General features: G+C 74.1%; 50 protein-coding genes and 1 pseudogene (2 of these 51 running past the window's edge). 12 read left to right on the forward strand and 39 right to left on the reverse strand.

The genetic code is table 11. From position 1 onward, the window contains the following. The 6 genes from QFZ62_RS02400 to QFZ62_RS02425 all read right to left on the reverse strand — a co-directional run. Window positions 1-532, reverse strand: the 5' end (the start) of a protein-coding gene (locus QFZ62_RS02400; protein ID WP_307501255.1) for an ABC transporter substrate-binding protein. The gene continues 1127 nt to the left of window position 1, outside the view; only the first 532 of its 1659 coding nucleotides appear in the window; the start codon lies at window positions 530-532; the stop codon falls past the left edge of the window. A 167-nt stretch (window positions 533-699) separates the two neighbouring features. Continuing rightward, entirely contained in the window at window positions 700-2610 is a 1911-nt protein-coding gene (gene dnaG / locus QFZ62_RS02405; protein WP_307501257.1) for a DNA primase, read from the reverse strand. Window positions 2611-2650: 40 nt separating this feature from the next. Next, complete coding sequence (locus QFZ62_RS02410) at window positions 2651-3910, reverse strand: deoxyguanosinetriphosphate triphosphohydrolase (protein ID WP_307501260.1); 1260 nt, start codon at window positions 3908-3910, stop codon at window positions 2651-2653. Window positions 3911-3914: 4 nt separating this feature from the next. Beyond that, the gene (gene dusB / locus QFZ62_RS02415) at window positions 3915-5123 is read right to left on the reverse strand and encodes a tRNA dihydrouridine synthase DusB (RefSeq protein ID WP_307501262.1); all 1209 of its coding nucleotides are present in this window, start codon (window positions 5121-5123) and stop codon (window positions 3915-3917) included. 92 nt (window positions 5124-5215) lie between these two features. Then, a complete protein-coding gene (locus tag QFZ62_RS02420; RefSeq protein WP_307501265.1) occupies window positions 5216-5434 on the reverse strand; it encodes a hypothetical protein in 219 nt (72 codons plus the stop codon). Further along, window positions 5431-6153, reverse strand: coding sequence for a DsbA family protein (locus QFZ62_RS02425; protein WP_307501267.1), 723 nt, complete (start codon window positions 6151-6153; stop codon window positions 5431-5433). Before QFZ62_RS02425 ends, QFZ62_RS02420 begins: the two co-directional genes overlap by 4 nt. Window positions 6154-6204: 51 nt before the next feature. Between QFZ62_RS02425 and QFZ62_RS02430 the strand changes: the two genes are divergently transcribed. Continuing rightward, complete coding sequence (locus QFZ62_RS02430) at window positions 6205-6738, forward strand: aminoacyl-tRNA deacylase (RefSeq protein WP_307501269.1); 534 nt, start codon at window positions 6205-6207, stop codon at window positions 6736-6738. Between the two features lie 51 nt (window positions 6739-6789). On the opposite strand, the gene QFZ62_RS02435 is transcribed toward QFZ62_RS02430, so the two are convergent. The 4 genes and pseudogenes from QFZ62_RS02435 to recO all read right to left on the reverse strand — a co-directional run. Then, window positions 6790-8175 (reverse strand): glycine--tRNA ligase, encoded by a 1386-nt coding sequence (locus QFZ62_RS02435; RefSeq protein WP_307501271.1) that lies wholly within the window; start codon window positions 8173-8175, stop codon window positions 6790-6792. 111 nt (window positions 8176-8286) lie between these two features. Continuing rightward, window positions 8287-9396 carry a Gfo/Idh/MocA family oxidoreductase gene (locus QFZ62_RS02440; RefSeq protein WP_307501273.1) on the reverse strand — a complete coding sequence of 370 codons (1110 nt, stop codon included), beginning with the start codon at window positions 9394-9396 and terminating at the stop codon, window positions 8287-8289. A 10-nt stretch (window positions 9397-9406) separates the two neighbouring features. Next, the gene (locus QFZ62_RS02445) at window positions 9407-10273 is read right to left on the reverse strand and encodes an isoprenyl transferase (protein WP_307501276.1); all 867 of its coding nucleotides are present in this window, start codon (window positions 10271-10273) and stop codon (window positions 9407-9409) included. Window positions 10274-10485: 212 nt separating this feature from the next. Beyond that, window positions 10486-11202, reverse strand: a pseudogene (recO, locus tag QFZ62_RS02450) (DNA repair protein RecO); the annotation flags it as partial. Window positions 11203-11318: 116 nt separating this feature from the next. On the opposite strand from recO, the gene QFZ62_RS02455 reads away from it, so the two are divergent. Further along, the gene (locus tag QFZ62_RS02455; RefSeq protein ID WP_307501279.1) at window positions 11319-11996 is read left to right on the forward strand and encodes a trimeric intracellular cation channel family protein; all 678 of its coding nucleotides are present in this window, start codon (window positions 11319-11321) and stop codon (window positions 11994-11996) included. 105 nt (window positions 11997-12101) lie between these two features. On the opposite strand, the gene leuA is transcribed toward QFZ62_RS02455, so the two are convergent. The 13 genes from leuA to hrcA all read right to left on the reverse strand — a co-directional run bounded on the left by leuA (window position 12102) and on the right by hrcA (window position 27633). Next, window positions 12102-13868, reverse strand: coding sequence for a 2-isopropylmalate synthase (leuA, locus tag QFZ62_RS02460; RefSeq protein WP_307501283.1), 1767 nt, complete (start codon window positions 13866-13868; stop codon window positions 12102-12104). A gap of 173 nt (window positions 13869-14041) precedes the next feature. Further along, window positions 14042-16606, reverse strand: a complete 2565-nt coding sequence (locus QFZ62_RS02465) for a bifunctional lysylphosphatidylglycerol flippase/synthetase MprF (RefSeq protein WP_307501286.1) — start codon at window positions 16604-16606, stop codon at window positions 14042-14044. Next, window positions 16603-18006: an esterase family protein gene (locus tag QFZ62_RS02470; RefSeq protein WP_307501288.1), complete on the reverse strand. Its 1404-nt coding sequence runs from the start codon at window positions 18004-18006 to the stop codon at window positions 16603-16605. Before QFZ62_RS02470 ends, QFZ62_RS02465 begins: the two co-directional genes overlap by 4 nt. Before the next feature lie 80 nt (window positions 18007-18086). Beyond that, window positions 18087-18773, reverse strand: a complete 687-nt coding sequence (locus QFZ62_RS02475) for a response regulator transcription factor (RefSeq protein ID WP_307501291.1) — start codon at window positions 18771-18773, stop codon at window positions 18087-18089. Between the two features lie 65 nt (window positions 18774-18838). After that, window positions 18839-20317 (reverse strand): sensor histidine kinase, encoded by a 1479-nt coding sequence (locus QFZ62_RS02480; protein WP_307501293.1) that lies wholly within the window; start codon window positions 20315-20317, stop codon window positions 18839-18841. Window positions 20318-20446: 129 nt separating this feature from the next. Then, complete coding sequence (gene era, locus QFZ62_RS02485; protein ID WP_307501295.1) at window positions 20447-21481, reverse strand: GTPase Era; 1035 nt, start codon at window positions 21479-21481, stop codon at window positions 20447-20449. Then, window positions 21474-22793: a hemolysin family protein gene (locus tag QFZ62_RS02490; RefSeq protein WP_307501297.1), complete on the reverse strand. Its 1320-nt coding sequence runs from the start codon at window positions 22791-22793 to the stop codon at window positions 21474-21476. Before QFZ62_RS02490 ends, era begins: the two co-directional genes overlap by 8 nt. A 10-nt stretch (window positions 22794-22803) precedes the next feature. Continuing rightward, window positions 22804-23265 carry an rRNA maturation RNase YbeY gene (gene ybeY, locus QFZ62_RS02495; RefSeq protein WP_307501299.1) on the reverse strand — a complete coding sequence of 154 codons (462 nt, stop codon included), beginning with the start codon at window positions 23263-23265 and terminating at the stop codon, window positions 22804-22806. After that, window positions 23262-24305, reverse strand: coding sequence for a PhoH family protein (locus QFZ62_RS02500; protein ID WP_307501301.1), 1044 nt, complete (start codon window positions 24303-24305; stop codon window positions 23262-23264). Before QFZ62_RS02500 ends, ybeY begins: the two co-directional genes overlap by 4 nt. Further along, complete coding sequence (locus QFZ62_RS02505; protein WP_307501303.1) at window positions 24292-24651, reverse strand: histidine triad nucleotide-binding protein; 360 nt, start codon at window positions 24649-24651, stop codon at window positions 24292-24294. Before QFZ62_RS02505 ends, QFZ62_RS02500 begins: the two co-directional genes overlap by 14 nt. 28 nt (window positions 24652-24679) lie before the next feature. Beyond that, on the reverse strand, window positions 24680-25432 hold the full coding sequence (locus tag QFZ62_RS02510) for a 16S rRNA (uracil(1498)-N(3))-methyltransferase (RefSeq protein WP_307501305.1): 753 nt from the start codon (window positions 25430-25432) through the stop codon (window positions 24680-24682). Window positions 25433-25434: 2 nt separating this feature from the next. Next, window positions 25435-26550, reverse strand: coding sequence for a molecular chaperone DnaJ (gene dnaJ / locus QFZ62_RS02515; protein ID WP_307501307.1), 1116 nt, complete (start codon window positions 26548-26550; stop codon window positions 25435-25437). Between the two features lie 60 nt (window positions 26551-26610). Then, on the reverse strand, window positions 26611-27633 hold the full coding sequence (gene hrcA, locus QFZ62_RS02520) for a heat-inducible transcriptional repressor HrcA (protein WP_307501308.1): 1023 nt from the start codon (window positions 27631-27633) through the stop codon (window positions 26611-26613). Window positions 27634-27825: 192 nt separating this feature from the next. Here hrcA and QFZ62_RS02525 point away from each other — a divergent pair, with 192 nt between their 5' ends. Beyond that, complete coding sequence (locus QFZ62_RS02525) at window positions 27826-28221, forward strand: DUF4870 domain-containing protein (protein ID WP_307501310.1); 396 nt, start codon at window positions 27826-27828, stop codon at window positions 28219-28221. Between the two features lie 10 nt (window positions 28222-28231). Next, entirely contained in the window at window positions 28232-28645 is a 414-nt protein-coding gene (locus tag QFZ62_RS02530) for a VOC family protein (protein ID WP_307501312.1), read from the forward strand. A gap of 49 nt (window positions 28646-28694) precedes the next feature. On the opposite strand, the gene hemW is transcribed toward QFZ62_RS02530, so the two are convergent. Further along, complete coding sequence (hemW, locus tag QFZ62_RS02535; RefSeq protein ID WP_307501315.1) at window positions 28695-29918, reverse strand: radical SAM family heme chaperone HemW; 1224 nt, start codon at window positions 29916-29918, stop codon at window positions 28695-28697. Window positions 29919-29997: 79 nt separating this feature from the next. Here hemW and QFZ62_RS02540 point away from each other — a divergent pair, with 79 nt between their 5' ends. Next, on the forward strand, window positions 29998-30699 hold the full coding sequence (locus QFZ62_RS02540; RefSeq protein WP_307501317.1) for an HAD family hydrolase: 702 nt from the start codon (window positions 29998-30000) through the stop codon (window positions 30697-30699). An 18-nt stretch (window positions 30700-30717) separates the two neighbouring features. Here QFZ62_RS02540 and QFZ62_RS02545 read toward each other — a convergent pair whose 3' ends face one another. Next, window positions 30718-31371, reverse strand: coding sequence for a DUF1990 family protein (locus QFZ62_RS02545; RefSeq protein ID WP_307501319.1), 654 nt, complete (start codon window positions 31369-31371; stop codon window positions 30718-30720). Window positions 31372-31782: 411 nt separating this feature from the next. On the opposite strand from QFZ62_RS02545, the gene QFZ62_RS02550 reads away from it, so the two are divergent. Next, a complete protein-coding gene (locus tag QFZ62_RS02550; protein ID WP_307501321.1) occupies window positions 31783-32556 on the forward strand; it encodes a hypothetical protein in 774 nt (257 codons plus the stop codon). A gap of 71 nt (window positions 32557-32627) precedes the next feature. On the opposite strand, the gene lepA is transcribed toward QFZ62_RS02550, so the two are convergent. From lepA to QFZ62_RS02570, 4 genes are all read right to left on the reverse strand, one after another. Then, a complete protein-coding gene (gene lepA, locus QFZ62_RS02555) occupies window positions 32628-34475 on the reverse strand; it encodes a translation elongation factor 4 (protein ID WP_307501322.1) in 1848 nt (615 codons plus the stop codon). A 115-nt stretch (window positions 34476-34590) separates the two neighbouring features. After that, on the reverse strand, window positions 34591-35577 hold the full coding sequence (locus tag QFZ62_RS02560) for an epimerase (protein WP_307501324.1): 987 nt from the start codon (window positions 35575-35577) through the stop codon (window positions 34591-34593). Beyond that, window positions 35574-36830, reverse strand: a complete 1257-nt coding sequence (locus QFZ62_RS02565; protein WP_307501327.1) for an amidohydrolase — start codon at window positions 36828-36830, stop codon at window positions 35574-35576. Before QFZ62_RS02565 ends, QFZ62_RS02560 begins: the two co-directional genes overlap by 4 nt. A 9-nt stretch (window positions 36831-36839) precedes the next feature. Next, window positions 36840-38030 carry a pyridoxal phosphate-dependent aminotransferase gene (locus QFZ62_RS02570; protein ID WP_307501330.1) on the reverse strand — a complete coding sequence of 397 codons (1191 nt, stop codon included), beginning with the start codon at window positions 38028-38030 and terminating at the stop codon, window positions 36840-36842. Between the two features lie 105 nt (window positions 38031-38135). Here QFZ62_RS02570 and QFZ62_RS02575 point away from each other — a divergent pair, with 105 nt between their 5' ends. Continuing rightward, complete coding sequence (locus QFZ62_RS02575; RefSeq protein ID WP_307501333.1) at window positions 38136-38654, forward strand: NUDIX domain-containing protein; 519 nt, start codon at window positions 38136-38138, stop codon at window positions 38652-38654. A 135-nt stretch (window positions 38655-38789) separates the two neighbouring features. After that, complete coding sequence (gene rpsT / locus QFZ62_RS02580) at window positions 38790-39053, forward strand: 30S ribosomal protein S20 (RefSeq protein ID WP_012038238.1); 264 nt, start codon at window positions 38790-38792, stop codon at window positions 39051-39053. A 95-nt stretch (window positions 39054-39148) separates the two neighbouring features. On the opposite strand, the gene holA is transcribed toward rpsT, so the two are convergent. The 5 genes from holA to QFZ62_RS02605 all read right to left on the reverse strand — a co-directional run bounded on the left by holA (window position 39149) and on the right by QFZ62_RS02605 (window position 47524). Further along, on the reverse strand, window positions 39149-40177 hold the full coding sequence (gene holA, locus QFZ62_RS02585) for a DNA polymerase III subunit delta (RefSeq protein WP_307501336.1): 1029 nt from the start codon (window positions 40175-40177) through the stop codon (window positions 39149-39151). A gap of 76 nt (window positions 40178-40253) precedes the next feature. Further along, window positions 40254-42056 carry a ComEC/Rec2 family competence protein gene (locus tag QFZ62_RS02590; RefSeq protein ID WP_307501340.1) on the reverse strand — a complete coding sequence of 601 codons (1803 nt, stop codon included), beginning with the start codon at window positions 42054-42056 and terminating at the stop codon, window positions 40254-40256. Beyond that, window positions 42053-42889 (reverse strand): ComEA family DNA-binding protein, encoded by an 837-nt coding sequence (locus QFZ62_RS02595; RefSeq protein ID WP_307501343.1) that lies wholly within the window; start codon window positions 42887-42889, stop codon window positions 42053-42055. The genes QFZ62_RS02590 and QFZ62_RS02595 overlap by 4 nt, the downstream gene beginning before the upstream one ends. Window positions 42890-43346: 457 nt before the next feature. Continuing rightward, window positions 43347-45905: a leucine--tRNA ligase gene (gene leuS / locus QFZ62_RS02600; RefSeq protein ID WP_307501345.1), complete on the reverse strand. Its 2559-nt coding sequence runs from the start codon at window positions 45903-45905 to the stop codon at window positions 43347-43349. A gap of 98 nt (window positions 45906-46003) precedes the next feature. Beyond that, window positions 46004-47524: an anthranilate synthase component I family protein gene (locus QFZ62_RS02605; RefSeq protein ID WP_307501347.1), complete on the reverse strand. Its 1521-nt coding sequence runs from the start codon at window positions 47522-47524 to the stop codon at window positions 46004-46006. Between the two features lie 53 nt (window positions 47525-47577). Between QFZ62_RS02605 and QFZ62_RS02610 the strand changes: the two genes are divergently transcribed. Further along, window positions 47578-48396 (forward strand): aminotransferase class IV, encoded by an 819-nt coding sequence (locus QFZ62_RS02610; RefSeq protein ID WP_307501351.1) that lies wholly within the window; start codon window positions 47578-47580, stop codon window positions 48394-48396. 21 nt (window positions 48397-48417) lie between these two features. On the opposite strand, the gene cydC is transcribed toward QFZ62_RS02610, so the two are convergent. Genes cydC through QFZ62_RS02630 form a run of 4 tightly spaced genes read right to left on the reverse strand, consistent with a single transcriptional unit; the run spans window position 48418 to window position 54272 of the window. After that, complete coding sequence (cydC, locus tag QFZ62_RS02615) at window positions 48418-50133, reverse strand: thiol reductant ABC exporter subunit CydC (RefSeq protein ID WP_307501354.1); 1716 nt, start codon at window positions 50131-50133, stop codon at window positions 48418-48420. Then, window positions 50130-51851, reverse strand: coding sequence for a thiol reductant ABC exporter subunit CydD (gene cydD / locus QFZ62_RS02620; protein ID WP_307501356.1), 1722 nt, complete (start codon window positions 51849-51851; stop codon window positions 50130-50132). Before cydD ends, cydC begins: the two co-directional genes overlap by 4 nt. Window positions 51852-51855: 4 nt before the next feature. Continuing rightward, window positions 51856-52860: a cytochrome d ubiquinol oxidase subunit II gene (gene cydB, locus QFZ62_RS02625; RefSeq protein WP_307501358.1), complete on the reverse strand. Its 1005-nt coding sequence runs from the start codon at window positions 52858-52860 to the stop codon at window positions 51856-51858. After that, a complete protein-coding gene (locus QFZ62_RS02630; RefSeq protein ID WP_307501359.1) occupies window positions 52860-54272 on the reverse strand; it encodes a cytochrome ubiquinol oxidase subunit I in 1413 nt (470 codons plus the stop codon). The genes cydB and QFZ62_RS02630 overlap by 1 nt, the downstream gene beginning before the upstream one ends. A gap of 390 nt (window positions 54273-54662) precedes the next feature. On the opposite strand from QFZ62_RS02630, the gene QFZ62_RS02635 reads away from it, so the two are divergent. Next, the gene (locus QFZ62_RS02635; protein ID WP_307501360.1) at window positions 54663-55100 is read left to right on the forward strand and encodes a hypothetical protein; all 438 of its coding nucleotides are present in this window, start codon (window positions 54663-54665) and stop codon (window positions 55098-55100) included. A gap of 291 nt (window positions 55101-55391) precedes the next feature. On the opposite strand, the gene QFZ62_RS02640 is transcribed toward QFZ62_RS02635, so the two are convergent. Then, window positions 55392-55985 (reverse strand): GNAT family N-acetyltransferase, encoded by a 594-nt coding sequence (locus QFZ62_RS02640; protein WP_307501362.1) that lies wholly within the window; start codon window positions 55983-55985, stop codon window positions 55392-55394. A gap of 58 nt (window positions 55986-56043) precedes the next feature. Between QFZ62_RS02640 and QFZ62_RS02645 the strand changes: the two genes are divergently transcribed. Beyond that, the gene (locus QFZ62_RS02645; protein ID WP_307501364.1) at window positions 56044-56514 is read left to right on the forward strand and encodes a GNAT family N-acetyltransferase; all 471 of its coding nucleotides are present in this window, start codon (window positions 56044-56046) and stop codon (window positions 56512-56514) included. After that, on the forward strand, window positions 56511-56831 hold the 5' end (the start) of the coding sequence (locus QFZ62_RS02650) for a UbiA family prenyltransferase (protein WP_307501366.1). The gene runs 525 nt beyond the window's last position; only the first 321 of its 846 coding nucleotides appear in the window; the start codon lies at window positions 56511-56513; its stop codon lies off the right edge, out of view. The genes QFZ62_RS02645 and QFZ62_RS02650 overlap by 4 nt, the downstream gene beginning before the upstream one ends.

A 56831-nucleotide genomic window follows, 5' to 3' on the forward strand; every position in this document is an offset into this window, starting at 1 on the left:
AGGTCTGGTCGTTGGCGGTCTTCAGCGTGAAGACGACCGTGGTGTCGTCGGGGGCGGCGACGCTCTCGACGTTCGCGAGGAGCGACGACGGGCCGTTGCCGTTGTCGGCGCCGTTGGCCGCGATGGCCGCGACGCGGTCGAACGTGAACTTGACGTCGCTCGCGGTGAGCGCGTGGCCGTTCGCGAACGTCAGGTCGGGCTTGAGCGTGACGGTGAACTCGTTGTCCGAGGTGTACTCGCCGCTCTCCGCGATGTCGGGCTCGACGTCGGGGCTGCCGTAGGGGCTGTTGAACAGGAACGGGAAGACCTGGTTCTGCACCGCGAACGAGCCGTTGTCGTACGAGCCGGCGGGGTCGAGCGACAGGACCTTGTCGGTCGTGCCGACGATGACCGATCCGCCGCCGGATGCGCCGCCGTCCTCGGCGAGCGGGTCGCCGGATCCGCCGGAGCAGCCGGCGAGGACGAGGGCCGCGGCGGAGAATCCGGCCGTGGCGAGCAGGACGCGTGAGCGCCGGGGGAATGCGGACGTCATGTTCCGAGTGCCTCTTTCATGAAGGGGAGCGCGCCCGCGCATCGAGGAGACACGGACGCTGTGCTGTGAATGATTTCTAACACACGGGAAACAGCAGCCCGTTCCCCGGGACCCCGTCGGCGCCCTTCTTCACACGACCGAAACAATGCGGCGAGGGCCCCGCGACGCTATTCGCGGAGCGCCCGGCGCTCGGCCTCGACCTGCATCAGCTCGCGCTGGATCTCCTGGTAGCGCTCGCGTTCGCCGGTCGCGTCCGTGCGCTGGAGGCGCCCGATCAGGTCGGCCTTCCGCCGCAGCAGGTCGCGCCCGACGAGCTCCGCCGTGACGCCCTTCACGTAGATCGCGAGCTTGTCGGCGTCGCCCCGGTTCGGCAGCGGCGCCACGCCCAGCTGCTTGACGAGGGTGGCGAACGACTCGGGCACCTCGAGCGCCACGCGGGACAGCCAGTCGGCGCCGCCGAGCGCGTCCATGCTGCCGATGACGCCGTCGCGCACGACGGCGAGGCTCTCGTTCACGAAGGTCACCTGCGCGGCGCGCAGGACGAGGTCGTTCCCGACGAGCTCGGGGTGCTGGAGCATCGCCATGAGGGCGTCGCGCTCGAGGCGCGTGGCGAGGTCGGTCGGCAGGTCCATGAGCGACATGGAGCGGGCGCTGTCGATGCCGTCCTCGTCACCGCCGCGTCCGGAGGCGCCGCCGTGCTGTCCGCCCTGCGCGTGGCGGCCCTGCGGCGCGCCGCCGGAGCGGTCGGCGCCGTCGGCGGGCATGCTCCGGCCCGCGGTCTGCACGGCGCGGCCGACCTCGCTGAGGTCCATGCCGAGCCAGCCCGCGAGCTCGCGCGCGTAGCCCGGGCGGAGCGAGGGGTCGCGGATGTCCGCCACCACGGGGGCGGCGGCCCGGAGCGCGGCGACGCGGCCCTCCACGGTCTCGAGGTCGTGGTCCGCGAGGATCTGCTTGATCGCGAACTCGAACATGGGCTTCTTGCCCTGGATCATGCGGCGCACCGCGTCGTCGCCGCGGGTGAGGCGGAGGTCGCACGGGTCGAGGCCGTCGGGTCCGACGGCGACGTAGGTCTGCGCGGCGAAGCGCCGCTCCTCGGAGAACGCGCGCATGGCGGCCTTCTGGCCGGCCGCGTCCGGGTCGAACGTGAACACGACCTCGCCGAGCCCGCTGTCGTCGCCCAGCACGCGGCGGAGCACCTTGATGTGGTCGACGCCGAAGGACGTGCCGCACGTGGCCACCGCGGTCGTGATGCCGGCGAGGTGGCAGGCCATGACGTCGGTGTAGCCCTCGACCACCACGACCTGGCGGCCGCGGCTCACGTCGCGCTTGGCGAGGTCGAGGCCGTAGAGGACGGAGCTCTTGTGGTAGACGGGCGTCTCGGGGGTGTTGAGGTACTTCGGGCCCTTGTCGTCCTCCCGGAGGCGACGCGCGCCGAAGCCGACCGTCGCGCCCGTGAGGTCGCGGATGGGCCAGACGAGCCGGCCGCGGAACCGGTCGTACGCCCCGCGGTCGCCCTGGCTGAGGAGGCCCGCGGTCACGAGCTCCGCCTCCGTGTAGCCCTTGGCCTTGAGGTGCGTGGAGAGCGCGTCCCAGCTCTGCGGGGCGAAGCCGACGCCGAATCGCTGCGCCGCGCCCTGGTCGAAGCCGCGCTCCCCGAGGAACGTGCGGCCGATCTCCGCCTCCTCGGATCCGAGCTGCTCGACGAAGAACTCCGCGGCCGCCTCGTTGGCCCCGAGGAGCCGCGAGCGGTTGCCCTGGTCGGTGGCCGCCTGGCCGTCCTCGTAGTGGAGCTGGTAGCCGATGCGCTGCGCCATGCGCTCCACGGCCTCCGCGAAGGTCACGTGGTCCATGCGCTGCAGGAACGTGTAGACGTCGCCGCCCTCGCCGCAGCCGAAGCAGTGGTAGAAGCCGACCTGCGGCCGCACGTGGAAGCTCGGCGTGCGCTCGTCGTGGAACGGGCAGAGGCCCTTGAGCGATCCGACGCCGGCGGACTTGAGGGTGACGTACTCCCCCACCACGTCGCCCAGGTTCACCCGGGAGCGCACCTCGTCGATGTCGCTCTTGCGGATCAGGGCCATTGCTGCATCCTACGTGCGGGCTGCGGACCGCTCCGGGGGCTCAGAAGACGGGCCTCGCGCAGAGGCGCTCGTACCAGGCGATGGCCGACTGGTCGGTGAGGCTCGCGACCTGGTCGACGATGACGCGCTTGCGCGCGGCGTCGTCGGCCGCGTCCCGCCAGTCGCCCGCGAAGCCCGGGTCGAGCTCGTCGGCGCCGCGCGCGTGCAGGGCGTCCGCGAGGCCCGCGAGCACCTCGCGCTGGCGCGCGTAGATGGGCTGGCGCGTGTTCTTCGACATGACGAAGGCGGCGACGATGCCCTTCAGCACCGCGATCTCCGCCTGGATGGCGCGCGGCACCACGACGTGCGCGCCGAAGCGGATGAGGCTGCGGTCGCTGTGCGTGGCGCGGGTGAGCTGCGTGGCGGCCCCGGCGAAGCGGCCGATGAGCTGGCTGGTGAGGTCCTTGAGCGCCGCCTGGGCCCCGCGGCCGCCGTCGTACTCGTCGACCCAGACGTCGAGCGAGTCGAGCCGGTCGAACGCCTGGATGAGCTCCTCGTGCGAGTGCGCCCCGCCGATCCACGCCACCATCGAGTCGACGAGCTCCTCGTGGTCGACCCGGGCGCCGAGCGCGCGCACGTCGACGTAGCCGCCGACGATGGCGTCCTCGAAGTCGTGCACGGAGTAGGCGATGTCGTCGCTCAGGTCCATGACCTCGGCCTCGATGCAGCGGCGTCCCGTGGGAGCGCCCTCGCGGAGCCACGCGAACGCGGCCACGTCGTCGTCGTAGAAGCCGAACTTGCCGCGGCCCGACGGGTCGGGGACGGACTGCGAGCTCGGCCAGGGGTACTTGCAGCTCGCGTCGAGGCTGGCGCGCGTGAGGTTGAGGCCGTAGGGCCGGCCGTCCGGTCCGATGACCTTGGGCTCGAGCCGGGTGAGCAGGCGCAGAGTCTGCGCGTTGCCCTCGAAGCCGCCGATGTCGGCCGCCCAGTCGTTGAGGGCGCGTTCGCCGTTGTGGCCGAACGGCGGGTGCCCGATGTCGTGCGCGAGGCACGCGGTGTCCACGACGTCGGGATCGAGGTCGAGGCTGGAGGCGAGCTCGCGGCCGACCTGGGCCACCTCGAGCGAGTGCGTGAGGCGGTTGCGCGCGAAGTCGAGGCCGGCCATGGGGCTGAGGACCTGCGTCTTGGCGGCGAGGCGCCGGAGCGCGCTCGAGTGCAGGAGCCGGGCGCGGTCGCGCGCGAAGTCGCTGCGGCGGGACGAGTGCTGCTCCGGGAACCAGCGCTCCGCGTCGGTCTCGCTGTACGTCGACCGTCCGGCCATGCCCTCACCCGCCACTGTTGTGGATCTCCCCGTCCGCGATGTCCATCGCATCCGCCGCGTCGATGTCGCGGCTCTCCAGCCAGCGGTCCGGCAGCGCCGTGCGCTTCATGCTGCCCTGGCGGCCGCGCGCGCCCTCCGCGCCCGCGCCCGGGTAGGGCTGGTCGCGGTCGAGGGTGGCGAGCAGGCCGTCGATCTCCGCGAGGGAGGACGCCGAGGCGAGCGCGGCCCGCAGGTCGCCGCCCACGGGGTAGCCCTTGAAGTACCAGGCGACGTGCTTGCGCGCGTCCCGGCAGCCGCGCTCCTCGCTCTCGAAGAACTCGGCGAGGAGCTCGACGTGGCGGCGGAACGTGTCCGCGACGGCGCCCTGCGTGGGGTGCGCGCGGGGCGTGTCCGCGGGGTCGAGCCCGGCGGCACGCGCGTGGAAGGCGGCCGCGAGGTCGCCGAAGAGCCAGGGGCGGCCGAGGCAGCCGCGGCCGACCACCACGCCGTCGGCGCCGGTCTCGTCCATCATCCGGATGGCGTCCTCCGCCGCCCAGATGTCGCCGTTGCCGAGGACCGGCACGCTCGTGATGGCCTGCTTGAGCTTCGCGATGGCCGACCAGTCGGCGTGGCCGCTGTAGTAGTCGCTCGCGGTGCGCGCGTGCAGCGCGATGGACGCCACGCCCGCGCCCTCGGCGGCGCGGCCGGCCTCGAGGTAGGTGAGGTGGTCGGCGTCGATGCCCTTGCGCATCTTGACGGTGAGCGGCACCGACCCGGCGGCCTGGACCGCGCCCTCGACGATGTCGGTGAAGAGGCCGAGCTTCCACGGGAGGGCCGCTCCCCCGCCCTTGCGGGTGACCTTGGGCACCGGGCAGCCGAAGTTGAGGTCGATGTGGTCGGCGCGGTCCTCCGCGACGAGCATGGTGACGGCCTCGCGCACGGTCTTGGGGTCGACGCCGTAGAGCTGGATGGAGCGGACCTTCTCCGACGGGTGGTGCGTGATGAGCCGCATCGACTCGGGCGTGCGCTCGACGAGGGCGCGGCTCGTGATCATCTCGCTGACGTAGAGGCCGGCGCCGAACTCGCGGCACAGGCGCCGGAAGGCGGTGTTGGTGATGCCGGCCATGGGCGCGAGGACCACGGGCACGTCGAGCGGGATGCCGCCGATGCGGAGGGCGGGCTCGGCGGCGGGCGCGGAGGCGTCCGGGGCGGGGGCGAGGGTCGGAGAGGACATGACGGCTCGATTCTCCCAGACGGGACGGCGGGCGGCGGACGCGGGGCGGGATCCGCGCGGGGACCGGGCGGCGGGCGCCCGGGGAGGGACGGTCAGATCGCCCGTCCGGAGTCGATGGCGTCGCGCACCCGCGCGAGGTCGGCCGCGGGAGAGCCCGCGTCGGACGCGTCGGCGGGGGCCGCCGGGGACGCGGATCCGCCCGCGCCGGGCACGAGGCACGCATCGCCCTCGCAGGCGGCGGCGTCCGCGGACCCGCGCATGGCCAGCAGCGGGGCGACGAGCGGCAGGGTGCCCGTGACGGGGGCGCTCATCGCGCGTCCTCCCCGGCGACGACGCGCTCCGGGTCGCCGTCGCGCGCGGCCAGCGCCTCGCCGAGGGCGGAGGCGAAGACGCTCGGGTCCTGCGCGCCGGAGATGCCGAACCGCTCGTCGATCACGAAGAAGGGGACGCCCTGGATGCCGTACGCGACGGCCTGCGCCTGGTCGGCGCGCACGTCGTCCAGGTGCCGGTGCGACTCGAGGGCCGCGCGCACCTCGTCGGCGTCGAGGCCGACCTCGACCGCGAGGTCCACGAGGTCCGGCACGCGGCCGACGTGGCGCCCCTCGGTGAAGTACGCGCGGAGGAGGCGCTCCACCATCTCGAGCTGGACGCCGCGCTCGCGCGCCAGGTGCAGCAGCTCGTGGGCGAGCACCGTGTTCGTGTGCTGGAGGGCGTCGTAGTCGTAGGAGAGGCCCTCCGCGGCGGCCAGCGCCGTCATGTCCGCGAGCATGGTGCGCACGCGCTCGGCCGGGATCCCCTTGTGGCCCGCGAGGAAGTCCACCTCGGTGCCGGCGAAGTCCACCGGTGTGTCGGGCGCGAGCTCGAAGGAGCGGTACGTGATCTCGATGGCCGGCGCGTCGGGCGTCCGCGCCGCGAACGCGCGCACGCCCGCCTCGAAGCGCCGCTTGCCGACGTAGCACCACGGGCAGGCGATGTCGGACCAGACGTCGACGCGGAGGGCGGGCGGGGCGGAGGCGGGAGAGTCGGTCACGGGTGGGCAACCGGTCGGGAAGGCGGGGCATTCCCCCGGTGTTGCCCGAGCATGGCCGACAGCTCCCCCTCCCCCGTCCCGTCCGGATCCGACGACGCCGCTCCCGAGGGTCGCGCCCGCGTCCTCGCGCACGCGGCCCGCCTCGGGATCGAGGTCGAGGTGGTGGACCGCCCCGACGCCGCGACCCTCGAGGAGGCGGCCGCGCAGCTCGGCATCGCCCCGTCGCACCTCGTGAAGTCGCTCGTGGTGAAGCGGCACGACGGCGCGCTGCTCATCGCCCTCGTGCCGGGCGACCGGCAGATCAGCTGGGCCAAGCTCCGCGCGCTCGTGGGCGTCAACAAGCTCTCGATGCCCGCGCCCGAGGTGGCGCTCGAGGCGACGGGGTACGCGCGGGGCACCATCACGCCGCTGGGCGCCCGGGGCGACCTGCCCGTCTACGCGGACGAGCGCATCGCGGGCCGGCGGATCGGCATGGGCGCGGGCGAGCACGGCTCGTCGGCCCTCGTCGACGCGGACGCCCTGGTCGCCGCCCTGGGTGCGACGGTCGGCGACATCACGGACGAGCTGACGATCCGCCGCCCCTGACCCGCGCGAGGCGGGCCCGGGACGGCGGACCGGGGGTCGTGCGGGCGCGGATCAGGCGCCGACGAGCTGCCCCGCGAGGTAGCCGACGAGCTCGTCGAGCGGGATGCGCTCCTGCGCCATCGTGTCGCGCTCGCGCACGGTGACGGCCTGGTCGTCGAGCGTGTCGAAGTCCACCGTGACGCAGAACGGCGTCCCGATCTCGTCCTGGCGGCGGTAGCGGCGGCCGATGGCCCCCGCGTCGTCGAACTCGATGTTCCACACCTTGCGGAGCTCCGCGGCGAGCTCGCGCGCGACGGGCGAGAGCCGCTCGTTGCGCGACAGCGGCAGCACGGCCACCTTGACGGGCGCGAGACGGCGGTCGAGGCGGAGGACCGTGCGCTTGTCGACGCCGCCCTTCGCGTTCGGGGCTTCGTCCTCGTGGTAGGCGTCCACCAGGAACGCCATCATCGAGCGCGTGAGGCCTGCCGCGGGCTCGATGACGTACGGGATCCAGCGCTCGTTCTTCGTCTGGTCGAAGTAGGAGAGGTCGGTGCCGGACGCCTCCGAGTGCGTGCGGAGGTCGTAGTCGGTGCGGTTCGCGATGCCCTCGAGCTCGCCCCACGCGCCGCCCGTGAAGCCGAAGCGGTACTCGATGTCGACGGTGCGGGTGGAGTAGTGCGACAGCTTCTCCTGCGGGTGCTCGAAGAGGCGCAGGTTCTCGGGGTCGATGCCCAGGTCGATGTACCAGGCGTAGCGCTGGTCGATCCAGTACTGGTGCCACTCCGCGTCGGTGCCGGGCTCGACGAAGAACTCCATCTCCATCTGCTCGAACTCGCGGGTCCGGAAGATCCAGTTCTGCGGCGTGATCTCGTTGCGGAAGCTCTTGCCGATCTGGCCGATGCCGAACGGCGGCTTCTGGCGGGCCGCGCTCAGGACGTTCGCGAAGTTCACGAAGATGCCCTGCGCGGTCTCGGGGCGGAGGTAGTGCATGCCCTCCTGGTTGTCGACCGGGCCGAGGAAGGTCTTGAGGAGGCCGGAGAAGTTCTGCGGCTCGGTCCAGGAGCCGGGCTGGCCGGTGTCGGGGTCGTTGACGTCGGCGAGGCCGTTGACGGGCGGGTGGCCGTGCTTGGCCTCGTAGGCCTCGAGGAGGTGGTCGGCCCGGTAGCGCTTGTGGGTGTGGAGGGACTCGACCAGCGGGTCGCTGAAGACCTCGACGTGGCCGGACGCCTCCCACACGCGGCGGGGCAGGATGACCGAGGAGTCGAGGCCGACGACGTCGTCGCGGCCGTTGACCATCGTCTGCCACCACTGGCGCTTGATGTTCTCCTTCAGCGCCACGCCGAGCGGCCCGTAGTCCCACGCGGAGCGGGAGCCGCCGTAGATCTCACCCGCCTGGAAGACGAACCCGCGCCGCTTGGCGAGGTTGATGACCGGGTCGAGACGCGAGGGGGTTGCCACGATTGCTCCAAGGGATGGGCCGGACTGGGTGCCCGGTCGGCGGACGGCGACCGGTGGGCGGATGCCGGGGGTCGCCGGGAAAGGCGGCCCCCAGTCTACGGGCGGGTCCGCTCAGTCCTCGTCGTCGCCGACGGTGCGGCGGTGGGCGAGCTCGACGATGCGGACGGTCTCGAGGGACGCGCGCGGCTCGACGGGGACCTGCCCGCGGCCCCGCACGGCCTCGGCCATCACGGCGTAGAAGTCGGCGTAGCGGCCTCGCTCGGTCGGGATCCGCTCCCCCGCCGGGTCGCCGGACGCCTCGACGAGCGTGCCCCACTCGGACTCGGGCGCCTCGCCGAAGCCGGGGTCGGCGGGAGACGCGCCGTCCTTCAGCAGCGGCTCCTGCGGGTCGAGCCCGTGCACGGCGTACGCGCCCCCGGTGCCGAGGACGCGGAAGCGGGGGCCGGCCAGCGCGGCGACGCGGCTGACGGTGATGTGCGACTGCACGCCCGACTCGTGCAGCAGCGAGTAGAAGGCGTCGTCGTCGCTCGCGGATCCCTCGCGCACGGTCGCGAGCTCGGCCGCGAAGTCGACGACGGGGCCGAAGAGCTCGAGGGCCTGGTCGATGAGGTGGCTGCCGAGGTCGTAGGAGATCCCGGCGGCGTCGGCCGGCGTCTCGCGGTCCTGCCAGCGGTCGCGCACGGGTCCGCCCCAGCGCTCGAAGGTCGACTCGAAGCGGTGGACCTCGCCGAGGCGGCCGGACTCGATGAGCGCGCGGACCGTGAGGAAGTCGCCGTCGAGGCGCCGGTTCTGGAACACGGAGAACGGGAGCCCGAGCGCCTCGGCGCGCTCGATGAGCATGAGCCCCTCGTCGACGGTCGCGACGAACGGCTTGTCCATCACCACGGCCAGACGCGCGTCGAGCGCCTGCAGCCCCTGGCGGAGGTGCGCGGACGCGGGCGACGCGATGACGACCATGTCGAGCTCGCCGGAGCGGGCGAACAGCTCGTCGGCGGTCGCGACGACGTCCGCGCCGGGGTGGCGCTCCCGCACCTGCGCCTGGCGGTCGGCGTCGGAGGTCGAGACGAGCGCGATCCGGTACTCGGGGCTCGCCTGCAGGAACGGCGCGTGGAAGACGCGGCCGGCGAGGCCGTAGCCCACGATCCCGACGCGGATGGGCGCGTCGGCGCCGGAGGTCGATGCGGCGGCGGAGGGACGGGGCGCGGTCTCGGGTGTGCTCACGTCCCCGATGCTACTGAGGGGCGGCCGCCGGGTCGCCCGCGGCGGTGCCGTCCGGGTCCTCCGCGGACCCCTCGTCGGCGTCGCCCGCGTGCGCGTCCACCGCGCCGCCGAACCGGCGGTCGCGGTGCACGTAGCTCTCGACCGCGTCCCAGAGGTCCTTCCGCCGGAAGTCCGGCCAGAGCCGGTCGAGGAATACCATCTCGGCGTACGCGGACTGCCAGAGCAGGAAGTTGCTCGTGCGCTGCTCGCCGGAGCTGCGGATGAAGAGGTCGACGTCGGGGACGTCCGGCAGGTAGAGGTAGCGCTGGATGGTGCGCTCGTCGACGCGCGAGGCCTTGAGCCGCCCGGCGTCCACGTCCTCGGCGATGCGCTTCACGGCGTCGCCGATCTCGGTCCGGCCGCCGTAGTTGATGCACATGGTGAGCGTCATCCCGGTGTTGTGCTTCGTCATCTCCTCGGCCACCTGCAGGTCGTCGATGACGCTGCGCCACAGGCGCGGGCGTCGGCCGGCCCAGCGGATCCGCACGTTCCAGGCGTTCAGCTGGTCGCGGCGGCGGTGTATCACGTCGCGGTTGAAGCCCATCAGGAACCGGACCTCGGCGGGCGACCGCTTCCAGTTCTCGGTCGAGAACGCGTACACGGACAGGTGCGTGGCGCCGAGCTGCACGGCGCCGGCCACGGTGTCGAACCACGCCTCCTCGCCCGCCTGGTGGCCGGCGGTGCGCGGGAGGCCGCGCTGGTTCGCCCAGCGGCCGTTGCCGTCCATCACGACCGCGATGTGCTTCGGCACGAGGTCGGCCGGGATCGCGGGCGGCTGCTCCCCCGTCCAGTCGAGCGGCAGGTCGGTCCGGCCGGGGACCTCGGGGCGTCGGCTCATGGGGTCGTCTCCTGTGCTCGGGGGCGGTCGGCGGTCGTGTCGTCCGGGTCCGGGTCCGCGGACGGGTCCGCGTCGCGCGGGGTGGCCCGCACGACGGACGCGGTCGCGGCGGCGAGGGCCGCGGCGGGATCCGGATCCCGGGCGTCGAGGTCGGGCGCGTCGAGCGGCACGGGCTGCTCGGTCGCCGGGAGCAGCTGCCGCGCGTCGCTGCGGTCGACGAGGCCGAGCGAGCGGATCCCCCGGTCGAGGTGCCACTGCGCGTACGCCGCCACGACGCCGCTGGCACGCGCCTGCGAGCGGAGCGTGGCCGCCTCGGCGTGCCGCCAGTCGCCCGTGAGGAGGGCCGAGAGGAGCGCGAGCGTGTCGGGATCCAGCCGCGGGGACCCGGGCGGGGCGGCCGCGTCGGCGACCACGCCGCCGAGCTGCACGACGAACGCCGAGTGCGGGCCGGGCGCGCCCGTCACCGCGCAGTCCTGGAAGCTCGGCGCCCACCCGGCCATCGAGAGGCTCCGGAGCAGGTACGAGTCGAGGGTGAGGCTCGCGCCGTGCTCGCGGCGGCTGAGCGAGCGCAGCGCGCCGACGAGGAGGAGGTACTGCTGGAGCGACCCCTCGTCCTCGGTGACGCGGTCGGCCGTCTCGACCATGGCGCTGGCGGCCGTGTAGCTGCCGTAGTCGCTCGCGATGAGGGCGCCGTACGACGCGATGGACTCGGCCTGCGTGATGATGTCGAGGGTCCGGCCCTCGAAGAACTGCGCGTCCGCCACCATGAACGGCTCGAGCCGGGCGCCGAACTTCGACTGCGTCCGGCGCACGCCCTTCGCGACGGCGCGGATCTTGCCGTGCTGCCGGGAGAGCATCGTCACGATCCGGTCCGCCTCGCCCAGCTTGTGGGTGCGCAGGACGACGATCTCGTCACGGTAGAGGGGCACCCGTCGATTATCCGCCCCGCGTGCGACCTCCCCCGCCGCCGCGCGGGCCGCCGACGGGCCGTGCGGACGTCACGCGGGCCGGACCGCGGGGCGCCCTGTGCTATCAAGGGGAGGCCATGGATCCCGTCCCCCTCACCATCCCGCTCTGGGCGGACCTCCTGGCGGTCAGCATCGGCAGCCTGCAGGGCGCCATGTTCGCGGCGGGCTTCCGCGACCGGCGGCTCGACCTCCTCGGCGTCGCCATCATCGGCACGGCGACCGGACTCGGCGGCGGCCTCCTCCGTGACGTGTTCCTCGACGTCACGCCCGCCGCGCTCTCCAGCAACTGGCTCATGCTCGTCGCCGTGGCCGCCGCGCTCGGGGGCATGCTGCTCGAGCGGATCTTCACGCGCCTCGACGTCGTCATCACCGTGCTCGACGCGCTCACCATCGGCCTCTTCTGCGCCATCGGCACCTCGAAGGCCCTCGCGGCGGGCGTGCCGGAGGTGCCCGCGGTCTTCATCGGCGTGGTCTCGGCCGTGGGCGGCTCGTTCGTCCGCGACCTGCTGCTCAACCTGCCCATCGCGATGATGCACGTGGGCTCGCTCTACGCGGTCGCGGCGCTCGTCGGCGCGGTCATCGTGGTGGCGCTGGCGGCGTTCGGCATCCCCATGTGGGTCGCGGCCATCGTCTGCGTCGCCGTGACCGCCACCACGCGGCTGCTCGCGGTGCGCTTCGGCTGGAGCCTGCCGGAGCAGCGGGCGCTCAGCCGGCTGCGGTTCACGGCGCTCCGTCGGCCGCGCCCGCGGCGCTGACCGGCCGGACCGCCGCGCGCCGAGCACCGCCCGCCGCCCGAGTCGCGCACGCGCGCCGACGGCCGGGCGTCGCCGCCCGGCCGTCGTCGATGTCGTGCGGCGGGATCAGACCGCGACGGGCTCCGGCGTGCGGACGCCCCGGCGGATCGCCCGGTTGACGCCCGAGACGATCGCCTCGAGCGACGCCGTCGAGCTGTCCTCGTCGATGCCGACGCCCCAGAGGCGCACGCCGTCGACCTCGAGCTCGATGTAGGACGCGGCCCGCGCGTCGCCGCTCGCGCTCAGCGCGTGCTCCACGTAGTCGAGCAGCCGGACGTCGACGCCCTGGTCGGCGAGCACCTGCAGGAACGCGGCGATCGGGCCGTTGCCGGACGCCTCGGCACCGCGCACCTCGTCGCCGTCGCGGAGCTCGACCTGGAGGGAGACGGTCCCGCCCATGTCGCTCGACGTGCGCGTGGAGGTGAGCTCGAAGCGGCCCCACTTGTCCTCGACGCGGTCGAGCGGCGCGGGCAGGTACTCGTCCTGGAAGATCGACCAGATCTGCGCGCTCGTGACCTCGCCGCCCTCGGCGTCGGTCTTGGTCTGCACGACGCCGGAGAACTCGATCTGCAGGCGGCGCGGCAGGTCGAGCGCGTGGTCGGCCTTGAGCAGGTACGCGACGCCGCCCTTGCCGGACTGCGAGTTGACACGGATCACGGCCTCGTAGGAGCGGCCGAGGTCCTGCGGGTCGACCGGCAGGTACGGCACGGCCCACGGGATGTCGTCGACCGTGACGCCCTGCGCGGCCGCGTCGGCGGCCATCGCCTCGAAGCCCTTCTTGATGGCGTCCTGGTGCGATCCGCTGAAGGCCGTGTACACGAGGTCGCCGGCCCACGGGCTCCGCTCGGGCACGGCCAGCTGGTTGCAGTGCTCCGCGGTGCGCTTGATGGCGTCGAGGTCGCTGAAGTCGATCTCGGGGTCGATGCCCTGCGTGAAGAGGTTGATGCCGAGGGCGACGAGGTCGACGTTGCCGGTCCGCTCGCCGTTGCCGAACAGGCAGCCCTCGATGCGGTCGGCGCCGGCCAGGTAGCCGAGCTCCGCGGCGGCGACGGCGGTGCCGCGGTCGTTGTGCGGGTGCAGCGACACGATGACCTCGTCGCGGCGGTCGAGGTGGCGGCACATCCACTCGATGGAGTCGGCGTAGACGTTCGGGGTCGCCATCTCGACGGTCGCGGGCAGGTTGATGATGACCTTGCGCTCCGGGCTCGGGTCGAGCACCTCGATCACGCGGTTGCAGATCTCGGCGGCGAACTCGAGCTCGGTGCCCGTGTAGCTCTCGGGCGAGTACTCGTAGTAGACGTCGACGTCCGGGATGGTCTCCTCGTACCGCTTGCACAGCCGGGCGCCCTCGAGCGCGATGTCGATGATCCCCTGGCGGTCCGTGCGGAACACGACGTCGCGCTGCAGCACGCTCGTGGAGTTGTAGAGGTGAACGATGGCCTGCCTCGCGCCGCGGATCGACTCGTAGGTGCGGGCGATGAGGTGCTCGCGCGCCTGCGTGAGGACCTGGATCGTCACGTCCTCGGGGATCGCGTCCTCCTCGATGAGGCTGCGCACGAAGTCGAAGTCGGTCTGGCTCGCCGACGGGAAGCCGACCTCGATCTCCTTGTAGCCCATGCGCACCAGCAGGTCGAACATGATGCGCTTGCGCTCGGGGCTCATCGGGTCGATGAGCGCCTGGTTGCCGTCGCGGAGGTCGACCGCGCACCAGCGCGGCGCCTCGGTGATCCGGCGGGTGGGCCAGGTGCGGTCCGGCAGGTCCACGGCGATCTGCTCGTGGAACGGGCGGTACTTGTGGATCGGCATCCCGCTGGGGGTCTGCGTGTTCTTCATGGTCGTCTCCTCGTCGATGTCGGGTCAGCCGTGACGGGACTCCGCGACGAGGAGGGCCGGATCAGGCCTCGCCGCGGCGACTAAGGAGGAGGCGGCCGGACTGCATGCTCACCACGGTACACCGGCCCCGCGCGTGCCCGCACCGCGGACGGCCCGCGGATGCGGCCCCCGGATCAGCGCGTCGAGCGGAGGACGCGGGTGAGGTCGCGCACCGAGGTGGACGGCAGGTACGCGCGCGTGAGCGCGAGGCCCACGGCGGGCAGGGCGGTCGGGTCGGGGTAGGCCATGATCAGCGGCACGAGCTCCGGCTGGAACTTGCGCTTGTACTCCAGCAGGGAGCGGAAGCCGTAGACCGGCTCCAGCGAGTCGGCGAGGAACTCGAGGATCCGCTCGACCGCGCCCTCCTGCCGCTCCGCGCCGTCGTCCGCCGACCGGGCGTCCGTCGCGGAGGAGGCCGTGCGGGTCTGCGCGAGGGGTGCCGCGGACAGGCTCATGAACGAGACGCCGTCCTCCTTCATGCGCATGGCGGAGCGGGCGATGAGGAACTCCATGACGCCGTTGACGCCGTCGGGCCGGCGGCGCATGAAATCGAGCGTCCAGCCGATCACCTCGCCGTCGCGCCAGGTGGGCAGCCAGCTTGTGGCGGCCTGCACGCGGTCGTCGGCGTCCACGGCGAGCATGAGGCGCACCTGCGGGTCGCGCAGCTCCTCGACTCCCCCCAGGGTGAAGCCCATCTCGGGCAGCTCCTTCTCGGCGACCCACTCCTCGGACATCTGCTCGATCTGGCCGGCCCACGCGAGCGGGAGCTCGGCCCAGGTGGTCCACTCCGCGCGGATGCCGGCGCGGTCCGCGCGGTTGATGGACGTGCGGACGTCCTGCCACCTCTTCCCCGTGGTCTGCCAGGTGCCCGGCCGGACGACCGTCTCCTCGGCGACGACGAGCGTCTCCCAGCCCATGTCGTGGAACAGCGGCGCCAGGGAGGCGGGCACGCTGTAGAAGACGGGCGTCCACCCGTTGTCGTCGGCGAAGCGCGCGAACTGACCGAGGACGTCCCGGAGCGCACGCTCGTCGTCGGGCGGGCCGAGGGGCGCCGCGGTGGTGATCGCGACGCTGCCGACCACCCGGTAGGCGACGACCGTCTGCCCGTCGGCCGCGATCCAGTAGGAGTTCCCCGGCCAGGTGGCCATGTGCGAGAGCGACCCGATCGCGCCGCGCCGGAGCGCCGGCCGCACGAGCGCCTGCGCCCGGGGCGCCGCGGCCATGCGGACGTCCGCGATGGCCCGGAGGCTCGCGACGACCAGGATGATCCAGAACGTCGGCCCCACCCCGCGGTACACGACGTCGGTGATCGCGTCGGTCGGGAGGAAGTCGAGCGACTCGCCCCGCAGGAACGACGCCGGGATGAAGCGGTCGGGTGCCTCCGCGAGCAGGTCGCCGAGGTCCACCGTGCGCGTGAACGCGTCGGGGAGCGCGAGCCCCACCGCCACGAACAGCGCCATGAGGCCCGCCAGCGCCGCGCCCGTGGTCACGAGGAACCGCCGGATCGCAGGCGCGGTGGAGAGGATCGTGAAGTGCCGCCGCAGCAGCACGAGGACCACGGCGCTGCCGAGCGGCAGCATCACCGACGCGACGAGCGCGGCGACCGCCTCCGGGTGCGCGGAGGGGGACGCGGACAGCCGCGGCGAGACCATGTCGCGGTGCACGAGCATCCCGAACGCGTACGCCGACAGCACGGCCAGGAGCAGGTTGACGCTCACCGCGAGCCACACTGCGAAGCGGCGCCCGCGCGCCAGGCCGTAGGCCGCGACGAGCAGCGCCAGCAGCGGCGCGACCGACAGCAGGATGGGCCCTGCGCCTCCCCCGATGCGGGCGAGCATGATCTCCTGCAGGCAGTCGTGGGTGAAGTCGCTCGAGAGGCAGCGGGTGGAGACGGCGTCGCCGGGGACGCGGTCGTCCACGAACAGCAGCGCGATGGGCGCGAGCGGGCCGTAGCGGCTGCGCGACAGCAGGGCGATGGCCGGGCCCGTGCCGAGGATCGCCACGACCGTCGCGAGCATGACGCGGACCTCGTGGTGCGAGCTGCGCTGCCAGCGCGCGCCGCCCGCGGGCCGGTGCACGAGCGCCCCGACGACGCCGCCCACGAGGATCGCGAGCAGGCGGTAGAGGTCGGACGGCTGGCCCGAGTAGAGCAGGAACACGAGGACCACGACCACGAGCACCACGCGGATGCGCCGACGCCACAGCACGCCGGCCCAGGCGCTCGCGAGCGCGAGCACGCCGGCGACCGCGGTGAGCGGATCGGCCGTCGCGATGCCGCGCACGCCGTGCGACCAGAGCTCGCCGTCCACGAGGCCCTGCGCCTGCACGGCGATGCCGAGGAGGGAGCCCACGGTGCCCGTGAGCACGAAGCCGAGGAGCGTCCGCCACCAGCCCATGAGCCGCTCGGCCACGCCCACGAGCACCAGCACGGCGACGAGGGAGACCACGAGCTCGACCGGGCCGTCGGTGAGGAACGCGGCCGTCGCGGTGGTCCACCAGTGCCCGCGCTCGACGACGGCCACGTAGCCCGTGGCCAGCTGGTGGTGCACGACGCGACCCCCCGCCTCGGAGACCGCGGGGAGCACGGCGAGCACGAGGATCACCGCGGCGATGCCGGAGGTCGCGCGGAGGTCCCGCGCGCGCCTCGCCAGCGCGCGTGCGGTGCCGGAGACGGTCAGGAGCCGGCTGGTCGGCCTCATCGGGCGAGCCCCATGCGCTGGCCGAGGGCCGGCAGCGCGTCCTGGACGCAGCTGGTCACCGCGCCCCAGTCGTGCGCGCGTCCGGGCGCGATGCCCATGCGGGTGTCCATCCCGGCGGCCGTCGCGGCGGCCAGCATCCGCTCCACCTGCGGGCGGTACTCCTCGTCGTCCTCCCCGGAGCAGAAGAACGCGCTCATGTCGGCGTACGGTGCCCGGGCCGCCATGACGGCCGCGGGGAAGGCCGCCTCGTACGCCTCCTGCGAGCCGCCGAAGCCGGCCTCGACGGTGTCGGCGCCCCGGGTCGGCGCGACCTCGCCGGAGATGTCGACGAGCGTCCCGAAGAGGTCGGGGTGCGCGGCGCCGAGCTGCAGGGCGCACGTCCCGCCCTGGGAGAAGCCGAGCACGGCCCAATCGGTGCGATCGGGCAGCACGCGGAGGTGGGCGCGGATCCACGCGGGCACGTCGACGGTGAGGTAGGTCTCCGAGTTCCCGAGCGCGGAGTCGACGCACATGGGGTTCGCGCCCTCGGCGCCGAGCTGGTCCGGGACCACGACGATGGGGGCGAGACCCTGGTGCTCCGCGGCGTAGTCGTCCATGAGCGTGTCGACGCGTCCGGCGCCGAAGATGTCCAGGGGCGTGCCCGGCTGGCCCGACATGGCGACGACGACGGGCAGCCGAGGCGCGTCGGCGACGAGGGCGGCCGGCGGGAGGTAGACGAGGGCGTCGCGCGCGGCGAAGCCCGACTGCGTGCCCGGGATGGTGACGCTCCCGACGCGACCCCGGCGGGGGACGTCCTCCCCCGCCGTCCAGGTCTCGTCCAGCGGTGTCGAGGCCTCGCCGGCCCCAGCGTCGTCCGCGGGGACGCGAGCCGGGAGCGCCGTGACGTCGAGCGGGCTGATGCGGGAGACGCCGAACAGCGCGGCCGCGTTCGGGAACTCCTGGATGTCGTCGTTGATGCCGATCCCCGCGGCGAGCACGACCAGGGGCACCACCAGGACGGTCAGGGCCGCGTGCAGCGCGCGGAGGTGCCGCGGCGGTGCCGCGCGTCCGCCGACGCCGGTCACGGCGCGGCGGCTGCCCACGAGGACCACCAGGGCGATGCCGAGTCCCATGCCCCCGAGCGCCGTCCAGCCGCGCGTCGGGGTGGACAGCACGACGTCGAACAGGTCGAGCACGTCGCCCAGGAGCCAGGCCAGTGCGATCCCCGCCAGCGTGCCGAGCAGCGCGGCCAGCGCCAGGACCCCGGCCGCGCGGGCGGGCGACGCGGCCCGGGCGCCGCGCACGAGCCGCGCGCGGCGGGCGATGACGGCCAGGAGCACGAGCACGACGACCGGCAGCACCGCCACCGCGGTCACGAAGGACGGGGAGATGATGGGCAGGTCGGCGAGATCCTTGAGCACGGTGTTCCTCTGGAGCGGGAGGGCTGGCGATCGAATGTAGCCCACGCCCGTGGGCCGACCTGGGCCCTGGCCGGGAGCGCCTACCCCGCGGTCGACGACCCGGTCAGCCGGTGCTCGAACGCGAAGACCACGAGCTGCACGCGGTCGCGGAGGCTGAGCTTCGCGAGGATCCGGCTGACGTGCGTCTTCACCGTGGCCTCGCTGAGGAACTCGGCCTGCGCGATCTCCGCGTTGCTGAGGCCCCGGGCCGCGAGGACGAAGATCTCCCGCTCGCGGGAGGTGAGCGCCGCGAAGGCCGGCGGCGCCACCCGGGGCTGGGAGCCCGGGTCGAAGTGCTCGAGCAGCTGCCGGGTCGCCGAGGCCGCGATGACGGAGTTGCCCGCGTGGACGGTGCGGATGGCGGCGAGCAGGAACTCGGGGTCGGCGTCCTTCAGGACGAACCCGCTGGCGCCGGCCCGGATGGCGCGGGCGGCGCTCTCGTCCAGGTCGAAGGTCGTGAGCACGAGGACCCGGGGCGGCCGGTCGCCGCGGGCCTCCGCCGCCCGCAGGACCTCGGCCGTGGCCTGGATCCCGTCCATGACGGGCATGCGGATGTCCATGAGTATCACGTCGGGTCGCTCGCGACGCGCGAGGTCGACGGCCTCCTGCCCGTTTGCGGCCTCGCCCGCGAACTCGAGGTCGGGCTGCGAGGAGATGAGCATGCGGACGCCCGTGCGGAACAGGGCCTGGTCGTCGACCAGGGCGACGCGGATGGGTGGGGTGGGCACGGGGGTCCTTCGATCGTGGTCGGGTGGGGAGCGCGTCGCGGGCGCGACGGGCGGGTGGGGACGTGTCAGGGTCCGGCGGGCCGGTCCTCGCGGGCGCGGCGGGCCGCCCCGCGCGCTGCGGCCGTGCGGTGCGGGCTGGTCGGGGCGCCCGGCGTCGCCGTCCCGGCCGCGGCGGCCTCCGGCGGGAACAGCTCGTCGAGCGTGAGGGGTCGGCTGCCCGCCTCGGCGCCCGCGCCCGCCACGGGGACGCGCGGCACGGGGCGCGTGGCGGGGGCGAAGGGGATCCAGGCCGAGACGGTCCACACGCCCTCGCGCACGCCCGCGGAGAACCGGCCGCCGGAGAGCGTCGCGCGCTCGCGCATGCCCGCCAGGCCGTGGCCCACCGGCTGCGCGGGCGGGGTGGGCGCGGGCGGCAGCACGGGCAGGGCGATGATGCCCGTCGTGGTGCGGGCGGGCCGCACGGGATCCGGGAGCGTGCGGCTGCGCACGGCGACCGAGACGCCGTCGGGCTCCCACGCGAGCTCCACCTCGACCGGGTGCGCGACGTCGCCGTGGCGCAGGGCGTTGGTGAGCGCCTCCTGCACGATCCGGTAGACCGCGAGCTGCTGCCCCGTCCCGAAGGCGCCGGGCTGGCCCGTCTCGCCGAACGAGATGGCGAGGCCGGTGGAGCGCATCTGGTCGATGAGGTCGCTCAGCTCCTTGAGCTCGGGCTGCGGGGAGTCGTCCTCGCTGTGCCGGAGCTGCGCCAGCAGGATCCGCACGTCGCCGAGCGCCTGCCGGGCGGTGGTGGAGATGGTGCGGAGCGCCTGGTCGGCGGCCTCGGGATCCACCAGCCGGGCGTAGCGCGCGCCGTCGGCCTGGGCGATGACGACGGCCAGCGAGTGCGCGACGACATCGTGCATGTCCCGCGCGATGCGGTTGCGCTCCTGCTCGACGACGACGTCGTGGAGCGCCCGCGCCTGGTCGCGCTCGGCCGCCTCCTGGGCGTCCCGGCTCGCGTGCGAGGCGCGGGAGGCGACCACGAGGCGACCCGCCGTCCACGACGCGAGGAGCACGCTCCACGCGCAGAGGAGGAGGAACAGGAACAGGGTGACGAACGAGGTCCACTCCCCCGTGCTGAGCGCCGCGCTGCCGATCGGCACGCGGCCGGACGCGTAGGAGAGGTACAGCGCGGCCACCACGCCGCCGACGATCGCGGACGCGAGCCCCAGCGCGCGGACGACCCGGCCGCCGTACGCGGCTGTGCAGTACACGACGCCCGCGATGGCGAGGTCGCCGGGCTCCACGCCGCCGCCCTGGCCCATCTGGAGGGACGCGCCCGCCCACGCGACGGCGAGCGACAGGCCGGGTGACAGGCGCCGGACGGCGAGGGCCGCGCCCATGACCAGCACGAGGAGCAGCGAGATCCCGGAGGTGGCGAAGGCGAAGACGCCGAACGCGCTCGCGGCGGCGACGCCGATCGACCCCGGCGCGAGCACGGCCACGAACGCCGCGGCGAGGACGAGGTCGAGGACGAGCTGGTACCTCGGGATCCGGCGGAGCATGCGACCACCGTACGTGCCGCGCGGGGGGCGGGCGCCCTCGGGGGGCGAGGATCCCCGCGCGGTCCCCCGATCTCATCCGCGCGATGTACGCAACGCGGACGCCGCCGCGGACGCGGACGCCGCCGCCGGTCAGAACCCGAGGCGGCCGAGCAGCTTCGGGTCGCGCTGCCAGTCCTTGGCGATCTTCACGCGCAGCGACAGGAACACGCGCGTGCCCACGAGCGGCTCGATCTGGGCGCGCGCCACCTGCCCGACGTGCTTCAGACGCGACCCCTGGGCGCCGATGACGATGCCCTTCTGGCTGTCCCGCTCGACGAACAGGTTCGCGTAGATCTCGAGGAGCTCCTTGTCCTCGCGCTGGATCATGTCGTCGATCGTGACGGCGAGGGAGTGCGGGAGCTCGTCCTGCACGCCCTCGAGCGCGGCCTCGCGGATGAGCTCCGAGATGCGGGCCTCGAGGCCCTCCTCGGTCACGGCGTCGTCCGGGTAGAGCTGCTCGGACACGGGCAGGGCCTTCAGCAGCTCGCCGACGAGCGCGTCGAGCTGGATGGCCTCGACCGCGGAGACGGGCACGATGGCGTCCCAGTCGCGGAGCTCCTGCACGGCGAGCAGCTGCTCGGCGACCGCGTGGCGCGAGGCGGAGTCGGTCTTCGTGACGATGGCGATCTTGCGGGCGCGCGGGTACTCGTCGAGCTGCTCGTTGATGAAGCGGTCGCCCGGGCCGATCCGCTCGTCCGCGGGGATGCAGAGGCCGATGACGTCGACGTCGCCGAGGGTCGTCTGCACCAGCGCGTTCAGCCGCTCGCCGAGGAGCGTGCGCGGGCGGTGGATGCCGGGCGTGTCGACGAGGATCAGCTGCCCGTCGGGGCGGTGCACGATGCCGCGGATGGCCTTCCGGGTCGTCTGCGGCTTGGAGCTGGTGATGGCGACCTTCTCCCCGACCAGCGCGTTGGTGAGCGTGGACTTCCCCACGTTCGGGCGGCCGACGAAGGAGACGAACCCGGCGCGGTAGGCCGGGGCCCCGCCGCGCGGCTTGCGCTTCGTCCGCGCGGGCTCCGCGTCGCGGTCGATGCCCCAGGCCTCGTCGGAGAGCGGCGCGGGCGCCGCCGTCGTGGCGTCGTCGGTCGTGGCACCGGCCGTCTCGTCGTCCCGGGGATCAGTCATGGTCGTGTCCTCTGCTGGCGGCGGCGCCCGCGGGGGCCGCCTCGTGGTCGTCGTCGTCGGCCGCGCGGTCGCGCTCGACGAGGATCGTGCTGATGCGCGTGCGGCGCCCCTCGACCCGGTCGGCCGTGAGGACGAGCCCGCCGACGTGCACCACGGACCCGCGCTCGGGCAGCCGCCCCAGCGTCTTCGCGAGGAGGCCGCCGGCGCTGTCCACGTCGTCGTCGTCGAGCTCGAGGCCGAACAGGTCGCCCAGCTCGTCGATCGGGAGCCGGGCGCTCACACGGTACACGCCGTCGCCCAGGTCCTCGTACTCGGGCACGTCGCGGTCGTACTCGTCGCTGATGTCGCCCACGAGCTCCTCGATGAGGTCCTCCAGCGTGACGAGGCCGGCGATGCCGCCGTACTCGTCGACGACCATGGCCAGGTGGTTCGACTCCAGCTGCATCTGGCGGAGGAGCGCGTCGGCCTTCTGCGACTCGGGGACGAACACGGCCGGGCGCGCCAGCTGGTCCACGGTCGTCCGCTCCGCCTCCTCGGGCCGCTCGTAGACCATGCGCGCGAGGTCGCGGAGGTAGAGCACGCCCTCGATCTCGTCGGAGTCGCGTCCGGTCACGGGCGCGCGCGAGATGCCGCGGGACAGGAAGACGCCGAGCGCGCTGCCGACGTGCACGGTCTGCTCCACGACGACCATGTCGGTGCGCGGGATCATCACCTCGCGGACCACGGTGTCGTTGAACTCGAAGATGGAGTGGATGAGCTCGCGGTCGTCCTCCTCGAGCACCTCGAGCTCCGTGGCCTCGTCGACCATGCTGAGGAGCTGCTCCTCGCTCGTGAAGGTGGCCACGGTCTTCGGCCGACCCGGCGTGACCCGGTTGCCGAGGGCGACGAGGGCGTCGGCCACGGGTCCGATGGAGACGCGGATCCCGCGCACGAGGAGCGCCGTCCACGCGAGCAGCGGGCGCGCGTGCACCCGGCCGACGGAGCGCGGGCTCGCGCCGACGAGCACGAACGAGACCGCGGTCATGATGGCGGCGGCCACGAGCAGGGTGATCCACCACCTCTCGATCGTGTACGCGAGCGCCAGGGTCACGAGCACCGCGGCGCTCGTCTCCGCGACGATGCGGACGAAGCTCAGCGAGTTGACGTACGCCCCGGTGTCCGTGGAGATGGCGAGCATCGAGCGGCGCGCCCGCGAGGTGAGGGCGAGCTCCTGGATGTCGGCGCGGGACAGCGACGAGATCGCGGACTCGGCGGCGGCGAACAGGCCACCGAGGACGACCAGCAGGAAGGCGGGGAGGAGGAGGGCGAGCATCGGCGGCGGGTCAGCGACCGCGCTCGCTCATGGCGAACCCGATCAGGATGTCGCGCTGGAGGCCGAACATCTCGCGCTCCTCGTCGGGCTCGGCGTGGTCGAACCCGAGCAGGTGCAGGATCCCGTGCGTCGTGAGCAGGAGGATCTCCTCGAGCGTCGAGTGCCCGGCCGCGACGGCCTGCTCGGCGGCGACCTGGGGGCAGACGACGATGTCGCCGAGGAGCCCGGCGGGCGTCGGACGGTCCTCGGTCCCGGGGCGGAGCTCGTCCATGGGGAAGCTGAGGACGTCGGTGGGGCCCGGCTCGTCCATCCACTGCACGTGGAGCTGCTCCATCGCGCCCTCGTCCACCATCACGATGGCGAGCTCGGCGTCGGGGTGCACGTGCAGGGTGTCGAGCGCGTAGGTCGCGAGCCGCTGGATCGCCGGCTCGTCCACCTCGATCGCCGACTCGTTGTTGATCTCGATGCTCATCGGGTGCTCCCAGGGGCGGTGCGGCGCTCGGCGCGGAGGTGGTCGGCGGCCTGGCGCTCCGCGTCGTAGCGCGTGTACGCGTCCACGATGCGGCCGACCAGGGTGTGCCGCACGACGTCGTCGCTCGTGAGGCGGGAGAAGTGGATGTCGTCCATGCCGTCCAGCACGCGCGTCACGAGCTGCAGGCCGCTCGAGCCCGTGGGCAGGTCGACCTGCGTGATGTCACCGGTGACCACCATCTTCGAGCCGAAGCCGAGGCGCGTGAGGAACATCTTCATCTGCTCGGGCGTGGTGTTCTGCGCCTCGTCGAGCACGACGAACGCGTTGTTCAGCGTGCGGCCGCGCATGTACGCGAGCGGCGCGACCTCGATGGTGTTGGACGCCATGAGCTTCGGCACGAGCTCGGGGTCCATCATCTCGTTGAGCGCGTCGAACAGCGGCCGGAGGTACGGGTCGATCTTGTCGGTGAGGGAGCCCGGCAGGTAGCCGAGCCGCTCCCCCGCCTCGACGGCCGGACGCGTGAGGATGATCCGCTCGACCTCCTTGCGCTGCAGCGCCTGCACGGCCTTGGCCATGGCGAGGTAGGTCTTGCCCGTGCCGGCGGGGCCGATGCCGAACACGATGGTGCTCTCGTCGATCGCCTGCACGTACTCCTTCTGGCCCTGCGTCTTCGGGCGGACGGTGCGGCCGCGCGACTGCACGATGGCCTCGCTCAGCACGTCGGACAGGGTCCGCGCGTCGTCCTCGCCGAGCCGCCTGGCGCTCGTCTCGATCTCCTGGGGCTCCACGTGCTGTCCGTCCTCCACCATCGTCACGACCTCGTCGATGAGCCGGCGCGCCGCGGCGACGCCCGCCCGGGTCCCGACGAGCGTGATCTCGTTGCCGCGGACCCGGACGTCGACATCCGGGTGCTCGCGCTCGATCTGCCGGAGCAGCCGGTCCTGGGGTCCGAGCAGTCGGACCATGAGCACGCCGTCGACGGTCGCGGTCTGCTCCACGCGATCCGCGTCGGCGGCGCCGCGGGGGTCAGAGCCCGACATGGTCCTCCGAGCCGCCGAAGCCGGCGAGCACGTGCGCGTGCACGTGGAAGACCGTCTGCCCGGCGTCCTCGCCCGTGTTGAACACGAGGCGGAACTGGCCGCCCGCCCGCTCGCCGCCGATGCGCGACGCGACCTCGACGACCTCCGCGAGGAGGCCGGGGTCGCCCGCGGCGAGCTCGACGACGTCGCGGTACGCGGGCGTCTTGGGCACCACGAGCACGTGCACGGGCGCCTTCGGCGCGATGTCCTCGAAGGCGATGACGCGGTCGGTCTCCGCGACGATCTCGGCCGGGATCTCCCGGGCGACGATGCGCTCGAAGACGGTGGGCTCTCGGGTCTCGCTCATGCGCCCAGCCTACGCGCGCCCCGCGGGGTCACCAGCGCCCGAGGGCCGCGTTGACCAGCGCCAGCGCGGCGGGCCCGGCGGTGGACGTGCGGAGGATCCCCGACCCGAGCGCGACGGGCACGGCGCCCGCCGCCCGGAGCGCCTCGACCTCGGCCGGGCTGATGCCGCCCTCGGGTCCGACGACGAGGAGCACGTCGGTCGCCGGTCCGTCCGCCGGGGCGGCCAGGTCGAGCCGGGACAGGCGCGCCTCGGCGGTGGGGTCGAGCACGAGCACGCGCGCGGTGGCGGCGAGGCGCACGAGGTCCTTCGTGCTCGCGAGCGCCTCGACCTCGGGCACGTGCGGCCGGATGGACTGCTTCACGGCCTCGCGCACGATCGCGCGCCAGCGCTCCCGGCCCTTCGCGACCTTCGCGCCCTCCCAGCGGGAGACGGAGCGCTGCGCCTGCCACGGGATCACGGCGTCCACGCCCAGCTCGGTGGCGGCCTGCACGGCCAGCTCGTCGCGGTCCCCCTTGGCGAGGGCCTGCACGAGGACCACGCGCGGCGACGGCGCCGGGTGCGCCTCGACCGACTCGACGCGGAGCTCCAGGCGCTGCGGATCCGCCGCCGTGACGGTGCAGGACGCGATGGTGCCGCGCCCGTCGCCGACGAGGAGGCCCTCGCCCGCGCGCACGCGGCTGACGGTGACCGCGTGCCGGGACTCCTGCGGGCCGAGCGACACGACGCGGCCGACGGCGAGGTCGGCCGCGTCGAGGTCGTCCGCGAGGTGGAAGTGCGCCACGGTCAGACGTTGAGGAAGCGGTCGCGGAGCTTCTGGAAGAGGCCCTGCTGGAAGTGCGCGAGGTGCGGGGCCGGCGCCTTGTTGCGCTTCGCGAACTGCTGGATGAGGTCGCGCTCCTTGTGGTCGAGCTTCTGCGGGGTGACCACCTGGATCCCGATCTTCAGGTCGCCGCGCCCGGAGCCGCGGAGCTTCGTGACGCCGCGGCCGCGGACCGTGATGATCTCCGCGCTCTGGATGCCCGGGCGGAGCTCGAGGTCCACCGTCCCGTCGAGCGCCTCGATGTGCGCGTCGCTGCCGAGGATCGCGTCGACCATGCTCACCTCGACGGTCGCGAGCAGGTCGTCGCCGTTCCGGCTGAAGACGTCGTGGTGCGCGACCTTGATCTCGAGGTACAGGTCGCCGTTCGGGCCGCCCGCGGGGCCGACCTCGCCGGAGCCCGGCATCTGCAGGCGGAGGCCCGTGTCGACGCCGGCCGGGATGTCGACCGGGACGGTGCGGCGGGCGCGGACCCGGCCCTGGCCGGCGCACGTCGGGCAGGGGTTCGGGATGACCGTGCCGTACCCGCGGCAGGTGCCGCAGGGGCTCGACGTCATGACGTTGCCGAGGAGCGAGCGCACCTGGCGCTGGATGCTGCCGGAGCCGTGGCAGATGTCGCACGTGACGGCGCTCGTGCCGGGCTGCGCGCAGGAGCCCTGGCAGGTGTCGCAGACGACCGCCGTGTCGATCTCGAGGTCGCGGTGCACGCCGAAGATGACCTCGTCGAGCTCGACCTCGACGCGGAGCAGCGCATCCTGGCCGCGCTCCTGGCGCGACCGCGGGCCGCGCCCGCCCCCGCCGCCCTGCTGGCCGCCGAAGAACGTCTCGAAGATGTCGCCGAAGCCGCCGAAGCCCTGGCCGCCGCCGCCGAACCCGGCCTGCGGGCCGAGGTCGTACTGCTGGCGCTGCTGCGGGTCGGACAGCACGTCGTACGCGTGCGTCACGAGCTTGAACCGCTCGGCCGCGTCGGGGGCGTCGTTGACGTCCGGGTGGAGCTGGCGCGCCTGCTTGCGGTACGCCTTCTTGATCTCCTCTGGCGTCGCCTCGCGGCTCACGCCGAGTACTTCGTAGTGGTCAGCCACGTCGGGCCCTTCGGTGGTGATGGTCGTGGGGATCAGGGGCGGTGCTCCGGCGTCGAGCCGTCACCGCTCCTCGAGCAGGCGCGAGAGGTAGCGCGCGACCGCGCGCACCGACGCCATGTTGGTGGAGTAGTCCATGCGGGTCGGCCCCAGCACGCCGAGGCGCGCGAGCACGCCGCCGGACGAGCTGTAGCCGCTGGTGAGCACGCTCGTCTCGCCGAGGCCGAACGGGGCGTTCTCCCGGCCGATGCTCACGGAGACGCCGTGCTGGTCGGCCTCCATCTCGCCGAGCAGGCGCAGGAGCACCACCTGCTCCTCGATGGCCTCGAGGACGGGCGAGATGCTGCCCGGGAAGTCCCGCTCGGTGCGGGCGAGGTTCGCGGACCCGGCCAGCAGCAGCCGCTCCTGCCGGTTCGCGAGCACCTGCTCGACGAGCGTGCCCGCGAGCGCGGAGGCGGCGGCGCGCTGCTCCGGCTCGACCTCGTCCGACATCGTCTCGAGCCGGGTCGCGGCCTCCGCGAGGCCGAGGCCGCCGACGGCCTGGTTGATGCGCGTGCGCATCCCGGCCAGGAAGGCGTCGTCCGGGTCGCCCGCGAGCTCGACGACGCGCTGCTCGACGCGGCCCGTGTCCGTGATGAGCACCGTGAGCACGCGGGTCGTCGACAGCGCGACGAGCTCGACGTGCTTCACGTGGCTGGTCGCGAGCGACGGGTACTGCACGAGCGCGACCTGGTTGGTGAGCTGCGCGAGGAGGCGCACGGTGCGCGCGAGCACGTCGTCGAGGTCGACCGACTCGCCGAGGAACACGTGGATCGCCTGACGCTGCGCCGGGGTGAGCGGACGCACGTCGGCGAGCTGGTCGACGAACAGCCGGTAGCCCTTGTCCGTCGGCACGCGGCCGGAGGACGTGTGGGGCGCGGCGATGAGCTCCTCCTCCTCGAGGAGGGCCATGTCGTTGCGGATGGTGGCGGCCGAGACGCCGAAGGCGTGGCGCTCCACGATGGACTTGGAGCCCACGGGCTCGCGTGAGGACACGTAGTCCTGCACGATCACCCGGAGGACGTCGAGCCCGCGTTCCGAGACCATGGCGGCTCCCTCCTGGCACTCGTCGGTTCTGACTGCCAATCGTACCGCGGCGCGGAGCCTCCTCGGCATTGCCGGTCGCGCGTCGGCACCGGTACCGTGGACGGGCCGGACGTCGCCCGGTCCCACCCCGATCCGAAGCGGCCCGCCGGCACGAACGCCGGCCGGCGCCGCGCACCGAGAGGCCCCACCGGAATGTCCGCACCCGACCCCCACCCCTACGGCGCCCCCGCACCGCTCACGCCGAGCGAGGACCGCCTGTGGGCGTCGCTCACGCACTTCCTCGCGCTCCTCATCGTGCCGACCTTCATCGTGTGGCTCGTGTTCCGCGAGCGCGGCCGCTTCACGGACCAGGAGGGCAAGGAGGCGACGAACTGGACGATCAACGTGACCGGCGCGCTCGTCATCCTCAACGTGCTGCAGGCGATCTTCGTGGTCATCCCCTTCCTCGGGATCCTCATCAGCCTCCTGCTCGGGCTCGTGATCTTCGCGGTGGTCGTGGTCAACATCGTCTTCGCCATCATCGGCGGCACCCGGGTGCAGAGCGGCCGTCCCTACCGCTACCCGCTCAACATCCGGTGGATCAAGTAGGCGGTCGCCGGTGAGCGCGCGGATCCGGCACGTCGCCATCGACTGCCGGGACCCGCACGCGCTCTCGCTCTTCTGGGCCGGCGTGACCGGGTTTGAGGAGGACCCCGACGAGCCCAACCGCCCCGGCGACGACGCCGCGTGGCTCGGCGACGCCGTCTCCGGGCTGGGCATCATCCTGCAGCGCGCGGACACGCCGAAGACGGCGAAGAACCGGCTGCACCTCGACCTCGCCCCGGACGACCGCACCCGCGACGAGGAGGTCGAGCGCGTCCTCGCGCTCGGAGCGGAGCTCGTCGCCGACCGGCGGAACGCCGACGGCAGCGGCTGGGTCGTGCTCGCGGACCCCGAGGGCAACGAGTTCTGCGTCGAGCGGAGCGACCTCGAGCGCGGCGCAGGCGACGAGGTGGGCGCCGCCGTCCTCTGACGGCCGGAGGACGCTCCCCCAGGGCCTCGCCCGGCCGGTCCTCGGGCGCTCAGTCCTCGAGGAGCCGGCGGACCACGGCGTCGGCGAGCAGGCGTCCCTGCAGCGTGAGCACGAGCGTGCCGGCGAGGGCCGCGCGCGCATCCACGAGCCCGTCGGCGATGAGGCCCGCGACCTGGCGGCGGCCCTCGGCGGTGAGCGTCGGGATCGCCAGGCCGTCGCGGATGCGGGCGCCGAGGAGCACGCGCTCCACCTCGCGCGTCGCGTCGTCGAGCGTCTCGCGGCCGGCGCCGGGCGACGCGCCCGCGAGCACGCGGTCGGCGTAGGCGGCCGGGTGCTTGACGTTCCACCACCGCACGCCGCCCACGTGGCTGTGCGCGCCGGGACCCACGCCCCACCAGTCGTGGCCCTGCCAGTAGGCGAGGTTGTGGCGGCTGCGACGTCCGCCGCGCGCCCAGTTGCTCACCTCGTACCACTCGTACCCGGCCTCGCCGAGCAGGCGGTCGGCGAGCTCGTACATGTCGGCCTGCAGGTCCTCGTCGGGCTCGGGCACCTCGCCGCGGCGGATCTGCCGGGCGAGCTTCGTGCCGGGCTCGACGATGAGCGCGTAGGCGGAGAGGTGGTCGGGCTCCTGCGCGATCGCCTGCTCGAGCGAGGCGCGCCAGTCGTCGAGGGTCTCCCCCGGCGTGCCGTAGATGAGGTCGAGGCTCACCTCGAGGCCCGCCGCGCGCGCGCCGCGGACGACGGGGGCGATGCGCGCGGGGTCGTGCGTGCGCTCGAGCGTGGCGAGCACGCGCGGCACCGCGGACTGCATGCCGAAGGACACGCGCGTGAAGCCGCCGGCCGCGAGGGCCGCGAGGTAGGCGTCGTCGACGCTGTCGGGGTTCGCCTCCGTCGTGACCTCGGCGCCCTCCGCGATGCCCCAGGTCCCGCGCACGGCGTCGAGCATCCGGACGAGGTCCTCGACGGGCAGGAGCGTGGGCGTGCCGCCGCCCAGGAAGACGGTGGACGCGGGGCGGGCGGGCACGCCGGAGTCGTGGAGCGCGGACGCGGCGAAGCGCACCTCCTGCACAGCCTGCGTCGCGTAGTCCGACTGCCGCACGCCGCGGAGCTCCGGCGCCGTGTAGGTGTTGAAGTCGCAGTATCCGCAGCGCACCCGGCAGAAGGGGACGTGGAGGTAGACGCCGAAGGCGCGGGCCTCCGCGCCGTCGGCGGCCGACGCGGGCAGGAGGCCGTCGGCGGGGGCGGGATCGGCGAGGGGCAGGGCGGACGGCATCCGTCCATCATCCCCCGGGCGGGAGGCCGTCCCGTCCGCGGCGTCGGGGCGCCCGTCGGCCCTCCGGCAGGATGGGGGCATGACCGACGCCCCCTCGCCCCGGCCCCTCCACGTCCTCTGGGACGTCGACGGCACCCTGCTCCTCAACAGCCCGCGCTCCGGCAGCATGTACCACCGCGCCATCGAGCTCGCGGCCGGGGCGTCGTTCGAGGACCGCACGGTGCACGCGCACGGGAAGACCGACGGGCAGATCATCTGGGAGACGCTCGACGTGTACGGCCTGCCGGAGTCGCTGCACCCGGCGGTCCGCGCCGAGCTCGAGGGCATGTCGCGCATCGAGCACTACGGCGCCGGCCGGCGCGAGGTGCCGGTCGGGGTCCCCCGTCTCGTCGCCGACGTGGCGGACCGCGGCTGGGTCAACGCGCTGCTCACGGGCAACTCGCCGCTGCGCGCCCGCTACAAGCTCGACGGCGCGGGCCTCGACGTCGACCTGTTCGACTGGGACGCGTCCTTCTTCGGGGACGAGGCACGGATCCGCAGCGACCTCACCCGGCGCGCGGCCGCGGCGCTGGCGGGCGTGCCCGTCGTGATCATCGGCGACACCCCCGCGGACGGCGTGGCGGCGGAGGCGGCCGGCTTCCCGTTCGTCGCGGTGAGCACGGGCGCGTACGACGTCGCGCAGCTGCGGCAGCCGGACGCCCACGCGGCCATCGTGGTGGAGGACCTGGCCTCCGGGCACGACGAGGTCATGGCGTACCTCGACGGGCTCGTCGCGCCCTGAGGCCGAACCGGCCGCGGATCAGGCGGACGCGACCGCGGGGTGCAGCGACCGGAGGTAGCGGCGAATGAAGACGCCCTGCAGGACCCGGAGCACGGGGCTCGCGAGGCGCAGCGGCCACGAGGACGGGCGCGAGAAGACGCGGAGGGTGAGCCAGACGCCGCCGTCCGGCTCGCGGGAGACGAGGAACGCCTCCTCGCCGCTGAAGGGATGCCCGTGCATCGTGCCGTACGCGAACCCCACGCGGTCGGCCTCGTCGACCGTGTAGACGACGCGCACGGGCGCCTCCGGGTGGAACGGGCCGAAGGGCATCCGGAGCACGGCCGAGGTGCCCGAGGTGATCCACGGGGTGCCGTCGTCGCCGTACAGCGCCTCCCGGGGGCGGGCGACGGGCACCTGCGGCACGCCGTCCTCGTCGAACTCGAGGCCCGTGTAGCCGGGCTCGTCGGGGACCTCCTGCTCGATGCGCGTGACCTCGATGCCGCTGCCCCGCTGGACGCCCCAGGTCATGAGGAGGGCCACGGCCTGCTCGAAGCGCTCGTCGCCGCTGCCCAGCCGGGCGCTCGCCTCCGCGGGACGGTAGCCCTCGGGCGGGTAGGTCATGAGGTCGGCGGCCTGGGTGCCGCCGACGGAGCCGTACGTGACGGCGGTCGCGGTGTAGGTGCTGCGGCGCATGCGGTCAAGACTACGGCGTGGGGATCCGCGATCCCCCGCTGCGGTCGTCTGCTCCCCCTGAGGAGCCCGGCCACGTGGCGCACGACGAGGAGGTCGGAGCTCCTCCGTCCCCTGCTCGGGGGTGCCCGACGCCCCGTCCTCATCCGAGCGGATGACGGCGAGGGCGCATCCCTCATCCCCGCGCCGTAGCGCGGATCCAAGCGTTATCCGTCCGTGACCCGGGGTTCCTCTGCCCGCCTCCCCAGGCCGATACGTTGCAGCCATGGCCGGTGAGACCGGCTCAGGGGAACGTCATCTCGGGTGCGCTCGTCCCGGTCCGCATCGCGGTCCGGTCGTCGCCACCTCGATCCGCCGCACCTCCGCATCCGCTCCCACCCCCTCGACGTCCGCGTCGACCACCGGAAGGCCACCGTGAACCGCTCGATCCCCGCCCTCGCCATAGCCGGAGCCCTCGTGCTCGGCGGCGCCCTCGCCGCCACGCCGGCCCAGGCGACGCCCGGCGACGGCACCATGTACTCCGTCCCCTTCGCCCCGACCCTGTTCCGGGACGTCGAGGGCGCCGACGGCTTCCACGTGGAGGACGTGACCTACGACCAGTGGGCTGCTGCGGGCTTCCCCCGGCCTGTCGCCGCCGAGGTCGAGTACCGCAAGTACACGTGGTCGGCGGACGTCTTCGCGGACGTCGTCCTCGAGGGAGCCGCCACGACGCTCCGCCTCAGGTACGCCGAGTACGCGAGCGTCGGCTCCCCGAGGCCCTCGGACGACACGCCGACCGCGGAGGCGGCCGTCCTCAAGTACGCCTACTCCGACGAGCTGTTCCTCGTGGAGGGGACGTACCTCGAGGAGGATCCCGGACTCCACAAGCTGAACTACGGCGAGTGGGCGCACCTCGGCTTCCCCGCGGTCGACCACGTGTCGGATTCGGTCTTCCGCCGGCTCGCCTGGCTCCCGGCGATCGTCGGCCCCACGCCCCAGCTCGGCGAGGACGCCGCGCTCTCGTTCGACGAGTGGGCGTACTGGGCCCTCCCCACGCCGCAGATCGTGAAGTCGTTCGACGGCGACCGGTTCTGCCAGGCGCGAGGCTCGGCGGAGATCCGCTACGTGGGCCTGGCGGCTCCCGAGGGCCTCGCTCTCACGTACCGGCAGTGGGTCGCCGCCGGCTCTCCGAGGCCGACCGCCTGCTGACGTCCGCCCCGCACGCGACGCGCCCCCTGCCTCTCGAGGCAGGGGGCGCGTCGTGCGTGCGGGGCCCGCGGCTACTTGGCCTTCTTCTCCGTGTCGCCCGAGAGCGCGGCGATGAACGCCTCCTGGGGGACCTCGACGCGGCCGACCATCTTCATGCGCTTCTTGCCCTCCTTCTGCTTCTCGAGCAGCTTGCGCTTGCGGGTGATGTCGCCGCCGTAGCACTTCGCGAGGACGTCCTTCCGCATGGCGCGGATGGACTCGCGGGCGATGATCCGGGCGCCGATGGCGGCCTGGATCGGCACCTCGAACTGCTGGCGCGGGATCAGCTCGCGGAGGCGGCCGGTCATCAGCACGCCGTACGCGTACGCCTTGTCGCGGTGCACGATGGCGCTGAACGCGTCCACCTGCTCACCCTGCAGCAGGATGTCGACCTTTACGAGGTCCGCGTCCTGCGAGCCCGCGGGCTCGTAGTCGAGCGACGCGTAGCCGGCGGTCTTGCTCTTGAGGTTGTCGAAGAAGTCGAACACGATCTCGCCGAGCGGCATCGTGTACCGGATCTCCACCCGGTCCTCGCCGAGGTACTCCATGCCGAGCAGGATCCCGCGCCGCGACTGGCACAGCTCCATGATCGTGCCGACGTAGTCCTTCGGCGCGAGGATGGCGGCCTTCACGACGGGCTCGGAGACGCTCACGATCTTGCCGCCCGGGAACTCGCTCGGGTTGGTGACCGTGACGGTCTGCTTGTCCTCGCTCGTGACCTCGTAGATGACCGACGGGGCGGTCGTGATGAGGTCGAGGCCGAACTCGCGCGACAGCCGCTCGGTGATGATCTCGAGGTGCAGGAGGCCGAGGAAGCCGCAGCGGAAGCCGAAGCCCAGCGCGACCGACGTCTCGGGCTCGTAGACGAGCGCGGCGTCCGACAGCTTCAGCTTGTCGAGGGCGTCGCGGAGGTCGGGGTAGTCCGATCCGTCGATCGGGTAGAGGCCGGAGAAGACCATGGGCAGCGGCTCGGTGTAGCCGGGCAGCGCCTGGGTCGCGGGGCGCGCGGCCGTGGTGACGGTGTCGCCGACCTTGGACTGGCGCACGTCCTTCACGCCCGTGATGAGGTAGCCGACCTCGCCGACCCCGAGGCCGTCGGAGGGCGTGGGCTCGGGCGAGCTGACGCCGATCTCGAGGATCTCGTGGGTGGCGCGCGTCGACATCATCGAGATCTTCTCGCGCGGGCTGAGCTTGCCGTCGATCATGCGGACGTAGGTGACCACGCCGCGATACGCGTCGTAGACCGAGTCGAAGATCATGGCGCGGGCGGCGCCGTCGGGGTCGCCGACCGGCGCGGGGATCGTGCGGGAGACGCGGTCGAGCAGGTCCTCGACGCCGGCGCCGGTCTTGCCGGAGACGCGCAGGACGTCGGACGGGTCGCCGCCGATGAGGGAGGCGAGCTCCGCCGCGTACTTGTCCGGGTCGGCGGCCGGGAGGTCGATCTTGTTGAGCACCGGGATGATCGTGAGGTCGTTCTCGAGCGCGAGGTAGAGGTTCGCGAGCGTCTGGGCCTCGATGCCCTGCGCGGCGTCCACCAGGAGGATCGCGCCCTCGCACGCGGCGAGCGAGCGGGAGACCTCGTAGGAGAAGTCGACGTGACCGGGGGTGTCGATCATGTTGAGCGCGTAGGTGCGGCCCTCGAGCTCCCACGGCATCCGAACGGCCTGGCTCTTGATCGTGATGCCGCGCTCGCGCTCGATGTCCATGCGGTCGAGGTACTGGGCGCGCATGGCGCGCGAGTCGACCACTCCCGTCATCTGCAGCATGCGGTCGGCCAGCGTGGACTTGCCGTGGTCGATGTGGGCGATGATGCAGAAGTTGCGGATGGACGCGGGGTCGGTCGCGGCGGGCCGGAGGGCCTTCGTTGCTAGGGGGCTCACGCGTTCCTTCGAGGGGTCGGTGCGGTGGGGCGGGAACCACGATCATCCCACGCGGCGTCGGGCGGGCCATCCGCGCCGGGTCACCGCGCGCGCGGCGGCGCGGCCGGGACGGGGCTCAGCGTCCGACGATGTCGGCGACCGCCTCCTCGAGGCGCGGCCAGCGGAACCGGTAGCCGGCGCGCTCGAGCGTCTCCGGGACGACCCAGCGGCTCTTGAGGACGAGCTCCGGCTCGGTGCGGAACAGCCACATGCCGATCTCGAGCATCCAGCGGTTCGCGGCCAGGCCGATCGGCATGCGGACGGCATGCCGGAGGACCTTCATCAGCCGGCGGTTCGTGACGGGCTCGGGGCTCGACGCGTTGACGGGCCCCTCGATCGTCGGCTCGTCGCGGACGAACCGGATGATGCCGACGAGGTCGTCGATGTGCAGCCAGCTGAAGACCTGCCGGCCGTGCGTGGGCTGGAACACGTGGTGCGCGCCCGCGCGGATCCGGGACGGACGCCCCGGGAAGCGGCCGTCGAGCTGCGGCCCGCCGAGGCCGAAGCGGGCGAGGCCGAGCAGCGGCTGCAGGGCGCCGTCGTGGCCGAGCACGATCGCGATCCGGAGCGCCACGCGGCGGGTGGACGGGAGGTCGGGGGCGAAGAGCGCACGCTCCCACGCGCGGCCGACCGAGGGCGAGAAGTCGTCGCCGAGCTCGCCGGTCGACTCGGTCTGCGGACGGTCGGTGGCGTGCCGGTAGACGGTGGCGGTGGAGGCGTTGATCCACACCGGCACCGGACGCGCGCTGTCGCGGACGGCGCGCCCGAGCTCGGCCGTCGTCTCGACGCGGGAGCGCAGGATCTCGCGGCGGTTCGCGACGCCGTACCGGCAGTTCACGCTCTTGCCCGCGAGGTTGACGAGGAGGTCGGCGCCGTCGAGGAGGCGGCGGATCCCCTCGGCGTCGCCCCAGCGCGCGTCGGCTCCCGAGCGGCCGATCGTCCGGACCCGGTAGCCCTCCTCGGCGAGCTCGCGGACGAGCACCTGCCCGATGAAGCCGGACGCCCCGGCGACGACCGCGGTGCGAATCGCCGCGCCCTGCTCCCCCGCCACGCGTTCGCTCATGCGCCGAAGCGCGTGCGGCGCTCGACGGTGGTGCCCGTGCCGTCGGCCCAGGTGTAGACCGTGTCCCCGCCGATGATGACGTGCTCGGCGCGGGACTGAACGTCGAGCGGGTCGCCCGACCAGATGACGACGTCGGCGTCGAGGCCCGGCGTGAGCGCGCCGACGCGGTGGTCGAGGCGGAGGATCGCGGCGGGGTTCGCCGTGATGGCGCGGATCGCGATGTCGGCGGGCAGCCCGTCCTTCACCGCGAACGACGCCTGGTGCACCAGGAAGTCGATGGGCACGACGGGGGCGTCGGTCGTGATCGCGACGAGGACGCCGGCGCGGTGCAGGGCGGCGAGGTTCGCGACCGCGCGGTCGCGGAGCTCGACCTTGGAGCGCGAGGTGATCATCGGGCCGAAGATGACGGGGATGCTGCGCTCGGCGAGCACGTCCGCGATCTTGTCGCCCTCGGTGCCGTGGTTGACGACGAGGCGGTAGCCGAACTCGTCGGCGAGGCGGATCGCGGTGGCGATGTCGTCGTGGCGGTGCGTGTGCTGGTCCCAGGCGAGCTCGCCGTCGAGGACGCGGACGAGCGTCTCCTTGCCGAGGTCGCGGGAGAAGGGCTTGCCCTCCTTCTCGGCGTGGTCGCGGGCCGCGCGGTAGTCCTCCGCGTCGCGGAACGCGCGGCGGATCACCATGGCGACGCCGAGGCGCGTCGACGGCGTGCGGTCCTTCGCGCCGTAGACGCGCTTCGGGTTCTCGCCGAGGGCGCTCTTGACGCTCACGGAGTCGCTGACGAGCTGCTCGTCGATGGTGCGGCCGCCCCACGACTTGATCGCGACGGACTGGCCGCCGATCGGGTTGCCGGAGCCGGGCTTGACGACGATGGTCGTGACGCCGCCCTTGAGCGCGTCGCGGAAGCCCTCGTCGTCGATGTCGATGGCGTCGATCGCGCGGACCGAGGACATGTCGGGGTCGGTCATCTCGTTGGTGTCGTTGCCCGCGGGGCCGTTGGCCTCCTCGTGGATGCCGACGTGGCCGTGCGCCTCGACGAAGCCGGGGAGCACCCAGCGGCCGGTCGCGTCGATCACGGTGGCGTCCTCGGGGACCTCGACGTCGGCGCCGACCGCGGCGACGAGGCCGTCGCGGAGGAGGACGGTGCCCCCGGGGATCGGCGCGCCGTCGACGGGGACGACGTGGCCGCCGACGATGGCGGTGACGGAGGAGGCGGAGGCGCGGACGGGGGCGGTGGGATCTGCGGTGGGGGCCATGCTCCGAGCCTAGGACGCGGTCGGGTCGACCGAGGCGGGCGGCGCGGCCGCTCCCTCGGGCGCGGGCAGGCGGCCGAGGCCCTCCAGGAGCACCGCGCGGTGGGCGGCGACGCAGACGCGGATCCAGCCCTCGCCGGAGCGGCCGAACGCGCTGCCGGGCGCGACGGCGACGCGGTCGCGCAGGAGGAACCGCTCGGCCCAGCCGGCCACGTCGCCGTCCGAGGCGTGGCCCATGTCGATCCAGAGGTAGAACGCGCCCGTCGGCCGGAGGTGCCGGATGCCCCGCTCCTCCAGCAGCGCGGTCGCCGCGTCGAGGTTCGCCCGGTAGTGCGCGAGGGCCTCCGCGACGTGCGTCTGGTCGCCCGTGACGGCCGCGACCGCCGCCCACTGCGCCGGGGCGCTGACGCAGCTGATCGTGGCCTCCTGCACCGTGCGCATCACCTGCGTCAGGCCGGTCGGGACGACGAGGTAGCCCACCCGCACGCCCGTCATGGCGTAGGTCTTCGACAGCGAGAACGCCGTGAGCACCCGCTGCTCCCCCGGCTCCTGCAGGGCGGCCATGCTCACGTGCTCCGCGTCGTGCACGAAGCGCTCGTAGACCTCGTCGCTGATCACCCAGAGGTCGTGCCGCCGGGCCAGCGCGAGGAGCTCGCGGAGCGTCTCCCGCGGGAACACGGCGCCGAGCGGGTTCGAGGGCGAGTTGACCACCAGCACCCGGGTGCGGTCGGTGACGAGGCGCTCGAGCTCCGCGATGTCCGGCCGGAAGCCGCGCTCGGGGAGCAGGGGGTACGGGACGGGCTCCGCCTGCAGCATCCGCGCGCCCATGGAGAACGTCGTGTAGCCCGGATCCGGCACGAGCACCTCGTCGCCCGCGGCGAGGGTCAGGGTCATCGCCTGGTAGAGCGCCTGCGTCGCCCCGACCGTGACCCAGACCTGCTCGGTCCGCACGTCCAGCCCGTTCTCGCGGCCGAGCTTCTCGACGAGCGCCGCCCGGAGCTCGGGGATGCCCGCGTTGGCGGTGTAGTCGGTGCGGTCGTCGGCCCACGCGCGGCGTGCCGCCTCGCGGATGTGCGGGGCCACCGGCACGTCGGGCTCGCCGACGCCGAGCGCGATGACGTCGTCGACCTCGAACGACAGCTCGAGGATGCGGCGGATGCCCGACTCGGGCACGGAGGGGATGTGGGGCGCGAGACGGGGCACGGGTCGAGGGTAAGCCCGGGCGGTGGTGGTGGCAGTGGCGGCGGCCGCAGCGCCAGGGGCCCCGGCCGCGCGGGGCCCGCCCCGGGGCGTCGGTAGGCTCGGCGGATGGGCATCCCCGACTTCGTCGCCTCCCTCCGATCGCGGGTCGGCACCGCTCCCCTCTGGCTCTCGGGCGTCACGGCCGTGATCCTCGACGGTCCCCGCGTGCTGCTCGTGCGCCGCGGCGACACCGGCGTCTGGGCCCCCGTCTCGGGGATCCTCGAGCCCGGCGAGGAGCCGGCCGTGGGCGCGTGGCGCGAGGCGGAGGAGGAGACCGGGGTCGAGGTCGAGGTCGAGCGGCTGGTCGCGGTCGGGACGACCGGCGAGATCACCTACCCGAACGGCGACCGCGCCAGCTACCTCGACCTCACCTTCCGCTGCCGGTACGTCTCCGGCGACGCGCGGGTCAACGACGACGAGTCGCTCGAGGTCGCGTGGTGGCCCGTGGACGCGCTGCCGGACATGCCCGCGGACTTCCGGCGTCGCATCCGCGTCGCCCTCGACGACGCGCCGGAGACGCGCTTCGTGCGCCCCGGCGAGCACGTCGAGCACCAGGACCGCGACGCGCGGGGCGAGTTCGCCTGATTTCCCGGCCGGGACCTGGTATCGTCGCCTGTTGGCTTGCGTGTGGTCCTCCCCGATCACGCGGTATCGCCGCAGGCGCCCTCTCTCGCTGAGCGGCAACTCATACGACGAAAACTCGAACGGAAGACATAACACGTGGCAAACATCAAGTCGCAGATCAAGCGCATCGGCACGAACAAGAAGGCCCAGGAGCGCAACAAGGCGGTCAAGAGCGAGCTGAAGACGGCCATCCGCTCCGTCAAGACCGCCATCACCGCGGGTGACAAGGACGCGGCCGTCAAGGCCGTCAGCCTCGCCGGCAAGAAGCTCGACAAGGCCGCGAGCAAGGGCGTCATCCACAAGAACCAGGCCGCGAACCGCAAGGGCGCGATCGCCAAGCAGGTCGCCAAGATCGGCTGATCTCCCCTGGTGACATCGACGGGCCCCGCGCATCGCGCGGGGCCCGTCGTCGTCTCCCCGCGGAGCGGGTGCGGCCGGGAGGCGCCGGAAGCGGGTCAGTCGCGGCCGCGCGAGGCGACCGTGCGCACCATGCGCTCGAGCGAGTAGACCGCGTCGCGGCCGCCGCCCTTGACCTGCGCGTCCGCCTCCGCGAGCGCCTCGATGGCGCGGCCGAGACCCGCGTCGTCCCAGAGCTGGAGGTCGCGTCGGGCCCGGTCCACCTGCCACGGCGCCATGCCGAGCTTCGAGGCGAGCTGGCCGGAGGGACCGGAGACGCCGGACACCTTCGCCATGGTGCGGATCTTCATCGCGAAGGCGGCGATGAGCGGCACCGGGTCCGCGCCCGAGGTGAGCGCGTGCCGCAGGAGCACGAGCGCCTCGCCGCTGCGGCCCGCGATGGCGGAGTCGGCGACCGCGAAGGCGTTGATCTCGACCCGGCCGCCGTAGTACTGGTCGACCGTGACCTCGGTGATCTCGTGCGCCGTGTCGGAGATGAGCTGCTGGCAGGCGGACGCGAGCTCGCTCACGTCGTCCTGGAACGCCGCGACGAGCTGGCGCACCGCGCCCGGCGTGATCGACCGCTTGGCGGCCCGGAACTCGGCGACGGCGAAGTCGTGCTTCTCGCTGTCCTTCTTCAGCTCCGCGCAGACAATCTCGATGCCGCCGCCGGTGCCCGCGCGCACCGCGTCGAGGAGCTTCTTGCCGCGCACTCCCCCGGCGTGCCGGAGGACGACGTAGGTGTCATCCGCCGGGGAGTCGAGGTAGGCGACCGCGTCGAGCAGGAACTGGTCGGAGCACTTCTCCACGTTGACGACGCGGATGAGCCGCGGTTCCGCGAACAGGGACGGGCTGGCCAGCGTGATGAGCTCGCCCGGCGCGTAGGAGTCGGCCTCGATGTCGGAGACCTCGATGCTCGGGTCCTCCGCAGTGAGGATGTCGCGCAGGCGGCGCATCGCGCGGTCCGCAAGGAGCGCCTCCGTGCCGGACACGAGGACGACGGGCGCGGGCCGCACCGCGTCCCACGCCAGCTGCGGGATGGCCGCGGACGCCTTGGCCGGGGTGCTGCGGGAGGTCCTGGTCGCCATGCGGGTCCTTCCGGGCGGTGCGTGCGGGGCGGGGCGTGCGGGTGCGGGAGCCCGGTGCCGGGCGGGCGGATCCAGGTTAGCCGTCGGGTGGGACATCGGCCGTCGCCGGGAGGGCAGCCGGACGTGGGACGGGACGGGGCCCGCGGCCGAGCGCTATCGCGGCGACGGCCAGCGCGGTCGCGACGACGAGGGCGACGACCCCGCCGGCCCCGGTCGGCCACGGGACGCGTCCCCACGGCAGGCCGGAGAGCACGGAGGCGACCGCGGCGATCCACGCGGCCGGCAGCCATGCCAGGCGCAGCACGAGGCCTCCCGCCGCGGGCCAGACGGGCAGGAGCACGCAGGCGGCGAGGCCCCCGATGGTGGCGGGCGCGGCGGCGGGCTCGGCCAGCAGGTTGGCGAGCACCCCGTGCACCGGGAGCCCCGGCTGCAGCACGAGGAGCACCGGCTGGCACGCGACCTGCGCGGCGACGGGGATGGACAGCGCGTCCGCGAGGCGGCGCGGCATGCGGTGCGCGAGGCGGTCGGCGAGGGGCGGCGCCAGCACCAGGAGCCCGGCCGTCGCCAGCACGCTCAGGGCGAAGCCGAGGTCGCGCGCCAGCCAGGGATCGCCCGCGAGGAGCACGAGGACGGCGAGCGAGAGGGCGGGCAGACCGCGGGACGGACGCCCGGATGCCGTGGACAGGATCAGCACGGTGGCCATGACGGCGGCGCGGCGCACGCTGGGCTGCGGGGTCACGAGCACCACGAACGCGCCGAGGGCCACGAGCGACGCGGCGGCCCGCGCGGGACGCCGGAGCCCCAGGGCGGCGGTCAGCGCCAGGACGAGCCCCACGATGACCGCGCAGTTCGCGCCCGAGACCGCCGTGAGGTGCGTGAGGGAGCTGTCCTTCATGCTCTGCGCGAGGGCGGGCGCGACGGCCGACACGTCGCCGATGGCGAGTCCCGGGAGCAGCTCGGCCCCGGGTCCCGGCAGGGCGGCCGCGGCGCGGGCGAGACCGGCGCGGAGGGCGTCGGCGACGCCGGACGCCCCGGATGGCGCGGCCGTCGCCTCCAGCGCGCCGCGGGCCAGCAGCAGGTACGCCGCGCGGTCGGCCGGATCGGCCTGCCGCACGGCGGCGCTCAGCTGCACGACCGTGCCCACGCCCAGCCGTCCGCCGGGAGATCCGTCCCGCCCGTCCCGCTCGTCGTGCGGGCGGCCGGCGAAGACGACGACCGGCACCGGAGCGGCCAGCACGACCGTGCCGTCCGCCGCGCGGCCGTGCGCGTCCTGCCCCACGTGCAGCGCCGTGAGGTGGGCGACGAGCCGCACGCGACCTCCTGCGCCGCCGGATCCGCCGCCCGCCTTCGAGGCCAGGGGTGCTGGCGGTTCGTCGAGGATGAGGTCCGCCACGACCATGCCGTCGGCGGAGGCCGCGGCGTCCAGGGCGGCCGGGTGGCGCAGCGGCTCCTGCGTCGCCGCCGCCCCGAGGAGCAGCGCGGTCGCGCCCGCGGCCACCGCGCCGCCGGCGACCGCCCGGAGGAGCGGCGCCGTCGCGTGCGGGCCGACGCCCGCGCGGGCGCTCCGACGGGCACAGCGCGCCGGGCGCGGGGATCCGCCTCCGGGGTGGGCGTCGGATCCGACGTCCACGCCCACGTCCCTCGGCGCGCTCGAGCGCGGCATCGCGGCCCCCACCGCGATCCCCGCACCCGCGAGGGCGAGCACCGCCGCGGCGACGGCGAGTCCTGCGCTGACCCTCCGGACGCCGACGGCCAGCGCGGTCGCCGTCCACGCGACCGCCGCAGGGAGCGCCAGCCGGAGGTCGATCTGGCGGGCGGAGCTCGGAGGTCGGCGCGGCGTCGAGGTGGACCCGCGACCGATCCGTTCGGGCGGGTTCACACCCGGACCAGCGGGGTGAGGGACGCGAGCGTCCGGTCGCCGATGCCGGGGACGCGGCCGAGGTCGGCGACGCGCGTGAAGCGCCCGTGCGCGGACCGCCACGCGATGATGCGGCCGGCGAGCGACGGACCGACGCGCGGGAGCGTCTCCAGCTGCTCCGCGGTCGCCGTGTTGAGGTCCACCGGCGCGGACGGGCTCGCCGCCCCGCCGGCCGCGGCCGATCCGCCCGCGGCCTGGCCGGCGGGTGCCGCGGGTGCCTCGCCCTGCCGCGGGACGACCAGCTGCTCGCCGTCGGAGAGCACGCGCGCGAGGTTCACGCCCGCGGTGTCGGCGCCGTCCGCGAAGCCGTGCGCGGCGGTCAGGGCGTCGATGACGCGGCTGCCGGGGGCCAGGGGGAACAGGCCGGGCGCGACGACCGCGCCGACGACGTGCACGTAGATGGGCGTGCGGGATGCGGTGCGGGTTCCGTCGCCCCCGGCCTCGCCGCCCGCGTCGGCCGTTCCGTCCTGCCCGTCCGCCGTCCTGCCCGGGTCGTCACCTCCGGCCTCGTCCGCGTCGCCGGACCCCGTGCCCGCCGCGCTGCCGTCGTCGTCGGCGGTGGCGGAGGTGCGGCCGCCCCCGTCACGATCCGTCCCCGTCCCGTGGGCGACCGGGCTCGAGTGCGCGGGAGGCGGCTCCTCTGCCCGGCCGGCCTCCGCCTCCTGGATCGCCGTCACGAGGATCGTGACGACCAGGGCCGCGGCGACGAGCACGGCCGCCGCCCCGACGCCGACCCGGAGACGGAGGCGCGTCCGCTGGCCGGGCAGCAGGAGCGGGGCGGACGCGCTGGCCATCCGCTCGGCTCCGCCCCGGTCCCGCGGGTCCGCCGGCGTCTCCGGCTCCACTCCCGTCTCGTGAGGCCCACGGCGGGCGGGCCGCCGGACGAGCCCGGGGGCACGTCCGGCGGCAGCCGGGACCGGCGGAGCATGCGGGTCGTCCGGCGGGTACGCGTCACCGTCGTCGTCCGACCCATCCGGGCCGAGCACGTCGAGCGCGCCGCGGTCCGCGTACGCGCCCTCCTCGTCCTCCCCCGGCTAGCGGCCGCTCGCGATCGACGTGAGGTCGACGTCGTCGGGACCGGGACGGGATCGGCGGAGGGGGCGCATGCCCGCACGTTAGGTGCTGCCCCGGGCGCCGGGATCCGCGGTCGCGGGTCTGGGGATCAGCCGTGCGGCGGCGCCCTGGGATGGAGCGAGGGCGGCCCGTCGCCGGACCGCCCTCGTCTCCGCGCGGCGAGGCGCGACCCGTCCGTCAGGCGGCGGGCGTGGTGGTGATGCTCACGATCTTCGGCGCCCGCACGATGACCTTGTCGATGGTGCGGCCCGCCGTGGAGCGCTTGGCCCCCGGGGTCTCGCGCGCGAGGGCCTCGAGCTCGTCGGCGCCGATGCGCGCGTCGACCTCGAGCTTGTCGCGCACCTTGCCGTCGACCTGCACGACCGCGATGACGGTGCTCACCACGAGCAGGTTGCGGTCGGCCTTGCGCCAGCCGGCGAACGCGACCGACCCGGTGTAGCCGAGGCGCTTCCACATGTCCTCGGCCGTGTACGGCGCGAACAGGCTGAGCGCCACGGCCACGACCTCGGTGGCCTCGCGGACCGCGGCGTCGCCGCCGCCCGGCCCCTGGTCGATGGTCTTGCGGATCGCGTTGACGAGCTCCATGGTGCGCGCGATGACGACGTTGAACTTGAACGCCTCGAGCATGCCCGGCGCCTCGGCGAGGAAGCGGTGCGTCACGCGACGGAGCGCCTCGTCGCCCGTCTTCCACTCGACCTCGGGCGCGCTCGTGATGTCCCCCGTGAGCCGCCAGGCGCGGGCCAGGAACTTCGCGGACCCGGACGGGGAGACGTCCTCCCAGTCGATGTCGTCCTCCGGCGGGCCGGCGAACGCCATGGTGAGGCGGATCGCGTCGACGCCGTGGCGGTCGATCTCGGAGCCGAGGTCGACGCCGCCCTTGCTCTTCGACATCTTGCTGCCGCCGGAGAGCACCATGCCCTGGTTCAGCAGCGCGCTGAACGGCTCGGTGAAGGTGACGTAGCCCAGGTCGAACAGGACCTTGGTGATGAAGCGCGAGTACAGCAGGTGCAGGATGGCGTGCTCGACGCCGCCCACGTACTGGTCGACGGGCGCCCAGCGGTCGGCGTCGGCCGGGTCGAACGCCTTCGTGGCGTCGTTCGGCGACAGGAACCGGAGCCAGTACCACGAGCTGTCCATGAACGTGTCCATGGTGTCGGGGTCGCGCGTGGCGGGGCTCCCGTCCCGCGGGCTCGGCACGTTCGACCACTCCGTGGCGGCGGCGAGCGGTGACTTGCCCTTGGGCGTGAGGTCGAGGCCCTCGGTGTCGGGCAGGCGCACGGGGAGCTGGTCCTCCGGGACGCGGATCTCGTTCCCCTGCTCGTCGTAGACGATGGGGATGGGCGTGCCCCAGAAGCGCTGGCGGGAGATGAGCCAGTCGCGCAGTCGGTAGTTCTTCGCGGCGCGACCGCGCCCCTCCGCCTCGAGCTGCTCGATGACGCGCTTGATGGCGGGCTGCTTGCTCAGGCCGTTCAGCGACCCGGAGTTGATGAGGCGGCCCTCGCCGGGGAGCGCGACGCCCGTGCGGCCGGGCAGCACCTCCTCGAGGTCCGGCAGCTCGCCGTCCTCCGGGATGATGCGGATGGCGCCCGTGACGGGCTGCGTGGTGTCGACCACGACGCGCACCGGCAGGTCGAAGGCGCGCGCGAAGTCGAGGTCGCGCTGATCGTGCGCGGGGACGGCCATGACCGCGCCCGTGCCGTAGTCGGCGAGCACGTAGTCGGCGGCCCAGATGGGGATCCGCTCGCCGTTGACGGGGTTGACCGCTGTGCGGCCGAGCGGGATGCCCGTCTTCGGGCGGTCGGTGGTGGAGCGCTCGATCTCGTTGAGGCGCTGCGTGCGCTCGAGGTAGCCGCGGAACGACTCGCGCACCTCGTCGGACGCGCCCTCGACGAGCTCGGCCGCGAGGTCGCTGTCGGGCGCGACGACCATGAAGGTCGCGCCGTGCAGCGTGTCCGGACGGGTCGTGAACACGGTGACGGGCTCGTCGCGGCCCTCGACCGCGAAGTCGACCTCGGCGCCGACGGAGCGGCCGATCCAGTTGCGCTGCATGTTCAGCACCTTCGAGGGCCACGTGCCCTCGAGCTGGTTGAGGTCGTCGATGAGGCGGTCGGCGTAGTCGGTGATGCGCAGGTACCACTGCGTGAGCTTCTTCTTGACGACCACGGCGCCCGAGCGGTCGGACGTGCCGTCCGGCAGGACCTGCTCGTTCGCGAGGACCGTCTGGTCCACCGGGTCCCAGTTGACCCAGCTGTCCTTCCGGTACGCGAGGCCCTTCTCGTGCATCTTGAGGAACAGCCACTGGTTCCACGTGTAGTACTCGGGGTCGCTCGTGTGGAGCTCGCGCTCCCAGTCGAAGGAGAGGCCGTAGCGCTTCATCGACTGCTTCTGCGTCTCGATGTTCGCGTAGGTCCACTCGCGCGGGTCGACGCCGCGCTTGATGGCGGCGTTCTCCGCGGGCAGGCCGAAGGAGTCCCAGCCGATGGGGTGCAGCACCGTGAAGCCCTGCTGGCGCCAGTAGCGCGCGACCGCGTCGCCGAGCGCGAACGCCTCCGCGTGCCCCATGTGCAGGTCGCCCGAGGGGTACGGGAACATGTCGAGGATGTACTTGCGCGGGCGGGTGTCGCTCGCGTCCGGCGTGCGGAACGGCTGCTCGCGCTCCCACACCTCGGACCACTCGGCCTCGATGGCGCGGAAGTCGTAGGTGTCGCCGGGGGTGTCGGGGGTCTCGTGTGCCAAGGGCGCTCTCGATTCGATGCGGGGGTCGCGGCCCGATGGGCCTCGACAAGACTAGTGAACGTGTCGGGCACCTCCCGAACCGGCGTCGCGGGCCGTGATCAGGCGCGCGAGGAGGCCCTGGGGAGGGGCCGGCGGAGGCGCCCGGGGCCGCCCGCCGACGGCACGCGGCCGGCGCGGACGGCGGCCAGGAGCGGTGCGGCCTTGACCCGCACCTCCTCCAGCTCCTCCTCGGGGACGGACGACGCGGTGATGCCGCCACCCGCGCCGACCGTCGCGCGGCCGTCGGCGACGACGACCGAGCGGATCACCATGGCGAGGTCCGCGCGGCCGTCGTCGCCGAACCAGCCGAACGCCCCCGCGTAGATGCCCCGCGGGCCGCGCTCGAGGGCGGCGAGGATGCCGACCGCCGCGGACTTCGGGGCGCCCGTCATGGATCCGGCCGGGAACAGCGCCCGTACGGCGTCGACGGCCGAGACGCCCGGGGCGAGCTCGCCCTCGACGCGGCTCACGAGCTGGTGCACCTGCGCGTACGCCTCGACGTCGAACAGGCTCGTGACGCGCACCGAGCCGAGCACGCAGACCCGGCTGAGGTCGTTGCGCATGAGGTCGACGATCATGACGTTCTCGGCGCGCTCCTTCTCGCTCGCGAGGAGGTCGGCGCGGGCGCGCGCGTCGGCGGCCGGATCCGCGTGGCGCGGGCGCGTGCCCTTGATGGGGAGCGTGCGCAGGGTGCCCGCGGCGTCGACCTCGACGAAGCGCTCGGGCGAGGCGCTCACGAGCACCGTGCCCCCCACTCGGAGGAACGCGCCGTGATGCGTGGGGCTCAGGGCGCGGAGGGCGAGGTGCACGCGGACCGGGTCCACGGCGCCGGGGACGCGGGCGCTGTTCGTGAGGCACAGCTGGTAGGCGTCGCCGCGGCGGATGGACTCCTGGCAGGAGCGGATGAGGGCGAGGTAGGCCGCGTCGTCGTGGCGCCAGGCGGGCGCGGCGGCGTCGCCGGGGTCGGCGGCCGGAGCGGCCAGGGCGGGATCGACGCGGTCCACGGCGTGTCGGACGGAGGGGGCAGCGGCGAGCTCGTCCTCGACGCGCTCGGGCCACGGGTCCCCCGCGCGTGCGACCGCCCACACCTCGCGCGACGCGTGGTCGAACGCGAGGAGCCGCTCCACGCGGAGGAACGCGGCGGGAACGAGCCCGTCGGCTGAGTCGTCGTCGCGGGGTGCGACGGGCGGGGCGTGATGCAGCGAGACGGTCTCGGGCCACGCGTCGTGCGGGATCCAGCCGATGACGCCGAGGCGGAAGGCCAGGCCGGGCGGCAGGGCGGGCGGCTGGCCGGCCGCGGGGTCGGCCGCGGCGAGCGGCGGATCCGTGTCGGCCTCGCCCGCATGACGACCCGGCACCAGCTGCGCGAGCCCGGCGAACACCCCCTGCGGCCAGGCGGTGACGGTGCCCGCGGACGCCGCGAGGTAGCTCCAGCCCTCCCCCGCCGAGTCGTCGAGCCAGGCGACGTCGCCCGCCGACTCCGCCGCGAGGAGCGCCAGGAACGCCTCCTCCGGATCGTGCCAGGCGCCGAGACGCCGGCCGACGACCGTCCGCGCGGCGTGCGCGTCGCCCTCCTCCATGCTCGGCCTCCCGGTGTCGTGAGCGCACCCGACGGCCGCCTAGCCTCAAGGGTATGAGTTCCGAGACGATCCTCCGGTGGACCCCCGCGGGCTGGGCGCCGGCCGCCGCGGATCCCGCCGGTGGAGGAGCCGAGGTCGCGCGGCCCGCGGGTCACCGGGTGCTCGCCGCCGACTCGTTCCTGGTCGACGCGGGGCGGGTGCTCGCCCTCGACGTGCACCGCCAGCGCTTCCTCGCGTCGCTGCGCCTGCAGTCCGCGGCCGTCCCGGATCCGGTCGCCTTCCTCGACGCGGCGGTCGCCGCGCTGCCGCGCGAGGGCGCGTGGTTCCCGCGGGTGGAGGCGCTCCGGGGACCCGACGGCGACGTGGCCCGCCTCCTCGTCCGTCCCGCGCCGGAGCGCACGGCGACGGTGGTGCTCCGCGACCACGACGGACCCGACCCGCGCACGATGCCGCGTGTCAAGGGCCCCGACCTGCACGCGCTCGGCGCCCTGCGCAGCCGCGCCGCCCGGCACGGCGCGGGCGAGGCGGTGATCCTCGCGGACGACGGCACGATCGCGGAGGGCGCCTACAGCGCGATCCTCTGGTGGCACGGCGACGCCCTCGCGGTCGTGGAGGGCGACGTGCCCCGGATCCCGAGCGTCACCGAGCGCAGCATCGTGGCGCTCGCGACGGCCCTCGGCGTCGACGTGCTGCACGAGCGGGCGCGGCCCGCCGATCTCGACGGGCGGGAGGTGTGGGCCGTGAGCGCGCTGCACGGGATCCGGCTCGTGCGGGAGTGGATGGACGGGCCCGCCGTCGCCGCCGAGCCCGGCCGCGTGCGCGCCTGGCGGACCCGCCTCGACGCCCTGCGTCGGGAGCTGCCGGCGGCCTGACGAGCGCCGGCGGGCGCGGCCTCAGCGGATGCCGCCCCCGTCCTCCGCGGACCGCAGCTCCACCGTCCGGTCCACGAGCTCCTCGGGGACGTCCGTGTGCGTGAGCAGCAGCACGCCGCGCCCGCGGTCCCGCGCGGCGGTGAGGACGTCGCGCAGCACGGCCTGCGCCCGCTCGGGGTCGACGTCCGCGGTGGGCTCGTCGAGCACCAGGATCGGGAAGTCCGCGAGCAGCGCCCGGGCGAGGGCCATGCGCTGGGCCTGGCCCCCGGACACCAGGCCGCCGCGGTCGCCGACGCGCGCGCCGAGGCCGCCGCGCTCGGCGGCCCACCCCGCGAGACCGACGCGCCCGAGCGCCGCGACGAGCTCGTCGTCGGTCGCGTCCTCGCGGGCGAAGAGCAGGTTCTGCCGGATGCTCGCGTCGAAGAGGTGCGGCGTCTGCTCGCAGAGGCCCACGATCCTCCGCACGGCCGAGGGCGGCATCGCCCGGGCGTCCTGCCCGTCGAGCTCGTAGGCGCCCCGGGACTCGAGGAACCGCACGAGCGCCGCGGCCAGCGATGACTTGCCGGATCCGCTCGGGCCGCGCACGACGACCGTCTCCCCCGGCCGGACGACCAGGGACACGGGCGCGAGAGCGTCCTGGTCCGCTCCGGGCCAGCGCGTGACGAGGTCGCGGACCTCGAGCGACCATCCGGCGGAGGGCGCTCCCGGCGCGCCGGCGTCGTCCGCGGCGCCGCCGACGACCGGCCCGGGCCCGTCCGGCGCGGGCTCCCGCGGGATCCCCTCCGGCACGGCGGCCGGCACGACGCCCGCCACCCGGTCCGCGCTCGTCCGCACGCGGCGCCACGCCTGGACGGCGAGCGGCACGGACGTCGCCGACTCCACCAGCGCGAGCGGGACCAGTGCCGCGAGGGCCAGCCACGCGGGATCCAGCGCGCCGGACGCGAGGCCGGGGACGCCCTGCAGCACGGTCCAGGCGGCGACCGCGCCCGTGCCCGTGAGCACGACGCCCGTGGTGACGCCGGCCGCCGCGGCGCTCCGGAGCTCCGCGCGGCGGAGCGCGTCGGCGGCCCGGTCGACCTCGGCCAGCCGCGCGTCCAGGGCGCCGAACGCCAGGAGGACGTCGAGGCCGCCGACGAGGTCGAGCACGCGGTCCTGCAGCGCGGCCCGCAGCGGCTGGATCCGCGTCTCGGCCCGCCCCGCGAGCGCCGACGTCGCGCCCACGCCCACCGCGAGCGACACCGCGAGCACCAGCAGGAGCCCGATCCCGGCGGCCGGCAGCACCGCGCCCACGACCACGACGCTCGCCGCCTGCACCAGCACCGACACGACGAGCGGCTGGACGACGCGGAGCGGCAGGTCCTGCAGCCGGTCCACGTCGCCGACGAGCCGGGTCAGCAGGTCGCCGCGGCGCGTGTCCCGGAGACCCGCGGGAGCGAAGGGCAGGATCCGCTCGAAGACGCCCACGCGCAGCGTCGCCAGCGCCCGGAACGCCGCGTCGTGGCTCGTGATCCGCTCCAGGTACCGGAACGCGGCCCGCCCGAGCGCGAACGCCCGCACGCCGACGATCGCCATGCCGAGGAACAGGATCGGGGGCTGCTCCGACGCGCGCGTGATGAGCCACGCCGAGGTCGCGAGGAGCGCCACGGCGCCGACCGCGCTCGCCAGCCCGGCGAGGAGTCCGGGCAGCGCGCGGCGGAGGGGCGGCTGCGCGAGCCGGAGGACGTCGTCGCGGTTCACGGCGCCACCTGCGCGCGCCAGGCGGGCTCGGGCACGATGCGCGCGGGACCGGACGCGGTCGGCGCGTGGGGCACCGCGGACCCGCGGCCGTCGAGCCGCAGCTCGGCGTCGGCCGCCCGCACGAGGGCCCCGCGGTGCGTCACGACCACGACGGCGCGCCCCTGGTCGGCGAGCGCGCGGATCCCCGCGGCCAGCCGGGCCTCGGACGCCGCGTCGAGCGCGGAGCTGGGCTCGTCGAGCAGCACGAGCGCGCAGTCGAGCGCGAGCGCCCGGTGGACGGCGCGCGCGACGGCGACGCGCTGCGCCTGGCCGCCGGAGAGCCCCTGGCCGCCGACGCCGAGGCGGAGGTCGGGGTCGATCCCGTCCGCCGCGGCGAGCGCGAGGGCTCGTCGGACGAGCGCGTCGTCCGGCTCCGCGATCCCCAGGGCGACGTTCTCGCGCACCGTGCCGGCCACGAGCCCGGGTCGCTGCCCCGCCCAGGCGACGTGCTCCGGGCAGGCGGGGCGGAGCGCGCCGTCGGGGTCGGCGTCGTCCTCCCAGCCGAGGGCGCCGGTCGCCGGCAGCTGCCCGAGCAGCGTGGCGACGAGCGACGACTTCCCGGCACCGCTCGGCCCCGTCACGGCCGTGACGCGTCCCCGGGGGAACCGCGCCGAGATCGCCGTGAGCACGGGCCGCCCGTCGCGGGAGACGCCGAGGTCGCGCACGACGAGCGCGTCGCCCGCCGGTGCCGACGCGTGATGGCGCGCCCCGGCCGACGGGGCGGATCGCGCCTCGTCCAGGACGGCGAGCACGTCGTCGGAGGCCGCCACCCCCTCCGCCGCCGCGTGGAACTGGACGCCGACCTGGCGGAGCGGCAGGAACGCCTCCGGCGCGAGCAGCAGCACGAAGAGCCCCACCTCGAGGTCGAGCTGGCCGCCGATGAGCCGCACGCCCACCGAGACCGCGACCAGCGCGACCGACAGCGACGCCGCGAGCTCCAGCACGAAGCCCGACAGGAAGGAGATGCGCAGCACGCGCATCGTCTCCACGCGGTACTCCTCGGTGACCCGGCGGATGCGGGCCGTCTGCCGCCGTGCGCGCCCGAAGACCAGCAGGGTGGAGAGCCCGTCGACCACGTCGAGGAAGCCGGACGCGAGCTCCGTGAGGCGCAACCACTGCCGCCGCTGCACCTCCTGCGTCGCCCACCCGATGAGCACCATGAACACGGGGATGACGGGCAGCGTCGCGATGACCGTGATCCCCGTGAGCGGGTCCTGGGCGAGCAGCACCGCCACGACGAGGGGCGTCGCGAGCGCCGTGAGGATCAGCTGCGGCACGTAGCGCGCGAAGTAGGGCTCCAGCGCGTCGAGGCCCGGGCCGACGACCGTGGCCAGGCGGCCCCGGTTGCGGCCCGCGGTCCAGGCGGGCCCGAGGTCCGCGATCGCCCGGAGCGCCCGGCGCCGCAGCTCGGCCGTGACCTGCGCGGCGCCGCGGGCGCCCACGACGTCGAGCAGCCACGCGGCGGCCCCGCGCACGACGGCGGAGGCGACGGCCAGCGCCAGCAGCGGTCCGAGATCGGCCGCGCTCGCGCCGCCGATCGCCCGCACGACGAGCTGCGTGAGCGACCAGCAGGCGGCGACGAGCGCGAGCGTCTGCACGACGCCCACGAGGGCGCCGACCGCGAGCATCGTGCGGGCCGAGGCGGAGTGCCGCAGCAGCCGCGGGTCGAGGGGCTTCACGGCGTCAGTGGGCGGCCTGGGAGATCACGGCGCGCGTGATGCGCTTCCGGAACACCCAGTACGTCCACGCCTGGTACGCGAGGATCAGCGGCAGCGCGAAGCCGGCGGCCCACGTCATGATCGTGAGCGTGTACGGCGACGACGACGCGTTCTCGAGCGTGAGCCCGTACGCGGGGTCGTTCGAGGCCGGCATCACGAACGGGTGCAGCGCCGTGAAGAGGCTGGCGACGGCCAGCGCGATGGTCGCCGCGAGCAGGCCGAACGCCCACCGCTCGCGTCCCCGCACGTTCGCGAGGTAGGACGCGACGAGCGCGACCGCCGCGAGCGCGGAGACGAGTCCCGAGAGCGGCGAGCCGTGGGCGAGCGTCGTCCACACGAGGAAGGTCGCAGCGATCACGATGGCCACCGCGCCGACCCGCATCGACATCAGGCGCGCACGGGCCCGTATCGGCCCGTCGGTCTTGAGCGCCGCGAACTGCAGCCCGTTGACGAGGAACAGCGACAGGGTCGTGAGCCCGCCGAGGAGCGCGTACGGGTTCAGCAGGTCGAGCGTGGATCCCGTGAGGTCGTGGTTCGCGTCCATCGGCACGCCGCGCACCACGTTCGCGAAGACGACGCCCCAGAGGAACGACGGCACGACCGAGCCGACGACGATCATCAGGTCGAACGACCCGCGCCACCGGTCGGACGCCCCCTGGTGCCGGTACTCGAACGAGACGCCGCGGAGGATGAGGGTGATGAGGATGGCGAGCAGCAGCAGGTAGAAGCCGCTGAACATGGTGGCGTACCACTCGGGGAACGCCGCGAAGAGCGCGGCGCCGGCGACGATGAGCCACGTCTCGTTGAGGTCCCACACGGGGCCGATGGTGTTGATGAGCACGCGTCGGTCGGTGTCGTCCTTCGCGAGGAACGGCAGGCTCATGCCCACGCCGAAGTCGAAGCCGTCGAGCACGAAGTAGCCGACGAACAGGAAGGCGATGACGCCGAACCAGAGGGTGGGCAGGTCCATCAGTAGACGCTCGCTTCCCGGACGACCTCGCCCGTCTCGGGGTCGGGCTCCGCTTCCGGATCCGGCCCCCTCTGCGCCGCCCGCAGGATGAGGCGGAACTCCACCACGGCGAGCGACCCGTAGACGACCGTGAAGGCCACGAGCGACAGCAGCACCTGGAGGCCGGTGACGTTCGGCGAGACGGCGGAGGAGGTCTGCAGGAGGCTGAACACGATCCAGGGCTGGCGGCCCATCTCCGTGAAGATCCAGCCGACCGTCATGGCCAGCAGCGGCAGCGGGGCGGCCCAGATGGCGACCTTCCACATCCACGGGCGGGTGATGGCGCGGCCGCGGCGCGTGAGCCAGAGGCCCGCGACGGCGACGCCGATGGCGGCCATGCCGAAGCCCATCATCCAGCGGAACGCCCAGTAGGTGACCCAGATGGTGGGCGTGTAGTCGCCGGGGCCGTAGCTCGCGACGTACTGCGCCTGCAGGTCGTTGATCCCCTCGACCGTGCCGTCGAGCGTGTGCGTGGACAGGAACGACAGGAGGTACGGGATCCGGATGGAGAACAGCTCGCTCGACCCGTCCGGCGTCCCCCAGGTGAAGAGCGAGAACGATGCGGCGGCGCCGGAGGAGGTGTCGTAGTGCGCCTCGGCCGCGGCCATCTTCATGGGCTGCGTCTGCACCATCGCGAGGCCGAGCTGGTCGCCGGTGAGGATGGTGAGCGCGCCGGAGGCGACCATGAACCACATGCCGAAGCGCATGGCCGGCATCATCGTGTCGAGGTGCTGGTTGCGGGAGAGGTGCCATGCGGCGACCGAGATGATGACCGCGGCCGCGCACATGAAGCTCGCGAAGATCGTGTGCGGGAACGCCGCGAGCGCCACCTTGTTCGTGAGCAGCGCCCAGATGTCGGTGAGCTCGGCCCGGCCACGGGCCTCGTCGATGCGGTAGCCGACGGGGTTCTGCATGAAGGCGTTGGCCGCGAGGATGAAGTAGGCCGACAGGATCGACGCGACCGAGACCACCCAGATGGACGCGAGGTGCAGCCTCTTCGGGAGCTTGTCCCAGCCGAAGATCCACACGCCGATGAACGACGCCTCGAGGAAGAAGGCGAGGAGCCCCTCGAGCGCGAGCGGAGCGCCGAACACGTCGCCCACGAACCGCGAGTACTCGGACCAGTTCATGCCGAACTGGAACTCCTGCACGATGCCCGTGACGGTGCCCATCGCGAAGTTGATGAGGAAGATGCGGCCGAAGAAGCGGGTGAGCCGCAGGTAGTGCTGCCGGCCGGTGCGGACCCAGGCCGTCTGGTAGATCGCGCAGACGAAGGCCATGCCGATCGTGAGCGGCACGAAGAGGAAGTGGTAGACGGTCGTGAGGCCGAACTGCCAGCGGGAGAGCAGGAGCGGGTCGAGCAGGTCGTTCACTCGGGGCGACCGGTTCGGCCGGGACGCGGGCGGTCGGCAGGGGCGGGGGCGGGATGCGGTGTCATGGCGACCGGATGCGCTTCCTGTGGAGGGTGGATCGTGCGGGTCTGAGGCTCCATCGCGACGCCTCCATTCTACGACTTGTAGACGATCCGCGCGAGCCGCGGAGCGCATCCCGGCTGGGTCGCGTTCGCCCGGTGGCGACGCGGACGACACCCCCCGTTCACCCGCCCGGACGACGCTCGGGGGACGCATCCGGATCGGCGTCGACCCGGTGCGCCCGCCACCCGCGGAGACGACCCCCGTCGCCGCTCCCCCGCCGCCGCCCGCGATCCGGCACCCACCCACCCACCCACCCGCACCGCGCACGTCGACCGAAGGGCCGCCGCCATGACCTCCTCCGCCCCCGCCTCCCCGGCGCCCGGCCTCGCCGGCGGATCCTCCCTCCCCTCCGCCGGCGCGCCCGCGTCCGCGTACGTCGCGCTCCTCGTGGCGGACGGCGCCCGCCTCACCGGCCGGGTCGCCGAGGTCGCCGAGGACGTCGAGGCCGGGACGGCGGAGCGCCACGACGTCCGGACCGCCACCGTCGAGGGAGCCCTCATCGCCGCCCTCGCGCTCGTGGCCGGCGGGCTCGACGTCCGCGACGCGGCCCAGCACGCGGTCGACGGGGATCCCGCACCCGTCATCCAGGCGCTGCACTCCCTGGCGGGCCGCGGCGGCGTCGAGCCCTACCTCCTGCGCAACGGCCTGACGGTCGACCACTTCCACGCGCTCCGCGACGCCGTCGTGGCGCGCGGCGGGCGCGAGCTCGACGAGTCGCAGGACTGATCCTGGGCGCAGGGCCCTCCGCACGCGGCCATGTCCCTCGTTCTGGGGTCACGCGCCGATGTCCGCATTATGGGGGACCCGGATAGAGTCGACAACGAGCGCACGGTCCTTACCCCCCCCTTGGGCCTGGCGCTCGCAACCCGACGAGCGCGTCCGTCCATCCCCCCCGGACGGGACCGCTCCCGGACCACGGCTGCGCCCCGTCCCCCGAAGGACCCGGCAGGCCGGAGTGGCCCGGCACCCGTGGCGTTCCCGCGCCCCGTGCCGGGCCATTCGACCGTCCGCCGTCGATCAGCCCGCGTGGGTGCCCGACGCCTCGTCCGCGGACGCCGTGCCGGCGTCCGGCGCCGAGGCCGCGTCGTCCGCCGTCGTCCCGTCCCCGGACGCCCCGTCCTCCACGAGGGACAGGTGCAGGATCGCGAGGTCGAGCGGGCGGCCGTGCTTCCAGCCGATGCCGGGCAGGAGCCCCACCCGGCGGAAGCCGAGGCGCTCGTGCAGGCGGATGGATCCGGTGTTGCCGGCCTCGATGTCCGCGAAGACGGCGCGCTTGCCCGCCGCCCGCGCATGCGCGACGAGGGCCTCCAGGAGCGCCCGGCCGATGCCGCGGCCCTGGTGGGCGTCGTGCACGTAGACGGAGTCCTCCACCGAGAAGCGGTACCCGGACATCCGCCGCCACGGGCCGTACGTGCCGTAGCCGGCCATCGCGCCGTCCACCTCGGCCACGAGGATCGGGTCGCCCTCCTCCGCGGCCCGGCGGAACCACGCCTCGCGCTCGGCGCGGTCGACGGGCTCGTCCGTCCAGAGGGCGGTGCTGTTCAGGATCGCGTCGTTGCGGATCTCCAGCAGGTCGTCGATGTCGCGGGGCTCGGCGGGGCGGATCCTCATGCCGCCAGGGTATCGGCGCGGTGCGGGGACCGCGGCCGGGGTGCGGGAGGATCGAGGCATGCACCGCACCATCGCCGAGGTCCCGTGGGACGACGAGGACGCGACCCTCCTCCGCGCCGCCCAGCGCACCGAGCTGGACGCCCGCTACGGCGGCGACACGGAGCCCGGCACCAAGCCGACCGCCGCCGACATGGCCGTCTTCCTCGTCGCGCGCGACGCGCACGGGACGCCCCTCGGCTGCGGCGGGATCCGGCTGCTCGACGACCGCGGCGACGGCAGGCCGTGGGCGGAGCTCAAGCGCATGTACGTCGTGCCCCCGGCGCGCGGCACGGGCGTCGCGACGGCCCTCCTGCGCGCCCTCGAGGAGGCGGCGCGCGGCCTCGGCGTGGTCGACCTCGTGCTGGAGACCGGCGACGCGCAGCCGGACGCCATGCGCTTCTACCGCCGCGAGGGCTGGGCGGAGATCCCGCGGTTCGGGGCCTACGCCGACTCCGAGGAGTCGCGCTGCTACGGGCTGACGCTCGCGTGATCCGCCGCCTCCGGCTCCTCGCCCTCTCGTCGCACCCCGGGCCGACGGCGACCGTGACGGTGCTCGCGGCCGGGCTCGCGGTCGCGCTCGGCTACGGACCCGGGCGGGTCCTGGCGGTGGCGCTGGCCGTCCTCCTCGGGCAGCTGTCCATCGGGCTGTCCAACGACTGGATCGACGCGGAGCGCGACCGCCGCGTCGCCCGCTCCGACAAGCCGGTCGCGCGCGGCGAGGTGACGGCCGGGCAGGTGCGGGCCGCGGCGCTCGGGACGGCGGCCGCGTGCCTGGTCGCGTCCGCGGCGCTCGGGCCGCGGTTCCTC

The sequence above is a fragment of the Clavibacter sp. B3I6 genome (genome assembly GCF_030816895.1).
GTDB lineage: Bacteria > Actinomycetota > Actinomycetes > Actinomycetales > Microbacteriaceae > Clavibacter.

Excerpts from the sequence above, each read along its gene's own strand:
- QFZ62_RS02430 (WP_307501269.1), top strand. The coding sequence starts at position 6,205 with ATGGCCGACAGCTCCCCCTCCCCCGTCCCGTCCGGATCCGACGACGCC.
- QFZ62_RS02540 (WP_307501317.1), top strand. The coding sequence starts at position 29,998 with ATGACCGACGCCCCCTCGCCCCGGCCCCTCCACGTCCTCTGGGACGTC.
- era (WP_307501295.1), bottom strand. The coding sequence starts at position 21,481 with ATGACTGATCCCCGGGACGACGAGACGGCCGGTGCCACGACCGACGAC.
- QFZ62_RS02445 (WP_307501276.1), bottom strand. The coding sequence starts at position 10,273 with ATGAGCCGACGCCCCGAGGTCCCCGGCCGGACCGACCTGCCGCTCGAC.
- cydB (WP_307501358.1), bottom strand. The coding sequence starts at position 52,860 with ATGGACCTGCCCACCCTCTGGTTCGGCGTCATCGCCTTCCTGTTCGTC.
- QFZ62_RS02500 (WP_307501301.1), bottom strand. The coding sequence starts at position 24,305 with ATGTCGGGCTCTGACCCCCGCGGCGCCGCCGACGCGGATCGCGTGGAG.
- QFZ62_RS02480 (WP_307501293.1), bottom strand. The coding sequence starts at position 20,317 with ATGCTCCGCCGGATCCCGAGGTACCAGCTCGTCCTCGACCTCGTCCTC.
- hemW (WP_307501315.1), bottom strand. The coding sequence starts at position 29,918 with ATGCCGTCCGCCCTGCCCCTCGCCGATCCCGCCCCCGCCGACGGCCTC.
- QFZ62_RS02565 (WP_307501327.1), bottom strand. The coding sequence starts at position 36,830 with ATGGCCCCCACCGCAGATCCCACCGCCCCCGTCCGCGCCTCCGCCTCC.
- QFZ62_RS02465 (WP_307501286.1), bottom strand. The coding sequence starts at position 16,606 with ATGAGGCCGACCAGCCGGCTCCTGACCGTCTCCGGCACCGCACGCGCG.
- QFZ62_RS02610 (WP_307501351.1), top strand. The coding sequence starts at position 47,578 with ATGAGTTCCGAGACGATCCTCCGGTGGACCCCCGCGGGCTGGGCGCCG.
- leuA (WP_307501283.1), bottom strand. The coding sequence starts at position 13,868 with ATGAAGAACACGCAGACCCCCAGCGGGATGCCGATCCACAAGTACCGC.
- ybeY (WP_307501299.1), bottom strand. The coding sequence starts at position 23,265 with ATGAGCATCGAGATCAACAACGAGTCGGCGATCGAGGTGGACGAGCCG.
- QFZ62_RS02410 (WP_307501260.1), bottom strand. The coding sequence starts at position 3,910 with ATGGCCGGACGGTCGACGTACAGCGAGACCGACGCGGAGCGCTGGTTC.
- QFZ62_RS02455 (WP_307501279.1), top strand. The coding sequence starts at position 11,319 with ATGGATCCCGTCCCCCTCACCATCCCGCTCTGGGCGGACCTCCTGGCG.
- QFZ62_RS02420 (WP_307501265.1), bottom strand. The coding sequence starts at position 5,434 with ATGAGCGCCCCCGTCACGGGCACCCTGCCGCTCGTCGCCCCGCTGCTG.
- dusB (WP_307501262.1), bottom strand. The coding sequence starts at position 5,123 with ATGTCCTCTCCGACCCTCGCCCCCGCCCCGGACGCCTCCGCGCCCGCC.
- QFZ62_RS02545 (WP_307501319.1), bottom strand. The coding sequence starts at position 31,371 with ATGCGCCGCAGCACCTACACCGCGACCGCCGTCACGTACGGCTCCGTC.
- hrcA (WP_307501308.1), bottom strand. The coding sequence starts at position 27,633 with ATGGTCTCGGAACGCGGGCTCGACGTCCTCCGGGTGATCGTGCAGGAC.
- QFZ62_RS02505 (WP_307501303.1), bottom strand. The coding sequence starts at position 24,651 with ATGAGCGAGACCCGAGAGCCCACCGTCTTCGAGCGCATCGTCGCCCGG.
- QFZ62_RS02635 (WP_307501360.1), top strand. The coding sequence starts at position 54,663 with ATGACCTCCTCCGCCCCCGCCTCCCCGGCGCCCGGCCTCGCCGGCGGA.
- QFZ62_RS02640 (WP_307501362.1), bottom strand. The coding sequence starts at position 55,985 with ATGAGGATCCGCCCCGCCGAGCCCCGCGACATCGACGACCTGCTGGAG.
- QFZ62_RS02490 (WP_307501297.1), bottom strand. The coding sequence starts at position 22,793 with ATGCTCGCCCTCCTCCTCCCCGCCTTCCTGCTGGTCGTCCTCGGTGGC.
- QFZ62_RS02525 (WP_307501310.1), top strand. The coding sequence starts at position 27,826 with ATGTCCGCACCCGACCCCCACCCCTACGGCGCCCCCGCACCGCTCACG.
- QFZ62_RS02605 (WP_307501347.1), bottom strand. The coding sequence starts at position 47,524 with ATGGAGGAGGGCGACGCGCACGCCGCGCGGACGGTCGTCGGCCGGCGT.
- QFZ62_RS02595 (WP_307501343.1), bottom strand. The coding sequence starts at position 42,889 with ATGGCCAGCGCGTCCGCCCCGCTCCTGCTGCCCGGCCAGCGGACGCGC.
- QFZ62_RS02645 (WP_307501364.1), top strand. The coding sequence starts at position 56,044 with ATGCACCGCACCATCGCCGAGGTCCCGTGGGACGACGAGGACGCGACC.
- dnaG (WP_307501257.1), bottom strand. The coding sequence starts at position 2,610 with ATGGCCCTGATCCGCAAGAGCGACATCGACGAGGTGCGCTCCCGGGTG.
- holA (WP_307501336.1), bottom strand. The coding sequence starts at position 40,177 with ATGGCGACCAGGACCTCCCGCAGCACCCCGGCCAAGGCGTCCGCGGCC.
- QFZ62_RS02560 (WP_307501324.1), bottom strand. The coding sequence starts at position 35,577 with ATGAGCGAACGCGTGGCGGGGGAGCAGGGCGCGGCGATTCGCACCGCG.
- QFZ62_RS02575 (WP_307501333.1), top strand. The coding sequence starts at position 38,136 with ATGGGCATCCCCGACTTCGTCGCCTCCCTCCGATCGCGGGTCGGCACC.